This window comes from Mycolicibacterium canariasense (genome assembly GCF_002101555.1).
Lineage (GTDB): Bacteria > Actinomycetota > Actinomycetes > Mycobacteriales > Mycobacteriaceae > Mycobacterium > Mycobacterium canariasense.
On the sequence record NZ_LQOL01000060.1, the window covers coordinates 56,230 to 113,900 of the forward strand.

The window sequence follows — 57,671 nt, forward strand, 5'->3', positions numbered from 1 at the left end:
CGGCCCGCAACGGATCGGCCAGCATCCGCCCGGCCGCCACCGCGTCGGCCACCGCCAGGTTGATCCCGACGCCGCCGACCGGCGACATCGCATGCGCGGCATCGCCGATCAGCAGCAGGCCGTCGGCATACCACCGGTGCAACCGGTTGAGCTGGACGTCGAGCAGTTTCACGTCGGCGAAGTCGGTCAACGTGCCGATCCGGTCGGCGAGCCAGGGCACCAGTTCCACCACGCCGCGATGCAGCGCGTCGATACCTTCGGCACGCAGCCGGGCGTCGCTGCCCTTGGGGATGATGTAGGCGCACTGGTAGTAGTCGCCACGGTCGATGACGATCATCGCGTGGCCCGTCCCCAGCACGCCGGCCAGGCCGTGCGGGTCGCCCTCGGCCCGCGGCAGCCGAAACCACCAGACGTCCATCGGCGCCCCGAATGCCTTGGGCACCAATCCCATCCCATCCCGCAGTGTCGACCCGCGGCCGTCGCAGGCGACGGTGAGGTCGGCGCGCAGCTCGTGCTCACCCTGCGCGTCGCGGTAGCGCACCCCGGTCACCGTGCCCTCGGACCGCAGCGGCCCGAGCACCTCGGTGCTGCGCCGCAACGTGAACGAGGGTTCGGCCTCGGCCGCCGTCGCCAGCAGCTCCAGGAAGTCCCACTGCGGCACCAGGGCGATGTGCTGGTGCCGGCCCGGTAGATGCCGCAGGTCGATGTTCACCGGGCTGCCTTGCACCGACATGCTGATGGTGTCGATCAGTCGGTGCGGGACGGCCGCGAACGCCGGGCCCAGGCCCAGCTCGTCGAGGTTGCGCAGCGTGCTGGCGTGCACGGTGTCACCGCGAAAGTCGCGCAGGAAATCGGCGTGCTTCTCCATGACGGTGACATCCACCCCGGCACGGGCCAGCAGCAGGCCCAGCATCATGCCGGCGGGGCCGCCGCCGGCGATCAGGCATCCGGTGCGATCCGGTGATGTCGGCATGGACACATGGTGGCACTACTGTGGTCCGCATGGGCGGGATCCTGAGCTGGTGGGACGGTGTCGAGCTGTGGCTGTCGGGTCTGGGTTTCGTCGCCCAGACCGCCGTGGTGATGCCGGTCGTGCTGGCGTTGGCGTACGGCATGGCGGTCCTGCTCGACGGTGCCCTGGGTAACGGCATCAAGCTGCTGCGCCGGGCCCGCCATGACGACGGGGACCCGCGGTGAACCAGATGCCGCGCTCGCGGGTCACGCTGATCCTGCTCATCCTTGTCGTTCTGGTCATCGTGACCTGGTACTTCACCCGCTGACGCGCACAGCGAACCGCTCGATGAGCAGACCGAGTCGATTCTGTTAGGCTTCGCGCCATGCACGCAGCGCTCGGCAGCACGCAGAGCCATGTCCTGGCTCCTGCTGTCGTCGATCTTTGCGCTGTCGTCACTGTGCACTGTTGTCGCTGACCCCAACCCGTCCCGCGGTTCGGTGTCGGTGATGGCTGCATCCCAGCCATGAGTTCCCCGGCCAATTTCTCCGTCGTGACGGGCCAAGCTCCGCCCCTTCCCGTCACTGATGAAGAAAGGCCATAGATGTCCGAGACCATCAAGTCGCGCTGGACCGCGGCTGCAGCGCTGGCCCTGTCGGCGACCCTGCTCGCCGCGTGCGGTGGAGGCTCCAGCGACGTGGTCGGCGACACCGGTGACGCCAAGGCCGACACCACGCTGACGCTGGTGGCCTACGCGGTCCCGGAGCCGGGCTGGAGCAAGATCATCCCGGCGTTCGCTGCCACCCCCGAGGGCAAAGGCGTCGCGGTGACGACGTCCTATGGCGCCTCCGGTGACCAGTCCCGCGGTGTCGTCGACGGCAAGCCCGCCGATATCGTGAACTTCTCCGTCGAGCCCGACGTCGCCCGCCTGGTGAAGGCTGACAAGGTGGCCAAGGATTGGAACTCCGATGTCACCAAGGGCATCCCGTTCGGCTCGGTGGTCTCGTTGGTGGTGCGCAAGGGCAACCCCAAGGGCATCAAGGATTGGGACGACCTGCTCAAGCCCGGCATCGAGGTCGTCACGCCCAGCCCGCTGAGCTCGGGTTCGGCCAAGTGGAACCTGCTGGCCCCGTACGCCGCCAAGAGCAATGGCGGTAAGGATTCGGCGGCGGGCCTGGACTTCGTCGACAAGCTGGTCACCGAGCACATCAAGACCCGCCCCGGCTCCGGCCGTGAAGCCACCGACGTGTTCCTGCAGGGCACCGGCGACGTGCTGATCAGCTACGAGAACGAGGCGATCAACGTCGAGCGGCAGGGTAAGGACGTCGAGCACATCAACCCGCCGCAGACCTTCAAGATCGAGAATCCGGTAGCCGTCGTGAGCACCAGCGCTCACCTGCAGCAGGCCACTGCGCTGAAGAACTTCCTCTACACCGCCGAGGGCCAGAAGCTGTGGGCCGAGGCCGGCTTCCGCCCGGTCGACCCCGCCGTGGCCGCCGACTTCGCCAAGGACTTCCCGAGCCCGGAGAAGCTGTGGACCATCGCCGACCTGGGCGGCTGGAAGGACGTCGACCCGGCGCTGTTCGACAAGGACAGCGGCAGCATCACCAAGATCTACAAGCAGGCCACCGGATGACCTTCTCTCCGGAGACCGCGGTGAGCCCCGCCCCGGGAGCCTCGGCTCCCGGGGCGGAGCGTCGTCATCGTCTCGGCACCACGTCGCTGCGGGTGGGGGCCGCATCGATCTGGCTTTCGGTGATCGTGTTGCTGCCGCTCGCGGCGATCCTGTGGCAGTCCGCCGGGGGCGGCTGGTCCACCTTCTGGCAGGCCGTCAGCTCCAACGCGGCGCTGGAGTCGTTCAAGGTCACGGTCACCATCTCGATCGGCGTCACCGTGGTGAACCTGGTGTTCGGGCTATTGGTGGCCTGGACGTTGACCCGTGACGAGTTCCCCGGCAAACGGCTGGTGGACGCGGTGATCGACCTGCCGTTCGCATTGCCGACCATCGTCGCCAGCCTGGTGATGCTGGCTCTCTACGGCCCCAACAGTCCGGTGGACCTGCACCTGCAACACACCAAATGGGGTGTGGGTGTGGCGCTGCTGTTCGTCACGTTGCCGTTCGTCGTGCGCTCGGTGCAGCCCGTGTTGCTCGAACTCGACCGCGATGTCGAAGAGGCGGCGGCTTCCCTGGGCGCCAACAGCTTCACCATCCTGACCAAGATCATCCTGCCTGCGCTGCTGCCGTCCCTGCTGTCCGGAGCCGGCCTGGCGTTCTCCCGGGCGATCGGCGAGTTCGGCTCCGTCGTGCTGATCGGTGGCGCCGTTCCCGGCGAGACCGAAGTGTCCTCACAGTGGATCCGCACCCTGATCGAGAACGACGACCGGACCGGTGCGGCGGCCATCTCGATTGTGCTGCTGCTGGTTTCGTTCGTCGTGTTGTTCATCTTGCGTGCGGTCGGTTCCCGCGCGGCCAAGCGTGAGGAACTGTCGAGATGACCCTCTCACCCGCGGTGCGGTACCTGGTGCGGTTCCTCGCGCTGGCGTACGTCACCATCCTGGTCATCGTGCCGGTCGGCCTGATCCTGTGGCGCACCTTCGAACCGGGTATCGGCGCCTTCGTCGGCTCGATCACCACCCCGGCGGCCATCTCGGCGCTGCAATTGTCCCTGCTGGTGGTGGCCATCGTGGTGCCGCTCAACGTGCTGTTCGGGGTGCCCACCGCACTGGTGTTGGCGCGCAACCGGTTTCGGGGGAAGAGCGCGCTGCAGGCGGTCATCGACCTGCCGTTCGCCGTGTCGCCGGTGGTGGTCGGCGTGGCGCTGATCCTGCTCTGGGGCAGCGCCGGGCTGCTCGGGTTCGTGGAGAACAACCTCGGCTTCAAGATCATCTTCGGGCTGCCCGGCATCGTGCTGGCCAGCATCTTCGTCACCGTCCCGTTCGTCATCCGCGAGGTCGAACCCGTCCTGCACGAACTGGGCACCGACCAGGAGGAGGCCGCCTCCACCCTGGGCTCGCAGTGGTGGCAGACGTTCTGGCGGATCACGCTGCCCTCCATCCGGTGGGGGCTGACCTACGGCATCGTGTTGACCGTCGCGCGCACCCTCGGCGAGTTCGGTGCGGTGATCATGGTCTCGTCGAATCTGCCCGGCACGTCGCAGACGCTGACCCTGCTGGTGTCCGACCGCTACAGCCGGGGCCAGGAGTACGGCGCCTACGCGGTCTCGACGTTGTTGATGACGGTAGCGGTCATCGTGCTCGTCGTTCAGGTGATTCTCGACGCCCGGCGTATCCGGGCGGCAAAATAGGGCGCAAGGAGACCGTGCAATGACCAACGCCATCACCGTGAAGGGCGCCAACAAGCGCTACGGCGATTTCGTGGCCCTGGACAATATCGACTTCGTGGTCCCGGAAGGGTCGCTGACCGCACTGCTGGGGCCCAGCGGTTCGGGCAAGTCCACCTTGTTGCGGGCGATCGCCGGCCTCGATACCCCGGACACCGGCGAGATCACCATCAAGGGCAGGGACGTCACCGGGGTGCCGCCGCAGCGGCGCGGCATCGGCTTCGTGTTCCAGCACTACGCCGCGTTCAAGCACCTGACGGTGCGCGACAACGTGGCCTTCGGCCTGAAGATCCGTAAGCGGCCGAAGGCCGAGGTCAAGGAGAAGGTCGACAACCTGCTGGAGGTGGTGGGGCTGGCCGGTTTCCAGACCCGGTACCCCAACCAGCTCTCCGGCGGCCAGCGCCAGCGCATGGCGCTGGCCCGGGCGCTGGCGGTGGACCCGCAGGTACTGCTGCTCGACGAGCCGTTCGGCGCCCTGGACGCGAAGGTGCGCGAGGACCTGCGCGCGTGGCTGCGGCGGCTGCACGACGAGGTCCACGTCACCACCGTGCTGGTGACCCACGACCAGGCCGAGGCGCTCGATGTCGCCGACCGGATCGCGGTGCTGAACAAGGGTCGCATCGAGCAGGTCGGTTCGCCCACCGAGGTGTACGACGAACCCGCCAACCCGTTCGTGATGTCCTTCCTGGGCGCGGTGTCCTCGGTCAACGGCTCGCTGGTGCGCCCGCACGACATCCGGGTGGGCCGCAATCCGGAGATGGCCATCGCCAGTGCCGATCCGACGGTGGCGGCGACCGGGGTCATCCGGGCCGTCATCGACCGGATCGTCGTGCTGGGCTTCGAGGTGCGCGTCGAGCTGACCAGCGCCACCGACAACGTGCCGTTCACGGCCCAGATCACCCGTGGCGACGCCGAGGCGCTCGGTTTGAAGCACGGCGACACCGTCTACGTGCGGGCCACCCGGGTGCCCAACCTGGGCACGAGCGCGCCGGCGGAATCCGCGCTGACCGGCGTCTAGTCAGGCCACGACGGGCTGTGCGGACTGCTCGTCGTCGACCGGCCGTTTCTCGGTCCACCCCGGTGGGCCCACGAGATAGCCGATGCGGCCCCGCCACGTGCCGGCCCGCCAGATGTCGCGCACCATCGCGGCGAACTCGTGGAAGTTCACCTTGATGGGATTGTGGGTGTCGATGTTTTTGGTCAATCCGTAACGCACCGTTTCGGTTTCGTCGGCGTAGCTGTTGAACCACCGGTCCCAGACGATGAGGATGCCGCCGTAATTCTTGTCGAGGTACGGGTTGTTGGCGCCGTGGTGTACCCGGTGGTGCGACGGGGTGTTGAAGACGTATTCGACGGGGCGGGGGAGCTTTCCGATGAGCTCGGTGTGCAGCGGGTATTGATACAGCAGGACGATCGCCTGGCTGAGGAAGATCAGCCATACCGGCACACCCGTCAGTGCCAGCGGGATGTACACCACCGACGACAGGAACCGGCCCGGGATCAGCCACGGCAGCCGCACCGCGGTCGACATGTTGAAGTGCTGACTGGAGTGGTGCACGCTGTGTGCCGCCCAGAACAACCGAACCCGGTGGTTCATGCGGTGTTCGGCGTAGTAGGCCAGGTCGGCCCCTACGATCGCCAGCAGCCAGACCCACCATTCCGATGCCGACAGTGTGACCGGAGCCAGCGTCGCTGCCAGCAGCACGATGGGCACCGAGATGAAGTGCTCGCCCATCTTCGCGATCCGGCCCAGCCCGTACACCGACAGGCTGGCCAGGGTGTCGCGCAGTCCGAAGCCAACCCGTTGCCGCGCCGGCGTTTTCGCGTCGGCTCGCCTGCGCTCCAGACGGTCACCGACGACTTCGATGCCGAGCAGCAGCAGGAAGGCCGGGATCGCGTAGAGCCCGATGTTGCCGATCCATTCCACGGGTGGCTACTTTCGTCCGGAGTTCTTGGGCATGCCGGCGATCTGCCATCGCATCGCCTGGCCGAACATGTCATCGGAGACCCGCTTCGGGTCGATGCGGCGCTGCCGGATCAACCCGCTGAACAGTGCGAGGGTGATGGTGGCGAAATCGTCGACGGACACCACGGTCTGGTCGACATCGTTGCGGTCCAGCACGCCGGCCAGGATCTCGCGGACCGCGCCCAGGGTGCGCGCCGAAGCGTCGGCCTCGATGCGCATCAGTTCGGGATTGCGCACGGCGTGCAGCCAGAACTCGGTCTTCAGCACGGCGACGTGAAGGTCCTTGTCGGCGATGGCGATCAGCATCCGCCCCAGCGCCTGCAGCGGATCCTGCGACAGCGCTTCGGCGGAGTCGAAGATGTCGGCCACTTCGTCCATGTGGTTGACGGCCCGGTCGGTCATCAAGGCGGCGAACAACTCGTCCTTGTTGGCGAAGTTGGAGTACACCGCACCGACCGAGAAACCGGCCGATTCCGCGATCTCCTCGACCGACGCAGCGGCGTAGCCGCGCCGGGCGAAGACCTGCGCGGCGGCCTCGAGCAGCTGCCGGCGGGTGCGTTCTCTGCTTTCCGCGCGGGTCAACCGGCGCGGTTTTTCGGCGTCGTCCATACTTGGATAGTAACCATTATTTGAATAATGGCCACTATCCGAGTTTGGCGGCCTACGCGGCGGCCGCGACGCCGCACGCGGCGTCGAAGCGGTCCAGCACCGTCTCGGCGACCAGCCGGTGCGGCCCGAGCGGCTGGGCCATCGGGATGCCGTGCGTGGTGGCGAAACTTGCCACCCGGTCCGTGATGCGGCCGTGCGCCAGGAACCACGGCGCGATGACCAGCCGATCGGCGCCGCGGTCCCGGAGTTCACCGGCGATCCGTGCCAGGTTCGGGTGCGCGCCGGCGGCGAAGGCGGTCGCCGCCGTCCAATTGGTGTGCGCCACCAGCTGTTCGGCCACCATGGCGGTGCGCGAATTGGCTTCTGGGCGTGACGAACCCACCGCGGTCACCATGACACCGACGCCGTCGAGCCGGGACACCCCGGCCTCGGCGATGCGGCGGCGCAGCACGGCCACCAGTTGATCGTCCTCGCCGAGCACTTCGGTCTGGCGGGCCCTTGTCCCGGACTCGGCGATCATCGCCGGGATGTCGACGCGGGCGTGGTAGGCATCGGCGAGCAGCAGCGGTGTCACCACCGCGCGGTCACCCACCGAACACAGCACATCGACCAGATTCGGCGAATTCTGTTCGCAGAACGCCGGAATCACCTCGAGCCCGGGGCGCATCCGGCGGATGGTGGCCGCGACGGCATGCGTGTTGGCGGCGGCGCGCGGATCCGCGCTGCCGTGGGCGGTCAGGACGAGGGCGCTTGCGCTGCTCACGCCCGCGGCCCGTTCACGAGGCGTGCAGCCCGCATTCCGTCTTGGCCTGCCCGGCCCACCGTCCGCTGCGCGGATCCGCGCCGTCGATCGGCTTGCTGGTGCACGGTGCGCAGCCGATCGACGGATAGCCTTCGTAGACAAGGGGATTGACCAAGATGCCGTGCTCGTCGATGTAACTCTGCATCTCTTCGTCGGACCACGCCGCGAGCGGGTTGATCTTCACCAGACCGAAGGCTTCGTCAAAGCTGATCAGTGGAGCGTTGGCGCGCGTCGGCGCCTCCACCCGGCGGATCCCGGTGACCCACGCCGAATAGCCCTTGAGTGCCTTGCTCAGCGGCTCGACCTTGCGCATCCGGCAGCATGCCGCGGCGTCGCGGGCGAACAGGTCCTTACCGTGCAACGCGTCCTGTTCGGTCACGGTGCGTTCGGGGGTGACGTTGTGCACCTTGACGTCGTAGACCGCCTCCACGGCATCGCGGGTGCCGATCGTCTCCACGAAGTGGTACCCGGTGTCCAGGAACATCACGTCGACACCGGGGCGGACCTCGGCGGCCAGGGCGACGAGCACCGCGTCCTGCATGTTGGAGGCCACGATGTAGTTGCCGCCGAAGTTCCGATCGGTCCAGCGCAGCAGGTCCATCGCGTCGGCGCCGTCGAGCTCTCTGGCACCGCGCTCGGCGATGCCTCGCAGATTTTCCTCGGTCATCAGCGCTTGGTCGCTCATCATTACCTCAGCTCTCGCTCTTCGCGCGGGCGCTCATCGAAGATCAGCTTCGTCGGCTCGCAACGCCCATTGGGCGAAACGCTCGCCGGGCTCGCGTTGTTTCACGAAGTTGCGCGCGACACGCTCGATGTAGTCGCCGAGTTCGGTGGACAGCACCTTGTGCTGGCGCAGCTTGCGGCCGAACCCGCTGTCCAGGCCCAGGCTGCCGCCCAGGTGCACCTGGAAACCCTCTTCCGGGCCGTTGCCGTCGTCCACCATCTGACCCTTGAAGCCGATATCGGCGATCTGGATCCGGGCGCACGAGTTCGGGCACCCGTTGATGTTCACCGTGATGGGCACGTCGAGCTCGGCATTGATGTCCTCCAACCGCTGCTCCAGCTCGGGCACCAGGCTCTGGGCCCGGACCCGGGTCTCGGCGAAGCTCAGCTTGCAGAACTCGATGCCGGTGCAGGCCATCAGGTTGCGCCGCCAATGGGACGGGGTGGACGGCAGCCCGATGGCGTCCAATTCGGCGCGCAGCCCAGCCACCTTGTCGTCGGGAACGTCGAGGATGATCAGCTTCTGGTACGGGGTGAACCGGATGCGGTCCGAGCCGACCGATTCGGCCAGGTCGGCGACCTTCGTCAGGATGGTGCCCGACACCCGGCCCGCGATCGGGGCGACGCCGACGGCGTTCAGACCGTTCTTCAGCCGCTGCACGCCGACATGGTCGATGGGCCGGGAGACCGGATCCGGGGCGGGGCCGTCGATGAGGGCCCGCTTGAGGTATTCGGTCTCCAACACCTCGCGGAACTTCTGCACGCCCCAGTCCTTGATCAGGAACTTCAGCCGGGCCTTGGAACGCAGCCGGCGGTAGCCGTAATCGCGGAAGATGCTGACCACGCCCTCCCACACGTCGGGCACCTCGTCGAGCGGCACCCAGGCGCCGACCCGCTGGGCCAGCATCGGGTTGGTGGACAGGCCGCCGCCCACCCACAGGTCGAAGCCCGGGCCGTGCTCGGGGTGGTTGACGCCGATGAAGGCGACGTCGTTGACCTCGTGCACGACATCCTGCAGACCCGAGATCGCGGTCTTGAACTTGCGGGGCAGGTTGGAGTACTCGGGCTTGCCGATGTAGCGCTTGACGATCTCGTCGATGGCCGGGGTGCCGTCGATGACCTCGTCGAGCGACTCACCGGCCAGCGGCGAACCGAGCACCACGCGGGGGCAGTCGCCGCACGCCTCGGTGGTCTGCAGGCCCACCTCGTCGAGCCGGCGCCAGATCTCGGGCACGTTCTCGACCTGGATCCAGTGGTACTGGATGTTCTCCCGGTCGGAGATGTCGGCGGTGTCGCGGGCGAATTCGGTCGAGATCGTCCCCAGCGTCCGCAGTGAGGCGGCGGTCAGCGCCCCGCCGTCGCTGCGCACCCGCATCATGAAGTACTCGTCCTCGAGCATGTCGGTGTTCTCGTCACCGGTCCAGGTGCCGTCGTACCCGGGTTTGCGCTGGGTGTAGAGGCCCCACCAGCGGAACCGGCCACGCAGGTCACCCTTGTCGATACTGTCGAACCCGCCGGGGGCGTAGATGTTCTCGATCCGGGCCCGCACGTTGAGCGGATTGTCGTCCTTCTTGGACTGCTCGTTGGCGTTGAGCGGCTCGCGGTAGCCGAGGGCCCACTGGCCTTCGCCGCGTGGGCGCTTGGCTGGCTTAGCAGGATTCGCGGTCGTCATTGAACTGGCTCCTTAGTGGAGGAGCAGGCGGAGGGATCGCGCAGGCCACCGGTGGCTGTCCGGCGGCGCAGATCCGTCGGCCAGCTGAAATTTCAGGGTGGGCTGGGTCCTAGGTCAACGCAGTCGTCAAGGAAGACAGCAACAGCTACAGACGCGCTTGAAGTCGACATGCCGCCGTGCCACCAGTGCAATACCGGTGGTGCTGTTACGGGCGGAGGTCATGCCCGCCATTGTGCCACGACCGGCGCCATCAGCCCTAACCGGGCCAGATTTGCGATCGCGCTGAGCAAAATCGGTTCTGGGAGACTGGACCCATGAGCGTGCCGGCGGGACCATTCGGGATCTACATCCACGTGCCGTTCTGCGCGACCCGCTGCGGATACTGCGATTTCAACACCTATACGCCCGCCGAACTCGGGGGCGCCAACCCGGCGGGTTGGCTGGCGGCGGTGCGGCTGGAGCTGGCGCTGGCCGCGGCGCAGGTCGGCCCGCGGCCGGTCGACACCGTATTCGTGGGCGGCGGCACCCCTACCATGCTGGGCGGCGACGGGCTGGCCGCGGTGCTCGACGCGGTCCGCGCGCATTTCACCCTGGCGCCGGACGCGGAGGTGACCACCGAGGCCAACCCGGAATCCAGCTCGCCGGCCCTGTTCGCGCGACTGCGGGCCGCCGGCTACACCCGCATCTCCCTGGGCATGCAGTCCGCGGCGCCGCACGTGCTGGCGGTGCTCGACCGGGTGCACTCGGCCGGGCGGGCACCCGCGGCCGCGCTGGAGGCCCGAGCCGAGGGATTCGAGCACGTCAACCTGGACCTCATCTACGGCACTCCGGGCGAGACCGACGATGACCTGCGCCGTTCGGTGGAGGTCGCGGTGTCGGCCGGCGTCGACCACGTGTCGGCGTACGCGCTGGTGGTCGAGGACGGCACCGCCCTGGCCCGCCGGGTGCGCCGCGGCGAGGTGCCCGCCCCGGACAACGATGTGCTCGCCGAGCGCTACGAACTGCTCGACGCGCAGCTGTCGGCGGCGGGGTTGCAGTGGTACGAGGTGTCGAATTGGAGCCGCCCCGGCGGGGAGTGCAGGCATAACCTGGGTTACTGGGACGGGGGCCAGTGGTGGGGCGCCGGCCCGGGCGCGCACGGTTTCGTCGGTTCGACACGATGGTGGAATATCAAGCACCCCAACGCTTATGCGCAGGCGCTGGGCGAGGGCAGGTTGCCGATCGCCGATTCGGAGACGCTCGATGACACCGCGCGGCACACCGAGGACGTGATGTTGCGGTTGCGGTTGCGCAGCGGCCTGCCGGTGGCGGTGCTGTCCGCGGACGAACGCAGCCGGGCGGAGGTGGCCATCGGTGACGGGTTGGTGACCCGGGCCGCCGATCGGCTGGTGCTCACCGACCCGGGCCGGCTGTTGGCCGATGCCGTGGTGCGCACCCTGCTGGACTGAATCCGGCAGTGAGATGGCGTCCCTGGCGGGAAAGTGCGAGTGGGCGGCGCCGTGAGTTCCGAGTGAACGGGGATGCCACGCTAGGGTGTTAGGCAACCCTTACCTATGGAGCGTGGATGACCACAGTTCAGGCCGCGTCGACGCCACCCCGGACGACCGCGAGATACAACCAGCTGGCCGCGCGTCAGGCCGCCCGCGCCGACGCGTTGGCGCTGAAGGCGCTGCTCGCCCCGGTGGCCGGTCGGTCCCGGGTCGCGCAGCTGCTCACCCTGGTGGCCTCCGCCGCCACCATCGTGCCGTTCATCGGGATCGTCGAGATCGGGCGCCTGCTGTTGGCCGGCGGCGCGGTCGACCCGTCCCGGGTCTGGACCGTCGTCGCCGTCGTGATCGCCGCGCTGCTGGTTCGGACCTGGGCCAACGGCACCGCGCTGACCCTCACCCACCTCGCCGACGGTGACCTGCAGCGCTCGTTGCGCCGGCGCATCGTCGACACCCTGGGCCGGCTGCCGCTCGGCTGGTTCAACGGCACGTCCTCGGGCGAGGTGCGCAAGGCCGTGCAGCAGGACGTGGGCGAACTGCATTTCCTGGTCGCGCACTCCGCGGTGGAGAACACCGGCGCGCTGGCCACTCCCGCCTTCGGACTGGCCTACTGTTTCGCGCTGGACTGGCGGCTGGGCCTGCTGGCGATCGGGACCGCCCCGGTGTACCTCGGCGTGTACATGTGGCTGGGCCGCGACGTCCGGGTGCAGATGGAACGGATGAATGCCGGTATCGCGCGGATCAGTGCCACCATCGTCGAGTTCATCGCGGGGGTGGCGGTGGTCAAGACATTCGGCGAGACCGGCCGCGCGCACAAGCGTTTCGCCGAGGCCGCCGAGGAGTTCAACGACGGCTTCGCCGCCTGGATGGGCCCGATGGTGCGGGTCAAGGCGTCGTCGTCCATCTTCATCGAGGCGCCGACGGTGCTGTTGGTCAACCTGGCCGGCGGCTACTGGTTCGTGCGCAGCGGCTGGGTCGCACCGATCGACGTGCTGGGATCCACGCTGGTGGCCATGACCATTCCCGCCGCCGTGCTCGCCGTCGGCTACTCCGCGGGCATCCGCAAGCAGGCCCAGGCCGCCGCGGGTCGGCTGGTCCGGCTACTGGATCAGCCGAAGCTGAAAGTATCGGCCAAACCGCTTGTTCCGCAAGGTAACTCGGTCGACTTCGACGGAGTCGGCTTCAGCTACGACGGTGCCAACACCGTGCTGCACGAGGTCGACCTACACCTGGCCCCGGGGACCATCACCGCGCTGGTCGGACCGTCCGGCAGCGGCAAGTCCACCCTGGCCACCCTGGTTCCGCGGTTCCACGACGCGACGACGGGTGCGGTCCGCGTCGGCGGTATCGACGTGCGCGACATCGACCCTGCGGTGCTGTACCGGCATGTCGGCTTCGTGTTGCAGGACGTGCAACTGCTGGGCGTCAGCGTGGCCGACAACATCGCGCTGGGCCGCCCGGACGCCTCCGCCGAGGAGGTCTACCAGGCCGCCGAAGCGGCGCACATCCACGACCGGATCCTGGAATTGCCACGGGGATACGACTCCGTGGTGGGCGAAGACGCGCACTTCTCCGGCGGTGAGGCGCAGCGGGTCAGCATCGCCCGCGCCCTGCTGGCCGACACCCCGGTGCTGGTGTTGGACGAGGCCACCGCATCGGCGGACCCGGACTCCGAGGCGCAGATCCAGGCCGCGCTGTCGCGGCTGATCGCCGGCCGCACGGTGCTGGTGATCGCCCACCGGTTGGGGTCGATCGTCGGTGCGGACAACATCGTCGTGCTCGCCGAAGGCCGTGTCGTCGAACAGGGCCGCCACGACGAATTGCTGGCCCGCGACGGTAAGTATGCCGAGATGTGGCAGGTGTACAGCGCGGGCAGCGATCTGCGGGAGGCCGCACGATGATCCGGGGTTTTCTGCGCATCCTCGGCCCGCAGCGTGGGCTGATGTTCGGCTACCTGGCTTGGGTCAGCGCCTACGGCCTGCTGCACGGCATCGCGATGGTGCTGCTGGTGCCCATCTCGCAGGCCTTGTTCGACGGCCGGTACGGTGACGCGGCACGTTGGCTGGGGGTGCTCGCCGTGGTGGTGGTCGCCGCGGCGGTCGCCCAGTACGTCCAGTCCTCGCGGGCCATGCGGATGGCGCTGGCCACCATGCGGCTGCTGCACCACCGGCTCGGTGACCACATGGTCACCCTGCCGCTGGGCTGGTTCACCCGCGACACCGTCGGCTCGGTCTCCCAGATCGCGGTCAAGGGAACCACGTTCGTCGGCACCAGCGGGGCGCACCTGATCACCCCGATCGTGCTCAACATCGTCAGCGCCGCCACCGTGGTGGCCGGCCTGGCCCTGTTCGACTGGCGCATCGCCGTCGTCGCCCTCGTCGGTGGCCTGGTGCTGGTGGGGTGCGGCCGGCTGGCCTCCCGGCTGATCGCCGAGGCCGAGACACTCAATCACGCCGCCGAGGTCGAGGTGAACACCCGCGTCGTGGAGTTCGCCCGGTGCCAGCCGGTGCTGCGGGCGTTCGGGCGGACCGGGGCGGATTTCGCGCCGCTGGGCGCCGCGCTGGAGGCCCAGCACACGGTGGGCCGGCGGGCCCTGTGGCGTTCGGTGGCAGGCCTGATGGTCAACGGTGTTGCGGTACAGGCGGTCTTCTCGGTGCTCATCGCGGCAGCTGCCTGGCTGGCCGTCGACGGGGCGACGGGGAACGGCGGTGGCCAATTGAACCCGATCACGGCGGTGGCGATCCTGGGCCTGGCGGCCCGGTTCGCCTCGCCGCTGGCCGCACTGGCCGAATACGGTTCGGCCATGCGGATGGCCCGCACCGAACTGGATCGCATCACCGCAATCCTGGACACCCCAGCCCTTCCGGAACCCGATGTACCGCAGCAGGTTTCGACCCCAGGTCGGGTCGAGTTGGAGCACGTCGCATTCGGTTACCCGGGCCGGTCGGTGGCCACCGACATCAGCTTCGTGGCCGAACCGGGCACCATGACGGCTCTGGTCGGGCCGTCGGGGTCCGGCAAGACCACGCTGACCCGGCTGATCGCCCGCTTCTACGACACCGACGCCGGGGTGGTGCGCGTCGGCGGCGTCGACGTCCGCGATCAGCGCACCGCCGACCTCATGGCGCAGCTGTCGCTGGTGTTCCAGGACGTTTACCTGTTCGACGACACGCTCTGGGAGAACGTGCGGATCGGCCGGCCGGACGCGACGGAAGCCGAAATCGCCGCCGCGGCGCAGACTGCCGGGCTGACCGCGGTGCTGGACCGGCTGCCCGAGGGCTGGCAGACCAGGGTGGGGGAGGGTGGATCGGCGCTGTCCGGCGGTGAGCGGCAACGAGTTTCGATTGCCCGCGCGTTGCTCAAGGACGCCCCGATCGTGCTCTTCGACGAGGCCACCAGCGCGCTCGATCCGGAAAACGAGCGCCATGTCGCCGACGCCATCCGCACCTTGGCGCAGCGCAGCACCGTCGTGGTCATCGCGCACAAGCTGTCCACCGTCACCGCCGCGGACCAGATCGTGGTGCTCTCGGGTGCGGGGACCGTCGCCGATTGCGGCACGCACACCGATTTGATGGCCCGCGGCGGCCAGTACGCGGACTTCTGGTCGCAGCGGGTCTCGGCGTCCGGGTGGTCGATGGCCGACAAGGTCGGCTAACTCACATCGACGGAGGGCGCCAACAATAAGCTAGGTTAGGCTAAATTTACCTGGTGCTTACGTCGACTCTCAAGGTGAGGCAAAGGTGACCGTGGAGACCAGCGCGGAAAACGTTGTGGTACTTCCGCTGGCGCTGCCGCCCGGTATCACCCCCGCCGATGTGGTGGCCGAACTGGCCAGGATGGCCGAGGGTGACGGCCACGAGTACCTCGTCTACGAACACAACGGACAGTGGATCCTGGCAAGCGATGTCCGGGTGGCCATCGAACTGGACTCCGACGAACTGCGGCTCATCACCGACGGCGTGGTGACGCGACAGTCCTGGACCGGGCGTCCCGAGGTGGCCCTCGGTGCGGCGGTCGACCGGCTGCTGCTGGAGGGCCGGCGGGTGTTCGGTTGGGTGGCTTTCGAATTCGGCGCCTACCGATTCGGCCTGCAGGCGCAGCTGCCGCCGGGGACGCCGCTGGCCCGGCTGTTCCTGCCCGGCAGCCAGGTGATGGTCACCGAGACCCAGGCCACCGTCGTCGACGGCGACGCGACCTACCCGGCGGCCATCGACCGCTTGATCGCCAAGGGCCTGGCGCCGACACCGCCTCCGCGGCCGCTGGACGTCGGCTCCGACACCGCCGACTATCGCCGGCGGGTGGCCACCGCGATCGACGAGATCCGCTCCGGGCAGTACCAGAAGGTGATCTTGTCCCGGCGCTTCGACGTGCCGTTCGCCCTGGACTTCCCGGCGACCTACCGGGTGGGGCGGCGCAACAACACGCCGGTGCGCTCATTCCTGTTGCAATTCGGCGGAATTCGGGCACTGGGTTACAGCCCCGAACTGGTCGCCGCCGTGCACGAGGACGGCACCGTGCTGACCGAACCGCTGGCCGGCACCCGGGCGCTCGGGCGTGGCGCCGACGCCGACCGCGCCGCGCGTGACGAGTTGGAGTCCGACTCCAAGGAGATCGTCGAGCACGCCATCTCGGTGCGCACCTCCATGCAGGAGATCTCCGAGGTCGCCGAACCCGGCACGGCCATGGTCTACGACTTCATGACCATCCGCGAGCGCGGCAGCGTGCAGCACCTGGGGTCCACCGTCGGCGGCCGGCTGAGCTCGTCGCTCGACCGGATGGACGCCCTGGCGGCGTTGTTCCCGGCCGTCACGGCCTCGGGGATCCCCAAGGCCGAGAGCGTCGACGCCATCCTGCGGCTGGACCAGACCCCGCGCGGGCTGTACTCCGGCGCGGTGGTGATGTTCACCGCCGGTGGCGAGATGGACGCGGCGCTGACCCTGCGCGCGGTCTACGAGCAGGACGGCGCCACCTGGTTGCGGGCCGGTGCCGGCATCATCGCGGCGTCCAACCCGGACCGCGAATTCGAAGAGACCTGCGAGAAACTCACCACGCTGGCACCGCACCTGGTGCCGCGCAGCGGCTGAGCCGCCTCACCGGGTCAGCTGCGCTGCAATCGCCTTCTTGTCGGTCTTGCCGACCGCGGTGGTCGGCAGCGACGGCATCGCGACCAGGGTGTCGGGCCGCGAGTGTGCGGCCACGCCGCGGCCGTCCAGGTAGGCGTTCAGGTCGGCCAAGCTGACCGGTGCCCCACTGAAAACCACCACCGCGCAGATCTTCTCACCGAGGAATTCGTCGGGCAACGGTACGGCCGCGGCCGCCCAGATGCCCGGGTGCGTGATCAGGTGTTCCTCCAGGTCCAGCGCCGACACCGTCTCGCCGCCGCGGGTGATGACGTCTTTGACCCGGCCGGTCACCTCCAGATAGCCATCGGCCAACCGCCGGACCCGGTCCCCGCTGCGGTAGAAGCCGTCCGGGCTGAAGGAGCGGGCGTTGTCCTGCGGGGCGTTGAAGTAACCGTTGATGGTGTACGGCCCCCGCACCAGCAGCTCGCCCTCGACGCCCGGGGCCACCTCGTGGCCGGCCTCGTCGACCACGCGCAGCTCGTCGAGGTCGGACAGCGGGCGACCCTGGGTGTGGTCGAGCAGCTCGGGGGAGTCACCGAGCCGGGTGTAGTTCAGCAGGCCCTCGGCCATCCCGAACACCTGCTGCAAACCGGGCGTCAGCGCGGCGCGCAGGGCGGCCGCGTCGTCCGAACCCAGTTTTGCACCGCCGACCTGGAGCAGCCGTATACCCTTGGGGGCCAAGGATTCCCAATCGCAAGCCGCCGTCCACAGTTTGGCCAGCGCAGGCACCAGCGCGGTGACGGTCACCCCGTGCCGGTCGATCACGGCGAAGGCGGCCTCCGGTGACGGGTCGGTGGTGAACACCGTGGTGGCGCCGACGCTCAGGGCGCCGAGCAGGCCGGGGCAGGCCAGCGGGAAGTTGTGTGCGGCGGGCAGCGCCACCAGGTACACGTCGTCGGAGGTCAGCGCGCACAGTTGGGCACTGGCGGTGAAGTTGTAGACGTAGTCGTCGTGGGTGCGGGGGATGAGCTTCGGTGCGCCGGTGGTCCCGCCGGACACCAGCAACAGGGCCGGGGAGTCGGTGGCCGGCCTGACCACGGGTGGAGCGGCGGCGCTTTCCAGCGCGGACCACGGCAGGAACGGACCGGGGTCGCCGTCGACGATGACGTGGCGCACCGTCGGATGGGTCGCGACGAGTTCCTCGGCCATCACCCGGTAGTCGAATCCTGCTGCGCTGTCGGCGATGACCAAGGCCACCGCGTCGCTGACCGCCGCGAAATGGGTCAGTTCGGCCAACCGGTGCCCGGGCAGGCACATCACCGGAACCGCGCCGGCGCGCAGCATCCCGAACAGCGCGACGACAAACCGTGCCGAGTTCGGTAGCTGGAGCAGGACGCGGTCACCCGGGGCGATGCCCAGTGCCGCGAAGCCGGCCGCCGCGCGGTCGGCCAACTCGTCCAGCTCGGCGAAGGTATGCGCGGATGCGGCGTCGGCCACGGCGATATTGCCCGACCAGGTGGCCGCCGCCGTACGCAGGATCTCGTCGATAGTCTGCCCGGCCCAGTGGCCGGCGGCCCGGTAGTGCGCCGCGCGGTCGGCCGGGAACGGCCGGAACCCGGCCACCAGGGTGGTCTGTGCTGCGGATTCCGCCGGTTGCGGCGTGGTCAGGGTCACGAGTCTGCCCTTCGGGGTAGGCGTGTTCGGTAGTCCGAATATAGGGTAGCCTTCTCGAAATTAGGGCAGCCTTTGCTAAGCGATTGGACGGCGTTGGGAGGCGTGATGAGTGTTGCTGTGAATGCCTCGGAGATAACAGAGACCATCCGGCAAGAGATCGCCGATCTGCTCGGCATCGCCGCCGCCGACATCGATCCCGAGCTGGATCTGGTCAGCCAGGGGCTGGACTCCATCCGGATGATGTCGCTGGCCGGCAAATGGCGGAAAAAGGGCCTCGACATCGACTTCGCCTCGCTTGCGGCGCAACCGTCGGTGCGCGCGTGGTCGGAACTGATCGGCCGGGACGGCGTCGACACCGACGCCGAAACCGTTGATGTCGAAGAGGATTCGAATTCCGGGGACCCATTCCCGCTCGCTCCGATGCAGCACGCCATGTGGATCGGCCGGGAAGGCGATCAACAGCTCGGCGGGGTCGCGGGTCATCTGTACGTCGAATTCGACGGTGAAGCGGTCGATCACGACCGGCTGAGTCGGGCGGCGACAAAGCTCGCCGAACGGCATCCGATGCTGCGGGTCGAGTTTCTGGCCGACGGCACCCAGCGCATCGGCCCAGTGCCGCAACCGTTCCCGGTGCAACTGGTGGATCTGCGTGAATCCGTGGACGTGGAGGCACGACTGGCGCAGATCCGCCGCGCCAAGTCGCACCAGCAGCTCGAGCATGGGGTGTTCGAGCTGGCACTGACGCTGCTGCCCGACGGCCGCTCCCGGCTGCACGTCGACCTGGACATGCAGGCGGCCGACGCGATGAGCTACCGCACGCTGATGTCGGACCTGACCCGGCTGTACAACGGCGCGGACCTGACCCCGCTCGGCTACACCTACCGGCAGTACCGGCTCGCCGCGACACAGCAGCCCACGGCCGACGCGGATCGGCAGTGGTGGGCCGAGCGCATCCCCGAACTACCGGACCCGCCGCGGTTGCCGGTGGTGCCCCAGGCCGAGCAGGCCGACCCGCGGCACACCACCCGGCGTCACCACTGGTTGGACCCGCAGACCCGCGACGCTCTGTTCGGCGCCGCTCGCCGGCGCGGCATCACGCCGGCGATGGCCCTGGCCGCCTCGTTCTCCGACGCGCTCGCGGGTTGGTCGGCCGAACCGCGCTTCCTGCTCAACGTGCCGATGTTCGGCCGCGAGCAGCACCACCCCGACGTCGACGCGCTGGTCGGTGATTTCACCTCGTCGTTGCTGCTCGACATCGACCTGCGCACCGCCGACACCGCCGCCGCCCGGTCCCGCGCCGTGCAGGAGGTGTTCCGCAGCGCGGCCGCGCACGCCGCTTACCCGGGTCTGTCGGTGCTGCGCGACCTCAGCCGCCACCGCGGTACCCAGGTGCTGGCCCCGGTGGTCTACACCAGCGCGCTCGGCCTGGGCGAACTGTTCGCCGCGGAGGTCACCGACACCTTCGGCAAGCCGGTGTGGATCAATTCGCAAGGGCCGCAGGTGCTGCTGGACGCCCAGGTCACCGAGTTCGACGGCGGCATCCTGGTGAACTGGGATGTCCGCGAGGACGCATTCCCCGCCGGCCTCATCGACGCCATGTTCGACCGGCACATCGGCGAGCTGCTCCGGCTGGCCGCCGACGACACCGCCTGGGAGACCACCCGCGCCCCGCTGGTCAGCGCCGAACAGCGCGCGGTCCGGGAGCGGCTCAACGGCACCACCGCCGACACCGGCGGGCAACCGCTGCACGCCGGGTTCTTCACCTCGGCGGCCGCCACCCCGGAGGCCACCGCGGTCATCGGCTCCACCGGCACGCTGACCTACGCCGAACTGCGTGAGCAGGTGCTGGCCGTCGCCGCCGCCCTGCACACCGCCGGTATCAAACCCGGTGACACCGTGGCGGTGCTCGGCCCCAAAGGCGCCGACCAGATCACCGCGCTGCTCGGCATCCTGTCCGCCGGCGCGATCTACCTTCCGATCGGCGTCGACCAGCCGGCCGAACGGGCCGAGCGCATCCTGCACACCGGCGGCGTGCGGATGGCGCTGGTGTGCGGTGACCAGGAACCTAGTTGGCTGCCCGCCCTGACCATCCCGGAGGCGCTGCGGGTGGGGCGGCGCGCGGTGGCAAACGACCCGGGGTTCGCCCCCGTGCTCGCCGACCCGCAGGAACTGGCCTACGTGCTGTTCACCTCCGGGTCGACCGGCGAGCCCAAGGGCGTGGAGGTCACCCACGCCGCGGCGATGAACACCGCCGAATTCCTCTACGGACACTTCGAGATCGGGCCCGACGATCGGTGCCTGGCGCTGATGACCCTGGAATGCGACCTGTCGGTTCTCGACGTCTTCGCCACCCTGGCCACCGGCGGCGCGATCGTCGCCGTCGACGAGGCGGACCGCCGCAACCCGGACACCTGGGCCCGGCTGATCCACGAGCATCGGGTGACCGTGCTCAACTTCCTGCCCGGCAGCCTGGAGATGCTCGCCGAAACCGGAACGGCCGACCTGCTTTCTACACTGCGGGTGGTACTGACCGGTGGGGACTGGGTGCGTACCGCGATGGTGCGCCGGTTGCGCGCCCAGGCGCCCGGGGTCCGTGTCGCCGGCCTCGGCGGTGCCACCGAAACCGCGATCCACGCCACCATCCACGAAGCCGCAATCGACATGCCAGCGGCCTGGACTGCGGTGCCCTACGGCGTGCCGTTCCCGAACAACGCTGCACGCGTGGTCAATTCGTTCGGCGCCGACTGCCCGGACTGGGTGCCCGGCGAACTGTGGATCGGTGGGCGCGGTATCGCGTCGGGGTACCGCGGGAGACCGGACCTGACCGCCGAACGTTTCGTCGAGCACGACGGCCGTCGCTGGTACCGCACCGGCGACCTGGCCCGGTACTGGCCCGACGGCACCCTGGAGTTCGTCGGGCGCGCCGATCACCGGGTGAAGATCAGCGGGTATCGCATCGAACTGGGTGATGTCGAGGCGGCGCTGCAGCGCATCCCCGGCGTGCGCGCCGCGGTCGCCGGCATCGTGCCCGCGTCCGGAGCCCGGCGCAACGACGTACTGGCCGCGCTGGTCAGCCTCGACGATCCCGGGCTGGATGTCCCGCGGATCACCGATTCCGTTGCCGAACTCGTTCCGCCGCACATGATTCCGCGGCACATCGAGTTGGTCGAGCGTATCCCGTTCACCCTGGCCGGCAAGACCGACCGCCGTGCCGCGGCCCGGATCCTGGCCGAGGTGGTCGGCGACGGACCGGACGCCGACCGCAGGATGCCGGTCACCCCGGTACAGCGGGCGCTGGCGACCATCATCGGCGAACTGCTCGGCACGACGAGCATCGGTGTCGACGACGACTTCTTCGCGCTCGGCGGCGATTCCGTGCTGGCCACCACCGCGGTGGCCCGGATCCGGGAATGGCTGGACACCCCGACCGTGATGGTGCCCGACATCTTCGCCACCCGCACCGTCGAAGCCCTCGCCGCGCGGTTGACGGCCAGGGAGCCCGGCAGCGACCGGCTCGACCAGGTCGCCGAACTGTATCTGGAGGTCGCCCAGATGGACGACGCGGACGTGGTGCACGCCCTCGACGCCGCCGCGGCCTCGTGACCGCCGCGGATCTCGCGTTCGCACCGTGGATCAAGCGGTACGCCGCACCCGGCGCGCCGACCCTGGTGTTCCCGCACGCCGGTGGTGCCGCACTGGCCTACCGGACACTGGGCACCGCGCTGGCCGTCGCCGGTGCCGACACCTACGTCATGCAATACCCGCAGCGCGGTGACCGGCTGACCCACCCGGCGCCGGCCACCGTCACCGAACTGGCCGCCGACCTGTTCGACGCCGGCCGCTGGGATCGGCTCGGACCGCTGCGGCTGTTCGGGCATTGCATGGGCGCGGTGGTGGCCTTCGAGTTCGCCAGGGTGGCCCAGCAACGTGGCGTCGAGGTGGCGGCCCTGTGGGTGTCGGCCAGCGAAGCGCCCGCCGCGGTGGCCGCGTCGCCCGCGCTTCCGATGGCGCAGAACGAGATCATCGCCGAGATGGTCGATCTTGGCGGCACCGACCCGCAGCTGCTCGAGGACGAGGATTTCGTGGAGCTGCTGCTCATGGCGGTCCGCGCCGATTACGCCGCGTTCAACCGGTACAGCTGCGCCGACGACGTGCGCATCGACGCCGACATCCACGCCCTCGGCGGGGACCGTGACCACCGGATCAGCGAAACCATGCTGCGCCGCTGGGAATCCCACACCACCGGCGCCTTCACCTGTTCCATCTTCGACGGCGGGCACTTCTACATCAACGACCACACCGCAGACGTCGCGGAGTTGATCAATGAGCTCTGACTCGCCACGACACGACGACGATCCGGTGGTGATCGTCGGGATGGCGGTCGAGGCGCCCGGCGGTGTGGACACCGCCGACGCTTTCTGGGATCTCCTCGCCGAGCAGCGCGAAGCACTGAGCCACTTTCCCACCGACCGGGGCTGGGCGATCGCCGAACTGCTGGACGGCTCCCTGCGCGACGGCTTCAAACAGATCCACGATCTCGGCGGATTCTTGGACAGCGCAGGCATTTTCGATCCGACCTTCTTCGGCGTCTCACCCCGCGAGGCCGTGGCCATGGACCCGCAGCAGCGCGTCGCCCTGCGGCTGGCCTGGCGCGCCATCGAGAACTCCGGCATCAATCCCGACGACCTCGCCGGCCACGACGTGGGCTGCTATGTCGGCGCCTCGGCGCTCGAATACGGGCCACCGCTGTCCGAATTCTCCTCGCACAGCGGCCATCTCATCACCGGAACCTCGCTCGGGGTGATCTCCGGGCGGATCGCCTACACCCTGGACCTGGCCGGCCCGGCACTGACCGTCGACACGTCCTGCTCCTCGGCACTGTCCGCCTTGCACACCGCCGTCGCGGCCCTGCGCGCCGGCGACTGCGATATGGCCCTGGCCGGCGGCGTCTGCGTGATGGGCACCCCTGGTTATTTCGTCGAGTTCTCCAAGCAGCACGCCCTCTCCGACGACGGGCACTGCCGGCCCTACAGCGCCCACGCCAGTGGCACAGTATGGGCCGAAGGAGCGGGAATGTTCCTGCTGCAGAAGAAATCCGCCGCGGTTCGCGACGGTAGGCCGGTGCTGGCCGAAGTGCGCGCCACCGCCGTCAATTCCGACGGCCGCACCGTCGGTCTCACCGCGCCCAACGGCACCGCGCAGGAGCGGCTGTTCGCTCGCGCCATCGCCGCGGCCGGCCTGGCCCCCGAAGACGTCGGCATGATCGAAGGCCACGGCACCGCCACCCGGCTCGGTGACCGCACCGAACTGCGGGCGTTGGCCCGGACCTACGGCGCCGCCGCGCCGGGGGCCGGTGCCCTGCTGGGATCGGTCAAATCCAACATCGGGCACACCCAGGCCGCGGCCGGGGCCCTCGGGCTGGCCAAGGTGATCGTCTCGGCACAGCACGGCTCGGTGCCCGCCAGCCTGCACACCGACGAAGCCAGCCGCGAAATCGACTGGGACAACCAAGGGTTGCGCCTGGCCACCAAGCTGACACCGTGGCCGGCCGCCGGCGGCGTGCGGATCGGGGCGGTCTCCGCCTTCGGGATGAGCGGCACCAACACCCATGTCGTGGTGGCGATACCGGACGCGGGGGAGGGCCGGTGACCACACTGCCCGACGGACGCCTGCCGGTACTGCTGAGCGCCCACACCGAGGACCTCATCGCCCAGGACGCCGCCGCCATCGTGCGGTACCTGGATCGGCGGCCTGCCGACGTCGCCGCCGTGGCGGCAACCCTGCTCCGCACTCGCCGGATTCGTCGGCACCGCACGGTGATCCGTGCCGCGGACATCGGCGAGCTGACCGACGCCCTGCGCGCCGTGGCGGCGGGCGTAGACCACCCGCTGGTCGCGTGCTCCGCGCAGCCCGCGCACAACCTCGCCTTCGTGTTCCCCGGTCAGGGCAGCCAATGGCCCTCGATGGGCGTCGACGCCTACGACCGGCTGCCCGAATACCGGGCCGAAGCCGACCGCTGCGCCGCCGCGTTCGTCGCCGCCGGGCACGCGTCGCCACTGGACTACCTGATGGCCGAGCCCTCGGCGGTGACCAACGATTTCACCCAGGTGCAGATCCAAGGTGCCCAATTCGTGCACGGGGTGGCCCTGGCCCGGGTGTGGCGGTCCTGCGGTGTGCTGCCCGATTTGACCGTGGGACACAGTCTCGGCGAGATCGGCGCCGCCTATGTCGCGTGCACCATCACCCTGCCGCAGGCGGTCGGCGTCGTCGCCGCACGCGCCACCCTGCTCGACGGACTGACCGGGCCGTACCGCGTCGCGGTCCTCGGACTGTCCCCGGACGCGGCCGAGCAGGCCGTCGCCGGTGTCGACGGCTGGGCCGAAGTCTCGGTGGTCAACTCGAAATCCTCGGTCGCGGTATCCGGTGACACCGCGGCCATCGCGTCGCTGGTGCACGATGTCACCGACCGCGGGGCCTTCGCCCGCGAGATCGAGATGTGGTTCCCCGCCCACACCAGCAAGTTGGACCCGCTGCGGTCGGAGTTGGACGCGCTGCTGCCCGCCGGCGAATTCGCCGAGGCCCCGGTCCGGTTCATCGGTTCGGCCACCGGTGCCGTCGTGGCGGCGGGCACCGATTTCGCCGACTACTGGTACACCAACCTGCGCAGCACCGTGCGGTTCGACCGTGCCATCGCCGCGGCCGTGACCGGCGGTGCGCGGACCTTCGTCGAGCTGTCCGCGCACCCGGCCCTGCTGTACGCGCTCGGCGACGTGTTCGACGATCTGGAGGTCGCCGACGCGCTCACGGTCGGCTCCGGCCGGCGCGACGAGCCGATCACCGACCGGCTGGCGGCCAACATCGCCGCGGTCGCCGTCAGCGATCCGGGCCACCGCTGGGCCGACCACGTCACCGGGGCCGTCGGGCCGCTGCCGAACTTCCCCTTCGCCCCGATGCGGTCCGAACACCTCTGGGCGGCACCACTTCCGCTGCCGCGCGTCGCGGGCGTCAGCGTGGCCGTCGAACAGTGGCAACCGTATGCCCCGGCCAGGGCCGACGCCCGGCGGGCCGCGGTGATCGGCGCCGACAGCGACCTGGGCGCCGTGCTGGCCCGCCGCCTGGCGACCGCTGAGCCCGCCGACACCGACCTGCTCATCGTGGTGGCGCCCGCACTCGACGGTACCGACACCGCCACGGCCGCTACGGAACTCGCCGGCCGGATCGAATCCGGGCTGCTCGACTACGCGGACACACTGAGCGGCACCGACCGGGACGTGTGGCTGGTCACGGTCAACGGGGAACAGGTCCGCCCCGGCGACCCGGCGCCGCTGCCCGCACAGGCCGCATTGGGGGCCATGCACCGCAGCCTGGGGTTGGAATTCCCCGACCACCGCTTCGGCCACCTCGACCTGCCGGACGCCACGCTGGACGAGGCCGCCGTGGACATCTTGCTGGGCCCGGCCGGTGAGTTCGCCATCCGGGACGGCGTCGGCTACCGGCGATCCACCCGAGACGAACAGATCACCACCCCCGCGTGGACCCCGGACTCGGGCGTGCTGGACGAGGTGGTGATCACCGGTGGTAACGGTGTGGTCGGCCTGCACCTGGCCCGTTACCTCGCCGACCACGGCGCGCGCCGGATCGTGTTGCTCAGCCGCGGCGGTGTCGATGCCGCCGAACTCGCCGAGCTGAGCGCCGATATCGTCTCGGCGCGCTGTGATATCACCGATCCTGTCGCGCTGGCCGCGGCGGTCGTCGAAACAGGCGCCACGGCAGCATCATTGGTCATCCACGCCGCGGGCGCGGCCAGCATCACCGAGTACCGGCAGCTCACCGCGGCGGCGTTCGAGCAGACCGTGGCGGCCAAGGTCGCCGGATTCGACCGGTTCGCCGCCGCCTGGCCGCTGCGCGCCGACGCCCGAATCCTGTTGTGCTCGTCGGTATCCGGACTGTGGGGTGGTCGAGGCCATATCGCCTACGCCGCCGCCAATCGGCTACTCGACGTCCAGGCCGCCCAGCACCGGGCCGCCGGCCGCCGCTGCACGGCGGTGCGCTGGGGCCTGTGGCCGGGCACCGGCATCATCGACGAGGACGAGATCACCAAAGTGCAGCGCTCGGGTCTGGTGGCCATGGTCCCGGACCGGGCCGCGCATGTCTGCCTCCGGGACTGGACGGCCGACCCGCTGGTGTTCTCCGCCGACCCGGGCCGGTTGCACACCTTCCTCGGTGGCGCGCACGACGGTGCTGCCGTCCCCGACGTGGTCCCCGCAGCCACCGGGCGGGTCGATCCCGCCGGCGCCGTGCGGACCGCGCTCGGGGCGGTGCTGAAGGTGGCCGACACCGCCGTGCTGGACCTGGCGCAGTCGTTACTCGACCTGGGCGTCGACTCGTTGTTGGCCCTCGATCTCCGCAAGAAACTCATGCAGGCCACCGGGCACAAGGTTCCGCTGGCCACGATCCTCGGCGGCGTCACCGGTACCGAGCTGATCGAGCAGCTGACAAAGACTGATCTCCACAAGACCGATAAGGAAAGCACTGTCGCGTGACTGATATCGCAGATGCCACCACCACTACCGGGCGGGACGCCCGGCTCGAGCTGATGCGGCGCAAACTCGCCGAGCGCGGGTTGTCCGCCGCGCAGGCCACCGAACCGGATCCCGCGGCACTGTCCGACGGCCAGCGCCGGATGTGGTTCGTGCAGAGCGCCGATCCCACCGGGGTGCTGCTCAACGTCTGCGTCTCCTACCGGCTCACCGGACCGGTGGACCCCGCCGCATTGCGCGCCGCGGTCGACGCCGTCGGTCGCAGGCATCCCATCTTGCGCACCACCTACGCCACCGACGAGAACGGCGAGCCGACGCCCACCGTGCACGACGATCTGCGTCCGGGCTGGGCTTACCACGACGTGTCGGACAAGTCCGAGCGGGCGCGCGCGCTGCGGCTGGAGGTACTGGCGCAGCGGGAATTCGGAACGCCGTTCGATCTGAGCATCGACGCACCCTTGCGGATCACGCTGGTGCGCACCGGCGCCGACGAACACGTGATGCTGCTGGTGGCGCACCACATCGCCTGGGACGACGGGTCCTGGCGGGTGTTCTTCACCGACCTCACCCGGGCCTACGAAGGTGCAGACCTCGGACCTACCCCACGCCCGCCCGCACCGGCCGCCGACACCACGGACGAGGACCTGGCGCACTGGCGTACCGTGCTGGCCGACCCGCCCGAGCCGCTGGAACTGCCCGGGCCGTCCGGTTCGGCCGTGCCGACCGGATTCCGTTCGCAACTGAGCACGCTGGCGCTCCCGGCGGGCACCGTGGACAAGGTTGCCGCGCTGGCCCGCGACACCGGCGCCACGCCGTACATGGTGCTGCTGGCCGCGTTCGGGGTTCTGCTGCATCGTTACACCCATGCCGACGACTTCCTGGTCGCCAGTCCCGTGGTCAACCGCGGTACCGACGAGGCGATCGGCTACTACGGCAATACCGTGGCGATGCGGTTGCGGCCCAAGGGCACCCAGGGCTTCCGCGACCTGGTGATCGCGGCGCGCGACACCGCCGTCGCGGCGTTCGCGCACCAGCGCGTCAACCTGGACCGGGTGGTGGCCGAATTGAACCCGGACCGGCGGCACGGCGCCGAGCGGATGACCCGCGTCAGCTTCGGGTTCCGGGAACCCGACGGCGGCGGATTCCGGCCCGCGGGCATCGCGTGCACCCGTGCCGAGCTGCGCAGCCACGTCACCCAGCTGCCGCTGGGCTTCATGGTGGAATGGCACGCCGACGGCGCCACCGTCGAGGCCGAACACCTCACCGAGATCATCGACACCGATCTGGCTTCGAACATGTTGGCGCACTTCGCCGTACTGCTGGACAACGCCCTGGCCCAGCCCGACCTGCCGGTGCAGCGCCTCGAGCTGTTCACCGCGGAGGACCAGGCCTGGCTGCACGCCGTGTCCCACGGCGAACGCTTCGACACACCCCCGACCACGTTGACCGCACTGGTGCAGGAACAGGCGGCCCGCACCCCGGATGCCGTCGCCGTCACATACGAGGGCAGGCACTACAGCTACCGCGAGCTGAACGAGGAAGCCAACCGGGTGGCGCACTGGTTGATCGCCCAGGGCGTCGGCACCGAGGACCGGGTCGCCGTGCTGCTGGAGAAGTCGCCGGAACTGGTCATCACCGCGCTCGGCATCGTCAAGGCGGGCGCGGTGTACCTGCCCGTCGACCCGGGCTACCCCGAGGACCGGCTGAACTACATCCTGTCCGACTCGGATCCGAAAGTCGTGATCCGGCAACCCGTCCCGGATCTGGAGAGCTTCGGCACGGTCGACCCCACCGATGCCGACCGGGTCCGGCCGTTGCTGCCCGAGAACACCGCCTACCTGATCTACACCTCCGGCTCCACCGGTCTGCCCAAGGGTGTTCCGGTGCCACACCGGCCGATCGCCGAATACTTCGTGTGGTTCGGCGACGAGTACCAGGTTTCCCAGGACGACCGGCTGCTGCAGGTGGCATCCCAGGGCTTCGACGTGTCGATCGGTGAGCTGTTCGGCATGCTGGCCGCCGGTGCGCGGCTGGTCATCCCCAAGCCCGGCGGTCTCGGTGATATCGGTTACCTGACCGCGCTGTTGCGTGACGAGGGCATCACCTCCATGCACTTCGTGCCCTCGCTGCTCGGGCTGTTCCTGTCGCTGCCCGGCGTCAGCGAATGGCGCAGCCTGCAACGCGTCCCGATCGGCGGCGAAGCGCTGCCCGGTGAGGTCGCTGACAAGTTCCACGCCACCTTCGACGCCCTCCTACACAACTTCTACGGCCCCACCGAGACGGTGCTCAACTGCACCCGGTTCAAGGTCGAGGGCAAGCAAGGCTCCCGGATCGTGCCGATCGGCACGCCCAAGATCAACACCACCATCCACCTGCTCGACGACGCGCTGCAGCCGGTACCGGTCGGCGTGATCGGCGAGATCTACATCGGCGGAACCCATGTCGCGCACGGCTATCACCGCAGGCACGGTCTGACCGCCGAACGCTTCGTCGCCGACCCCTTCAATCCCGGCGGGCGGATGTACCGCTCCGGCGATCTGGCCCGCCGCAACGCCGACGGCGACATCGAATTCGTCGGCCGCGCCGACGAACAGGTCAAGATCCGCGGCTTCCGTATCGAACTCGGCGAGGTCGCCGCCGCGATCTCGGTGGATCCGTCGGTCGGGCAGGCCGTCGTCGTGGTGAGCGACCTGCCGACCCTGGGTCGCAGCCTGGTCGCCTACGTGACCCCGGCCGCCGACGGCGACGCCGTGCAGGTCGACCGGATCCGGGCCCGGGTGGCCGCGGCGCTGCCGGAGTACATGATCCCGGCCGCCTACGTGGAGATCGACGAGATCCCGATCACCGCGCACGGCAAGATCGACCGGTCGGCATTGCCCGAACCGGAGATCTCCGCCGGCACCGAATACCGCGAACCCGGCACCGACACCGAACGGGCCATCGCCGGGCTGTTCGCCGAACTGCTGGGCCGCGACGAGGTGGGCGCCGACGACTCGTTCTTCGACCTCGGCGGGCATTCGCTGCTGGCCACCAAACTGGTGGCCGCGGTGCGGGCGCGGTGCCGCGTCGACATCGGTGTGCAGCAGGTCTTCGAACTGGCCACCGTGGCGGCGCTGGCCGCACATATCGATACCGTGCGGGCCACCGGCAGTGGCAGCGACCGGCCCGCCATGACTCGCGTAGACCGCACGGGGCCGCTGCAGATGTCCGCGGCGCAGCTGCGCCAGTGGTTCCAGTTCCGCATCGACGGACCCAACCCGGTCAACAACATCCCGTTCGCGGCGCGGCTCACCGGGCCCAGCGACGTCGAGGCGTTCATCGCCGCGATCACCGACGTCGTGGACCGGCACGAGATCCTGCGCACCACCTACCGCGAAATCGACGGCGCGCCTTACCAGATCGTCAATCCGAGTGAACCCGTGCCGGTACGCCGCGCCCGCGGTGACAACGACGAGTGGCTGCAGCGTGAGCTCGACGCCGAACGTCGCTACTGTTTCGACCTGGAACACGACCGGCCCATCCGCGCGGCCGTGCTGTCCACCCCCGAATGCCACGTGCTGTCCCTGGTGGTGCACCACATTGCCGCCGACCACTGGTCGGCGGGCGTGCTGTTCACCGACGTGCTCACCGCCTACCGCGCCCGCCGGGCCGGCGCGGCGCCGGACTTCGAGCCGCTGCCGGTGCAGTACGCCGATTACGCGGCGTGGCAGGCCGAGCTGCTGGCCGGTGACGAGCTTGCCGCGCAACGCGATTACTGGACCGACCAGCTGTCCGGGCTGCCCGAGGAGAACGGGCTGCGGCCGGACTTCCCGCGCCCGCCGGTCCCGACCGGTGACGGCGAGGCGCTGGGCTTCACCATCGACGCCGACACCCGGGCCCGGTTGGCCGAGTTGACCCGCGAACTCGGTATCACCGAATTCATGCTGCTGCAGGCCGCCGTCGCCGTCGCGCTGCACAAGGCCGGGGAGGGCACCGACATCCCGCTGGGCACGCCGGTGGCGGGCCGGACCGAACCCGAGCTGGATCAGCTCATCGGGTTCTTCATCAACATCGTCGTGCTGCGCAACGATCTGTCCGGCAACCCGACGGTGCGTGAGGTGCTCCGGCGTGCCCGTGAGATGGCGCTGGCGGCGTATGCGCACCAGGACCTGCCGTTCGACCGGGTGGTGGACGCGGTCAGCCCGGTGCGGTCGTTGTCGCGCAACCCGCTGTTCGGCGTCGTCGTGCACGTGCGCGAGGAGTTGCCCGCCGACCGGGTCATCGACTCCTCCGTTGCCGACGGGCAGGAGCGAAGCGACTCGGGGGATCAGTACTGGGAAACGCGTTTCACCGCATTGGAACCCACCTTCGACGTGGCGCACGCCGACCTGTCGCTCAACTTCTTCGCCACGGCGGCGGACGGCTATCAGGGCACCGTCATCTTCCGCACCGAGCTGTACCAGCGGGCCACCGCGCAACGCCTGGTGGACTGGCTGCTGCGCGTCATCGACGCCTTCGCCCACCATCCCGACGGCACCCTGCGCGATATCGCGATCGGCGGCGCCGAGCAGGTGGCCCAGTGGAGCGCCGTCGCGGCACCCGAGCCGGGATTGCCGCAGACCGCAGGGGCGGACCGGGTATACGTGCTCGACGAGTGGCTGTCCCCGGTCGGAGCGGGAGTGATCGGCGACGTGTACTACGCCGGCGGCGCCATCGACGAGGCGTACCAGAACGCTTCGGCCATGGCGCAATTCCGGTACCCGGCCAACCCGTTCGCGGCGGGCACGCGGCTGTACCGCACCGGTGACCGCGCCCGCTGGAGCGACGCCGGGGCGCTGGATTACGTGGAGCGCGGTGACCACCGGGCGCAGGCCGCCCTGGAAGCGGTCGACGGGGTGGCCGCCGCGCTGACCCGGTACTGGGAAACCCGCACCGGCGCGGTGCTCGCCGGCTATGTGGTACCGGCAGATCCGCAGGCCGATGTCGCCGCGTTCGCCGACACCGTGCGGGCCGCGCTGCCCGAAGAGTTCGCGGCGCTGCGCATCACGGTGCTCGACGGCCTCGACGGGGTGGCAGTGCCGCGTCCGGTGCTGGCCTCGTCGGGCCCGTTCGAACCGGCGGCGACCGACACCGAGCGCACGCTGGCCGCGATGCTCAGCACCTTGCTCGGGGTCGAGGAGTTCGGCAGGCACGACGACTTCTTCACCCTGGGCGGGGACAGCATCCTGGCCGTGCAGCTGGCCGCCCGCGCCCGTGACGCCGGGGTGGCCCTGACGGCGCGGATGGTGTTCGAACACCCGGTGTTGGCCGAACTGGCGGCCGCGCTGGACGCCAAGGCCGGGCAGGCGCAGGTCGCCGACACCCGGCACGCCCCGATGGCCGCCTCCGGGCTGTCCGCCGATGAGCTGGCCGAGCTGACGGCGGGGTGGCAAACACAGTGACCGACGCACCGGCCATCCTCGACGTGATGGCCCTCAGCCCGCTGCAGCAGGGGCTGTACTCGCTGGCCGGCCTCACCGACGGCGGCGCCGATCCGTACTTCATCGCGATGGCCGCCGACGTCGAGGGCGGCCTGGACGCCGCGCTGCTGCGGTCCTGCGCCGAGGCGATGCTGGAACGCCATCCCAATGTGCGGGTCAGCTTCTTCCAGGGCAAGCTCAGCCGTCCGGTCGCGGTGGTGCCCGCGACCTTCGAGCTGCCGTGGGAGCATGTCGTCGTCGACACCGAGGCGGACGCGGCGGCATTGGAGGACGAGGCTCGCCGCCGCCCGTTCGATCTGACCCGCGGCCCGGCGATCCGGTTCCTGCTGGCCGAGATGCCGCATTCCCGGTGGCGCCTGGTGGTCGTCGCGCATCACATCGTCATCGACGGATGGTCGCTGCCGGTGTTCGTCGGCGAACTGCTCGGGCTGTACCGGGCGGGGGGCGACCTGACGGCGCTGCCGCCGCAACCCCGGCCGTATCGCGATTACATCGGGTGGCTGGCCGCCCGGGACCCGGAGGTCAGCCTGCAGCGCTGGCGCACCCACCTGGCCGGTCTGGACGGCCCGACCATGCTGGCACCCGCGCTCTCGGGCGGGGAGGCCGCGCCCGGACTGCCGCGACGCACCGAGGTGACCCTCGACGAGGCGGGCACCACCGAACTGCTCGACGCCGCCCGCGCCCGCGGTGTCACCGTCAGCACGCTGTTCCAGATGGCTTGGGCGGCAATCCTGTCCGCATGCACCGACCGCACCGACGTGGTGTTCGGGGTGACGGTGTCGGGCCGGCCCGACGACCTGGCCGGGGTCGAATCCATGGTCGGTCTGTTCATCAACACCGTGCCGCTGCGCGTGCTCCTGGATCCGGCGGGCCGCGTCGGCGCGCAATGCCTTGCCCTGCAACGCGAAGCCGCCGAACTACGCGACCACGGCTACCTGAGTCACACCGAGCTGCGGTCGGCCGGCGGGATCGGCGAGTTGTACGACACCCTGTTGGTGTACGAGAACTTCCCGCCGGGGGGTCTCGTCGGCAGCGGCGACTTCGACCTCGGCGGTGCGGTGATCCGCCCGTCCGCGCTGGAAAGCCTGTCGCATTTCCCGATCACCATCGCCGCCCACCCCACGCGCGGCCGGCTCACGGTGCTGGTCGAAACCCTGGACGGCGCAATGGGGCTGGTGGATCCGCAGACGCTCGGGGAACGGGTGCTGGTGGTGGTGCGCGGTCTGCTGGCGCATTGGGACCGTCCGCTGCGCGAGGTCACCGTCACCGTAGGCGACGAGGCCGCGGTGCTGCCCGCCAAAGACACCCACACCTATGCGGGCGGATTCCACACCGCCTTCACCGAGGCCGCCGCCGACCGGTTGGGCGCGGTCGCGCTGAGCTGGGAGGGTGGGGAGCTCACCTATCGCCAACTCGACGAAGCCGCCGACCGGCTGGCCGCCGAACTGGTCCGCCGTGGGGTGTCCACCGAAACCCCGGTGCCGATCCTGCTGCGCCGCGGACCCGATTACGTCGTCGCCATGCTGGCCGTGCTCAAGGCCGGCGGCATGATCGTGCCGCTGGATCCCGGCATGCCGGACAGCCGCATCGACGACATCATCGGGCAGACCGGTGCCACGGTCATCGTCGACGACAGCGTCCTCGCCGCGGTCGCCGATGCGCCGATACCCGAATTCGTCCCCGCGCCGGTACGGCCCGGTCAGGGTGCCTACATCGTGTTCACGTCGGGCACCACCGGAAAACCCAAGGGCGTCATCGGAACTCATCAGGCCCTGCTGGCCTACGCGGCCGACCATGCGCGCAATGTGCTGCGGCCGGCCAGACGGCGGCTACGCATCGCGCACGCCTGGTCGTTCACCTTCGACGCCGCCTGGCAACCGCTGGTGGCCCTGCTGGACGGGCACTGCGTCCACATCGTCGGCGACGCCGTGCAACGCGACGCCGAGGCGCTGGTCGCCGAGATCGCCCGCTTCGGCCTCGACATGATCGACACCACCCCGTCGATGTTCGGGCAGCTGCGGGCCGCAGGGTTGCTGACCACCGTCCCGCTGGCGGTGCTGGCCCTGGGCGGTGAGGCCGTCGACACCGCCGCCTGGCAAGCCATCCAGGCCGAATGCGCCCGCACCGGGGTGCGCGCACACAACTGCTACGGCCCCACCGAAACCACCGTGGAGGCCGTCGTCGCCAGGATCGCCGACCACGAGCAGCCGTGCATCGGCCATCCCACCGACCCCACCACCGCACGGGTGCTGGACGGCTGGCTGCGGCCGGTGCCCGACGGCGTGGCCGGCGAGCTGTACCTGACCGGTGGTCAGCTGACCCGGGGATACGTGGGCCGGATGGGGGAGACCGCAGGCCGATTCGTCGCAGACCCGTTCATCCCCGGTGCCCGGATGTACCGCACCGGTGATGTGGTGCGCCGCGGGCCGGGCGGCGCCCTACAGTTCATCGGCCGCCGCGACGATCAGGTGAAGATCCGCGGTTTCCGGGTAGAACCCGGTGAGGTGGCCGCGGCCCTGCACCGCCACCCCGACGTGTCCCACGCGCATGTGGCGGTGCGCCGGCACCGCAACGGTCCACGGCTGACCGCTTACGTTGTCATCGGGGCGAGCGGAGCGACGGGGAAAGATATCGGGGCGAGCGGAGCGACGGGGAAAGATACCGGTGCGAGCGCAGCGACCGGGAAAAATCCCGGGGCGAGCGGAGCGACGCCGGCGAGCAGAACCGCGGCGCTGCGTGGGCATCTGGCGACCATCTTGCCCAGATATCTTGTCCCACACCACATCATCGAGGTGGACCAGATCCCGTTGACGCCGCACGGCAAGGTCGATGACGCGGCATTGGCCGCGCTGGACGCCAGGCACGACGGCGACGAGGTGACCGGCCCGGCCACCGCCACCGAGACGGTGCTGGCCGAGGTGCTCGGCGATCTGCTGGATGTGCAACGGGTGGACGTCACCGCGGATTTCCTCGACCTCGGGCTGGACAGCATCGTGGCGCTGTCGGTGGTACAGGCGGTGCGCCGCCGCGGTATCCCGGTGCGGGCACGGCTGATGCTGGAATGCGCCAGCATCCGTGAACTCGCGCAGGCCCTGGACGCCGATGCGGCAGAGGCGGCCGAGGCGCACGCCGACCCGGAGGACACCGGACCCATCCCGCTGCTCCCCGCCGGCTATTGGCTGCTGGCGCACGGCGACTCACGCCGACTGGCCCAGACCGAGGCGATCCGGCTGCCCCCCGGGGCAACGCGGCATCGGCTGGAAACGGTGTTGCGCTCCGTGATCGACGGTCACGGAGCGCTGCGCAGCAGACTCGATCCCGCCAGCATGACCCTCGTCGCGCATCCGGTCGGGGAGGTGCTCACCGAGGCATCCGCCTCCGGTGACCTGGCCACCGCCGTCGCCCAGCACACCGAGCGCTCGTTGGCACACCTGGACCCGGCGGCGGGGGAGATGGTGCGCGCGGTGTTGCTGCACCACGACAGTGGGGCCGACGTGCTGCTGCTGACCGCGCACGTCCTGGCGATGGACCCCGCATCGTGGCGGATCGTCCTGGGTGAGCTGGAAACCGCCTGGCATGCAGTGGCTTCCGGTCACCCACCGCACCCGGTGCGTGAGCACACGTCGTTGCGGCGGTGGTCCAACATCCTGGCCGAGCGCGCTCTGAAGCTGGACACCTGTGACTTCTGGGAGGCCCAACTCATCGGTGACGATCCGGAACTGGGCAACCGTCGGGTCTGCCCGGCCACCGACCGCGTGGGCGACGTGGTGGTCAGCATGTCGTTCACCGATCCGGAGGTGACGGCCCGGGCGACGGCCGGTGTGCTGCCCGACCTGCTGACGGCGGCGACCGCCCGCATGATCACCGCCTGGCGGCGGGCCCGCGGGCAGGCGACGCCGGCGCCGCTGCTGGCATTGGAAACCCACGGCCGCGCCGACGCCGTCGTGTCGGCCGGGCTGACCGACGACTCCCGCCGGATCGACACCGGTGACACCGTCGGCCTGCTGAGCGCGATCTACCCGCTGCGGGTCGTCGACGACACCGTGGCGCCGATTCCCGGCGACGGTATCGACTATCCGCTGCTGCGGTACCTGCGCACCGACACCGCCGAACGGCTTGGTGCGTACCGTGATCCGCAGGTCCTGCTGAACTATCTGGGCCGGATCCACCACGCGGGTGGATCGGAGGCCCTGCTGCCAGACCGCGAACTGCTGGCCAAGCTGTCCCCGACCCCGGAGCCCGGCTTGGCCGTCCGCCACGAGCTCACGCTCAACGTGGCACTGATCGAACGCAACGGGGTGCCGGTACTGGGCAGCCAGTGGCGCACCCTGCCCGACATCCTGTCCGCCGCCGACGTCGCCACCCTGCAGGCGATGTGGCAGGACGCCTTACGAGAGGTGACCGCAACATGACACAGAAACTGGCCATCATCGGCGCCGGCGCCAAAGCCGTCGCCGTCGCGGCCAAGGCAGCCGAACTGCGCGCCATGGGTGTGCAGGCCCCCGAAGTGATCGCGGTGGAACGCACCGCGATCGCCGCCAACTGGCAGGCCGCCGGCGGTTGGACCGACGGCCAGCACCGGCTGGGCACCGGGCCGGAGAAGGACGTCGGTTTCCCGTACCAGTCCGCCCTGGTGCCGCGGCGCAACGCCGAACTGGATGAACGGATGACCCGGCACAGCTGGCAGTCCTATCTGGTGGGCACCGGGCAGTTCGCCGAATGGGTGGACCGGGGTCGACCCGCGCCCACCCACCGGCGGTGGAGCCAGTACCTGCAGTGGGTGGCCGACCGGGTGGGCATGTCGGTGACGCTGGGGGAGGTCACCGAGATCGGTCTGGACGGGTCGGGCTGGGAGCTGACGACGCGGGAGCAGACCGTGCGGGCCGATGCGCTGATGATCACCGGACCCGGCCAGGCGGAGCGTTCACTGCTGCCCGGTAATCCGCGGGTGCTGTCCATCGCGCAGTTCTGGCATCGGGCCGCCGCGCAGGAATTGATCGCCGCCGACCGGGTGGCCGTCATCGGCGGCGGTGAGACCGCGGGCACCATGCTCGACGAGCTGTTCCGGCACCGGGTTTCGACCATCACCGTGATCTCACCGCAGGTGACGTTGTTCACCCGCGGTGAGGGTTTTTTCGAGAACACCCTGTATTCGGACCCCACCCACTGGGATGGTTTGACCCTGGCCGAGAAGCGGGATGCGATGAACCGCACCGACCGCGGGGTGTTCTCGGTGCGCGTGCAGGAGGCGTTGCTCGCCGACGATCGGATCCGGCACCTGCGCGGCCGGGTGGCCCACGCGGTGGCCCGCGATGAGCGCATCCGGCTCACCCTGGAGACCGAGCGGGGCAGTGAGCGCTTGGAAACGGTGCACGGTTTCGATCTGGTGATCGACGGTTCGGGCGCCAACGCGATGTGGTTCCAGCCGCTGTTGCGCCAGGAAGCCCTCGACGTGCTCGAGCTCGGGCTGGGCGGCCCATTGACCAGTGACCGTCTCCAGGAGGCGATCGGCCACGACCTGTCCGTCGAGGATGTCGAGCCCAAGCTGTTCCTACCCGGGCTCGCCGGCCTGACCCAGGGACCGGGCTTCCCGAATCTCAGTTGCCTGGGTCGCTTGTCCGACCGCGTCCTCGGGTCGCCCGCATTCACCACCGCCGCCCAGAGGAGCGGCCACGAGCGAAGCTCGCGAGCGAATCAGCAATCCGAAACTGCGGGCTCCGAGCTCGCGAGGAGGGCGCAGTGAGCACGAATCCGTTCGACGACGAGAACGGCGCCTTCTACGTTCTGCTCAACGACGAGGAGCAGTACAGCCTGTGGCCGGCGTTCGTCGACGTACCCGCCGGCTGGCGGGTGGTGTTCGGTGCGAGCACCCGGGCCGACTGTGTGGCCTACGTCGAGGAGAGCTGGACCGATCTGAGGCCAAAGAGCTTGCGCGACGCCATGTCCTGAACGTCAGCCGGGGGCCTCGGCGTGCTGCCAGGCCCGGGCGGCGACGAGTTCGGGGATGAGCGTCTCGGTCAGCAGCCGGACATCGTCGTCCTCGTCGCCGGGGTAACGCAACGTCGTGGCGGCACACGGCACCGCCCCGCCCACTCCGACGATCTTGGTGTTGCGCGGGCCGGCCCATTCCGCCATCTGGTCCTCCCACGGCGACCCCGCGAAGACCAACAACCTCAGGTCGGTGTTCTTGGTGCGGTACACGTCGACATGGCTCCACTCGCCGGTCTCGCTGCCGGTGGCGGCGCGCCGCGGTCCCTCCCGGAACATCAGTGCACCCTGCTGAGCGGACGAAAGTCGGTGTGCCGGCGCGCAGAGGTGGGTCTCGTCGGGCCCGAGCAACAGGCTCGAGACCTCGGGACGCCAGTCCTGCTCGGTCGACAACAGCCAATCGCTCGCGGCGGCCGCCGCCCGGACGGTGTCCACCACGGCCGCCGTCGACGTCCCCGTGAGGTGACACTCCAAGGCCAGGAACAGGGCCAGCGTGTGTTGGAAACTGCGGCACGCCACCCCGCCGGCCTCGGGTTCGGCCAGCAGGTCGACGGTGCGGCCGCAGATGTCGGTGATCGGCGAACCGGGCGTATTGGTCACCGCCACCAGCGTCGCGCCGGGGTCGATGCGGCGCAGCGCGTCAAGGGTTTCCACCGACCCGCCGGAGGCGGACGTCGCCACCACGACGGTCCCCGGACCCCACGCCGGCAACAGTCGGGTCGAGGCGAGATCGGAGACCGCGCACACCCCGCGGGCACGCAGGCGGGCGGCGGCGACGCCGGCGGCATAGGCCGACGAGCCCATCCCGAGGAACACCACGCGGTCGACGGACCCCGGCAGTGCCTCGGCCCACGGATCGGCGGCGGCCAGCGCGTCCGCCAGCCCGGCGAGGATGTCCGGCTTGCGGGCCAGATCGCGGGCGAACTCCAGGGGTTTCACGGTTGCACACCTTCCAGCAGGGCGGGCAGCGCGGCGTCGGGGACGTACATCCACCGCGGCAGATGCCGCCCGGCGTAGACGATTTCGCGCAGTATCTGTTGCAGACGGAAAGCGGGCACCGCCTCGGCCGAGAACAGCTGCCGCTGACCGGATGCGGCGAGTGCGGTGGTGTACGCATCGAGGAACGCCGCTTGCGCCGCCGCGTCGACCCGGCGTAGGCCGTCCGGGTCGACATCGTGGTGCCGGGCCACCACGATCGCCACGTGGGACAGGGATTGCAGCATGCCCGCCACGTCCAGGGCCGCCGGCACCGGCAGCACCCGCTGCCACGGCGGCAGCACCGGGTTGCCGTCGAAATCGGTGATCACGAACCGGTCTTCGCTGCGCAGCACCTGCCCGACATGCAGATCACCGTGCGCGTCGAGGATGGGTAGCCCGACCAGCCCGCCGAGGCTCTCCAGCAGCCTGACCACCTCGGTGTCGTGGTCGGCCAGCAGCTGCCCGGTGCTGTTGGCGGCCAAGGCTTTTGCCGTCTTCAGTGTGTCCATAGCGCCGTCGCGCCAACGTCGGGCGTCCTGCGCGGTGGCGGTGGCCGCGGTGGCGGCCTGCGCGGCATGCAGGTCGGCCACGGCCGTGCCCACGGTGGCGAACGAGGCGCCGACGGCCGACGGGTCGCCGGCACGTGTTGCGGCGGCGAACAAGTCGACCGCCCACGTCCAGCCGTCGACCGCGCCCGGCAGGAATCCGGTGACGGTGGCCACCAAGGTCTCTGCGCCGGTCTCTGCGCCGTCATCCGGTTGCCAGGTCACCAGGCCCCACGGTGTCGGCATCGCGGTGAAGCCGGCCGCGGTCAGGCTGGACAGCCGTTGCGGGGCAGGATGGGGGCCCGGCTCCAGATGGGTGGCCCATTTGACGACGGCCACCTCACCCACGATGACCGATTCGTTGGTCTGGTCGACGGTGATCGCGCGTTCGCCGGACGCCGCGCGCCGGCCGGCCCAGGAGGTCACGCTGAAGCGACCGTGCACGGACCGTCCCGGGCCGGCGGTGAGCAGGCGGATGAGGGCCTCGGCCACCCCGTCACCGGCGGTCGCACGTCGCCATCGACCGTCCTCGGCCAGTACGGGTACCGCCGAAGCGCCGCCGTCGTGGGTGACCACGGCCAGCGCGCGCCCGTCGCCCAGGTCGAGCAGATCGGTGGGGGTGAGGTCGGCGCTCACGGCGTGGACGGCGTCGCGCTCGGCGGTGCGGTGCTGCCACCCGTGGTGTTCGATGACGGCGGCCGCAGGCCCGGTGATGAGTTCGGCGTCACCGAAATGGTGACAGTCAACGGGGCCACTCTGTCGGTCCTTTCGCCGAACGCGATGCGGCAACCGCGCGGGCCGCCTCCCGGGTGTTGAGCCCCACTCTGGCACAGATCACGAGACCTCGCTGAGTTTTCCTGAACTTTACGTCAGTTTAGGTGGCGCCAATGCTATTGAAGTGCAACTATCAGTCATTGCCAAACCTGAATATGGATGTAACTATCTCGTTCTGTCGCCGTGCGTCCCGCACGAAGATCGATCTGCCCGATTCGGAAGTCCACGATGAAAACCCCGACGATGACCCGACCCGCCTGCCTGCCGGACCCGGCCGACGCCGCGAGCGGGCCGCTCGCATGAGGCCGGAATTGGCCGATGCCGAGCCGCGGCCGGTGTGGTGGGACAACATGCCGACCGGTCCCCGGTCGGACCGGCTGATCGGTGCCGTCGGCGCCGATCTGGTGATCATCGGGGCCGGCTACACCGGTCTGTGGGCGGCCATCGAGGCGCTCACCGAGGATCCGTCGCGGGATGTCGTGGTGCTCGAACAGCAGTGGGTCGGATCCGGTGCATCGGGGCGCAACGGCGGCTTCGTCTCGGAATCACTCACCCATGGCATCGCCCACGGCGCAGCCCTGTGGCCGGACGAACTGGACGAGCTGCAACGGCTGGGACGCCAGAACGTCGCGCAGATCGCCGATTTCGTCGCTGCGCATGAGATCGACGCCGACCTGCGCATGGTGGGCAAGACCACGCTGGCGCGCACCGAACACGAAGTGGCCGCGCTGCGGAAGGCGGCCGACACGCACGCGCACCATGGTGAGAAGGTCGAATTCCTGGACCGTGACGAGGTGTGCGCCGATATCGCGTCACCGGCCTTCCTGGCTGGGATGCGTTCCCACGCGGGCGGTCTCATCGACCCGATGGCACTGGTGCAGGGACTGCGCCGGGCGGCCGAGACGCTCGGCGCCCGGATTTTCGAGCAGACGGCGGCCACCGGGATCGGCCGCCGTGGCGGCATGCTGACCGTTCGGACCGATCGCGGCGGAGTCCGCACCGGCCACGTCCTGCTCGCCTCGAACGCCTACCCGCCCTTGCTGCGCCGGTTGAAGGCCTGGATGCTCCCGGTCTACGACTACGTGCTGGCAACGGCGCCGCTGACCGCCGAGCAACTCGCGTCGGTCGGATGGCAGCAGAACCAGGGACTGACCGACGCCGGGAACCAGTTCCACTACTTCCGGCGCACCCGCGACGACCGGATCCTCTGGGGCGGATACGACGCCATCTACCACTTCGGTAACCGGGTGGCGCCGGAGCTGGAACAGCGCGATGCGTCACATCGGTTGCTGGCGCGGCATTTTCGCGAGACATTCCCGCAGTTGGCCGACGTGCCGTTCACGCATCGCTGGGGTGGCGTGATCGACACCACCACGCGCTTCACGCCGATCTTCGGGACCGGGTATGACGGCCGGGTCGCGTACGCGGTCGGGTTCACCGGCCTCGGTGTGGCCTCGACCCGGTTCGGCGCGCAGGTGGCGCTGGATCTGCTCGCCAAGCGGGACACCGAACGAACCCGGCTCAAGGCGGTCACCGGGATGGCCGTCCCGTTCCCGCCCGAGCCGTTGCGCTGGCCCGCCGTCGAGCTCACCCGCGCGGCCCTGGCCCGCGAGGACGAAACAGGGCGCAGGGGAACGCTGCTGCGTGTGCTCGATCATCTCGGCGTCGGCTTCAACAGTTAGAGGAGTGTGCATGAGCGCAGGGCGATTCCACCGCGGCCGGCGAATCGAGGGACGCGGGGCTGAGCGGACACTGGTCGACCCGGCCACCGGCCGGCCGACCGGAACCATCGCGGAGGCATCCGTCGACGACGCGGCCGACGCCGTCACGGCGGCGGCCGAGGCGTTCGGCGAATGGTCGCGGCGCACGGCGGGGGAGCGGGCCCGACAGATCCTGCGCTGGGCGGATCTGATCGACACGCACGCCGATCAGCTGACCGCCCTGGAGGTGGCCGAATCGGGCAAGCCCGCCACGGTGTTCCGCGACGGCGAACTGCCCTTCGGCACCGACAATCTGCGTTTCTTCGCCGGAGCGGCACGGTCTTTGGAGGGCAGCGGTGCCGGGGTGTTGAGCGAGGGTTACACCTCGATGATCGTGCGCCGACCCGTCGGGCCGGTGCTGGGCATAGCGCCGTGGAACTTCCCGATGATCATGGCGCTGTGGAAGATCGGCCCGGCCATCGCCGCCGGCAACACCATCGTCGTCAAGCCGGCACCGACCACCCCCAGCAGCACCTTGCTCATCGCCGAGCTCGCGGTGCAGGCCGGCATCCCGGCCGGTGTGCTGGAGGTGGTCACCGGCGATCGGGAGGTGGGTGAGGCGCTGGTCGCCGACGAACGGATACAACTGGTCTCGATCACCGGGTCGACCCGCGCGGGCCGGCACGTCATGGCGACGGCTGCCGCGCGCGGCGCCCGGGTGCATCTGGAACTCGGCGGCAAGGCGCCGTGCCTGGTTTTCGACGACGCCGACCTGGACGCCGCCGCCGGCGGTATCGCCATGGGCGCGACCTACAACTCCGGACAGGACTGCACGGCGGCCACCCGCGTCTACGCCCACGAAGCCGTCTTCGATGCACTGGTGGATCGAATAGCTCGACAGTTCAACGCCATTCGGGTGGGTGACCCGCACGACCCGGAAACGGATATCGGCCCGCTGATCAGCGTCGAGCACCGTGCACGCGTGCACGGATTCGTCGAGCGGGCGGTGGCCGGGGGTGCGACGGTGCGTGCCGGTGGCACGCTGCCCGACGGGCCGGGAGCCTACTATCCGCCGACGTTGATCACCGGTGCCCAGCAGGCCGCCGAGATCGTCCAGGAAGAGGTGTTCGGGCCCGTGCTGGTGGCACTGCCGTTCACGGACGAGAACGAGGCGATCGTGCTGGCCAACGATTCTCGCTACGGATTGGCGTCATCGGTGTGGACCACCGACGGTGCGCGCGGGCTGCGCGTCGCGCATGCGATGGACGCCGGCGTCACCTGGATCAACGATCATCTGCCGATCGCCTCCGAGGCTCCGCATGGTGGAGTCAAGGCAAGTGGTTTCGGGAAGGACATGAGCCAGGCGGCGGTAGCGGAGTACACCGTGGCCCGGCACGTCATGGTCAAGCATGCACCGCGTTCGCCAAACGAATCATTCAGGCCGGCATGATCCGATCCCGCTGACACCCAACCCATCTGGCGCGCCGCCACTTCGGACCGGCGTGCCGTTGGCATGCCCGGGCCGCGCGCACACAACCATAAGATCTGCGAAACCTGATGAAACGCTGGATAATTCGTCATGACAACGGTACCGTCCGTAGTCTGCGTCACTACCGCGGCCAATAGCGATCCATGCCATGGTTCTGCTCGCAACCCGTCGGTCTCGCCGTTGCGCCGTCGGGGTCCCGCCACCCGCCTTTCGCCGCCCGTCAAGCATCGGAGGTCTGAGTTCCATGACCACAAAAGATAATTCGCTCGTCGAACCCGCCGAACCGTTGGCCGGGGAGGCGAAGTTACCGCGCAAGATGCGCTGGTTCGACGGGTTCGCCATGGCCATGACGATGCCGGCCGCGCTGGTGGCCACCCTCGGCGCATCGATCGCCGGCCTCGGCGGTTGGGGTGCGGCCGTACTGTGGGCCATTTCGATGATCATCTCGCTCGGGGTCAACTGGATCTACATCGAGTTGGCGGCCATGTTCCCCGAGGCGTCCGGCGGGATCGCGGGTTACGCCGCCGAAGCGTGGAAGAACCGGGTGCCCTGGCTGGCGCCGCTGGCCGGCGTCGGCTACTGGCTGCCCTGGGGATCCAACCTGGCCACCTACGGCGCGTTCACCGGTCTGTTGGTGCAGTCCCAATGGTTCCCCGACCAACAATGGTCCTTCGACGCCGGGCCACTGCACCTGAACTTCCCGATCCTGGTGGGTCTGGCGGTGATCTTCATCCTGTACGGCATCAACATCATCGGGGTCCGCGTCACCATGGCGTTCGTCTACGTGACGGCAGCCATCCTGATGATCCCCCTCGCCGTCTTCATCATCTTCCCGCTGTTCAACGCCGGCTGGGCGCCCATGGACCTGACCTGGAAGCTGCACGGACTGGAAGGTCTGCACACCGCCATCGTCTGGCTGTACGTGATGGCGTGGACCACGTTGGGCGTCGAGGTGTGCGCCACCTTCGCCTCCGAGTACCGGGACCCGGTCAAGGACACCTCGCGAGCGATCCGTGCTTCCGCACTGTTCTGCCTGGGGGTGTTCTTCCTCGTCCCGCTCACCCTCGGCGGGTTCGCCGGCGAATCGGCGATCGAAGCCGACCCGGCCACCTTCTTCGTCTCCAGCTTCTCCGAGCTGACCGGGGCCGGTGCCGGGGTGATGGTGCTGTGCCTGATCGCCTCTCTGGTGCTGGTCATGCTGACCTCGGTCGCCGACGCATCACGAGTGTTGTTCAACATGGGCAAGGAAGGTGTCACCGTCCGGGCGGTGGGCACGCTGAACCGCCGCGGTGTCCCGGTGCGCGCCCTGAACGTGATGCTGGTGCTCAACGTCGTCCTGCTCGTGGTGCTGCAGCAGCCGCTGGCCATCATCGTCACCGGGAATCTGGGTTACATCCTGGCTCATGTGCTGGCGGTCGCCGGGTTCGCGGTGTTGCGCAAGGACCGCCCGGACGCGGTCCGGCCCATCCGGTTGCCGCGGCTTTTCGTGCCGCTGTCGATCGGGCTGGCGGTGCTGCTCGCCGTGATGCTGGTGGTCGGCGCGACCGGATTCTCGATCACCGGCTACGGCGGCGTGCTCGAACTGGGCATCGCCGTCACGATCCTGGCCGGCGGGGTGCTGCTGTGGTGGTTCGTCCAGCGCCGGAATCGGGCCGCCGGCCTGACGGCCGGGGCGGGCGACGCGCCGTGACGCCGACTACTCGGCGCCGGCGTCCATGTCGTAGACCCTGGCGTGCAGCACCGTGCGGTTACGCAGCGCCGCGCGCACCGCACGGTGCAGCCCGTCCTCCAGATAGATCACGCCCTGCCAGCGCACCGCATGCGGGAACAGGTCGCCGTAGAAGGTCGAGTCCTCGGACAGCAGCCGGTCCAGCGCCAGCACCGTGGTGGTGGTCACCAGTTCGTCCAACCGGATTTGGCGGGGCGGGATCTGCGACCATTGCCGGTAGGACAGGCCGTGCTCGGGATAGGGTTTGCCGTCGCGGACACCTTTGAAGATCACCGGCGGGCTCCCATGCGACGAGGTTAATCCCACGAGGCGCGCGGTGTCCTTGCCAACGTGAATACCTGCTGTTGGTCCCCGTAAAATGGTCAACAGACCGCGAGCCAAAGGCAGGTGAACAAGTGGGTAGTGCCGACGACCGTCGCTTCGAGGTGCTGCGCGCCATCGTCGCCGATTTCGTGACCACCAAGGAACCCATCGGGTCCAAGTCGCTCGTCGAACGTCACAACCTCGGGGTGTCCAGCGCCACCGTCCGCAACGACATGGCGGTGCTGGAGGCCGAGGGGTACATCGCGCAGCCGCACACCAGTTCCGGCCGCGTGCCCACCGAGAAGGGCTACCGCGAATTCGTCGACCGGCTCGACGAGGTCAAACCGCTGTCGGGCAGTGAGCGGCGCGCCATCCTGCAATTCCTGGAGTCCGGTGTGGACCTCGACGACGTGTTGCGCCGCGCCGTCAAACTGCTCGCGCAACTGACCCGCCAGGTCGCCATCGTGCAGTACCCGATGTTGTCCACCTCGACGGTGCGCCACCTGGAGGTGGTGGCCCTCACCCCGGCCAAGCTCCTGCTGGTGGTCATCACCGACACCGGGCGGGTGGACCAGCGGGTGGTCGAACTCGGCGACGCGATCTCCGACCACGAGCTGTCCCAGCTGCGCGAGCGGCTCGGTGCCGCGCTGGACGGCAAGCCGCTGGCCACCGCCTCGGTGGCGGTGGCGGACCTGGCCGGCGCCTTCGACGGGCATGGCGGGCTGGGCGACGCCATCGGCCGGGCGGCCACGGTGCTGGTCGAGACCCTGGTGGAGCACACCGAGGAACGTCTGCTGCTCGGCGGCACGGCCAACCTGACGCGCAACACCGCCGACTTCGGTGGGTCGCTGCGGTCGGTGCTGGAGGCGCTGGAGGAGCAGGTGGTGGTGCTGCGGTTGCTGGCTGCCCAGCAGGAGGCCGGTAAGGTCACCGTGCGTATCGGGCACGAGACCGAGGCCGAGCAGATGGTGGGGACGTCGGTGGTGAGCACCGCGTACGGCAGCTCGGGCAAGGTGTACGGCGGCATGGGTGTGGTCGGTCCCACTCGGATGGACTATCCGGGAACGATCGCCAATGTCGCCGCAGTTGCTCTCTACATTGGCGAGGTTTTGGGCACCCGGTAGGGGACGGCCGCTACTGGCGGCATGAAAGAGGTTGTACGTGGCACGCGATTATTACGGTCTGCTCGGCGTGAGCAAGGGCGCCAGCGATTCGGAGCTGAAGCGCGCGTACCGCAGGCTTGCGCGCGAACTGCATCCCGACGTCAATCCCGACGAGGAGGCGCAGGCCCGGTTCAAGGAGATCAGTCTCGCCTACGAGGTGCTCTCCGACCCGGAGAAGCGCCGCATCGTCGACCTCGGCGGCGACCCGATGGAAAACGGTGCCGCCGGTGCGGGCGCCGGCGGGTTCGGTGGTTTCGGTGGCCTCGGTGACGTCTTCGAGGCCTTCTTCGGCGGGGGCGGCGGTTCGCGTGGCCCGATCGGCCGGGTACGGCCGGGGTCGGATTCGCTGCTGCGGATGCGGCTGGATCTGTCCGAATGCGCGACCGGCGTCACCAAGCAGGTCACCGTCGACACCGCCGTACTGTGCGACCTGTGCCATGGCAAGGGCACCAACGGCACGTCCAGCCCCGTCACCTGCGACACCTGCCACGGCCAGGGCGAGGTGCAGACCGTGCAGCGGTCGCTGCTCGGCCAGGTGATGACATCGCGGCCGTGCCCGGTGTGCGGCGGCGTCGGTGAGGTCATCCCCGATCCGTGCCACCGCTGCGGTGGCGACGGCCGGGTCCAGGCCCGGCGTGAGGTCAGCGTGAAGATCCCGGCCGGCGTCGGCGACGGGATGCGGGTGCGGCTGGCGGCCCAGGGCGAGGTCGGCCCCGGCGGCGGGCCGGCCGGCGACCTCTACGTCGAGGTGCACGAGCAACCGCACGACATCTTCGTGCGCGACGGCGACGATCTGCATTGCACGGTGTCGGTGCCGATGTTCGACGCGGCGCTGGGCACCACCGTCACCGTCGAGGACATCTTGGACGGCAGCACCGAGATCAGCATCCCGGCCGGGACGCAGCCCGGTTCGGTGACGACGCTGCGCGGTCACGGCATGCCGCACCTGCGATCCGGTGTGCGCGGCAACCTGCACGCCCATATCGAGGTGCTCGTCCCGACCCGGCTGGACGCCACCGACACCGATCTGCTGCGCAAACTCAAGGCGCACCGCTCCCGCGACGTGGCCGAGGTCCGGTCCGCGCACGGTGCGTCCTCGACGAACGGCGGGCTGTTCAGTCGGCTGCGGGAAACGTTCTCCGGGCGTTAAAGCGAGAAGCGGAGCGGGATCGCGCGTGGGGCTAGCGAGAAGCGGAGCGGATGAGTAGGGCGCTGTTCTACGTCGACGCCCTGCCCGGGCCCGGCGCGGTCGCCGTCGTCGACGGTGAGGAGGGCCACCACGCGGCCACGGTGCGTCGCTTCCGGCCGGGTGAGGAACTCGACCTCGGCGACGGCGCCGGCACGGTCGCGCACTGCGTCGTCGAGGAAGCCACCAAGGGCCGGCTGACGGCCCGGGTGCTGTCCAGCACGCGGGTACCTGCACCGGTCCCACCGGTCACCGTCGTGCAGGCGCTTCCGAAATCCGAGCGCTCGGAGCTGGCGGTCGAACTGGCCACCGAGGCGGGCGCGGATGCGTTCGTGGCCTGGCAGGCCCACCGGTGCGTGGCGCGCTGGGAATCGGCGGCCAAAGTGGACAAGGGGTTGCGCCGGTGGGGCGCGGTGGCCCGCTCGGCGGCCCGGCAGTCGCGGCGCGCGTACATCCCGACCGTCGACGGGGTGCGCAGCACCGCCGAGCTGGCCGGCCGGATCGCCGGCCTGACCGTGGTGTTGCACGAGTCGGCCACCGTTGCGCTCGCCGATCTCGATGTGGGCCAAGCGGATTCGGTGACGCTGATCGTCGGTCCGGAGGGTGGGATCACCGACGAGGAGATCGCCACCCTGACCGGCGCCGGCGCGGTGGCGGTCCGGCTCGGGCCGACGGTGCTGCGCACCTCCACCGCAGCGGCGGTGGCGCTCGGCGCGCTCGGCGTGCTGACCGGCCGCTGGGATCTGTAGAAGATATATTTCAGCCGTTTCCTGTGGGAAACATTCGGCACACAGCGCGGTGACGGGGACTTCATAGCGTCACGGTATGAGTACCGTTCTCGAGCCGCCGCACAGCGAGATGGTCCGGCTGGCCAACAAGCCGCCCTGGTACACGTCGCTGTTCGTGCAGTTGTTGGTGGCGATCGTCGCGGGCATCCTCGTCGGCTGGCTGTGGCCCGATGTGGGTGGCGCCCTCAAACCGCTGGCGGACGGCTTCATCAAGCTCATCAAGATGCTCATCGCGCCGATCATCTTCTGCACGGTGGTGCTCGGCATCGCGCATGTGGGCGACCTGAAATCGGTGGGCCGGATCGGGGTGAAGGCGCTCATCTACTTCGAGGCGGTGACCACCTTCGCGCTGATCTTCGGGCTGGTGGTGGGCAATCTGGTGAAGCCGGGTGCGGGGTTCTCCATCGACGCCCAGACGTTGGCCACGGGGGCCGAGGCGGTGGCCAAGAAGACCAGTAACGGCGAGCTGCCGCACACCGTCGAGTTCCTGCTCAACATCATCCCGACCTCGGTGGTGTCGGCGTTCGCGGAGAACGCCCTGTTGCAGGTGCTGTTCTTCGCGGTGCTGTTCGGGCTGGCGCTGGCCAAGTTCGGTGAATCCGGGCCGCCGGTGATCCTGGAGTTCGTCGACCACCTCAGCCACATCTTCTTCACCGTCATCGGCTGGGTGATGCGCCTGGCACCGGTGGGGGCGTTCGGCGCGATGGCCTACATCATCGGGCAGTACGGCATTGGGTCACTGGCCAGTTACGGCAAGCTCATCGCCGCCTGCTACCTGGCGGCGGTGCTGTTCATCCTCATCCTCGCGCTGATCGTGAAGGTGTTCGCCGGGGTGAACCTGTGGAAGTTCGTGGTGTACATCAAGGACGAGCTGTTCCTGGCGCTCGGTACGGCGTCCACCGAGGTGGTGTTGCCGCGCATCATGGCCAAGCTCGCCAACGCTGGATGCTCCCGCACCACCACGGGTCTGGTTGTGCCGACCGGGTATTCGTTCAACCTGGACGGCGCCACCCTGTACCTGTCGATCTGCGTCCTGTTCCTGGCCCAGGCGCTCGGGGTGGACCTCAGCCTGGGCGAGCAGATCACCGCGGTGCTGGTCCTGATGCTCACCTCGAAGGGGATGGCCGGTGTGCCCGGCTCGTCGTTCCTGGCGCTGTCGGCGACGGTGGCGGCCATCGGGCACGGGGCGATCCCGGTGGCCGCGGTGGCGCTGCTGCTGGGTGCCGACCGGATCATGGACTCGATGCGGGTGTCGGTCAACCTGCTCGGCAATTGCGTGGCCACCTTCGTCGTCGCCAACTGGGAGGGCCAGCTGGACAAGGACCGGATGCGCAAGGTGCTCGCCGGCGAGGACGTCGAGCCGCTGGCCGACGCGCCCGAGCAGGATGCGGTGACCGTCGGGCCGCGCGACTGAGTGATTCGGGTTCCTCCAGCGCCTCGGCTTGTGTGAAGCGGAGCTCAACGTCCGGCGGCCGTGAATCACGTCACTCCTGGTCAAATGGGGCGTTTAACCGGAATGAAACATCCCATCTTTCCCGTTCTTCATGTCAGACCGGCGCGGTAAACGCCGGTACACGAAGAGGAAAGAAGCGGGAAGCAAGATGAAGAAGTTCGGATTCGTCAGCGTCATCGCGGCCGGCATGGCCGCCGCCGTCCTGGGTCTGGCCGGCCCGGCGCAGGCCGATGTTGCACACAACCAGTGGGTGCATGACAACGGCCAGAGCGTCAACGTGCCGCAGGTCGACACCTCGGTGCACCAGAGCCACTGACAAGCCAGACAGCTGTCGTTGAGGGCCACCCCGTAATCGGGGTGGCCCTTAACCGTTGGGTCAGGTCGGTGACCAGCGCTAAACTGACACCACCTACTCCAGAGCACAGAAAGCAGGCACGAAACACCACGTGACGCCCCGCGAGACGACCGCTGATTCGCCCTCCCGCCAGGTGCGCAGCAGCATCACAGTTCCGCCCGACGCTGTCGTGGGCCTGCTCGGTTCGGCCGACGAGAACCTGCGCACCCTCGAAACCTTGCTCGCCGCCGACATCCACGTCCGCGGCAATGCCGTCACGCTGTCCGGTGATCCGGCCGAGGTGGCGCTCGCCGAACGTGTCATCGGTGAGCTGGTGGCCGTGCTGGCGGCCGGGCAGCCGTTGAATCCCGACGCGATCCGGCGCAGTGTGTCCATGATGACCGGGGAAGCCGACGCCTCCCCGGCCGAGGTGCTGACCCTGGACATCCTGACGCGGCGCGGGAAGACCATCCGGCCCAAGACGGTGAACCAGAAGCGCTACGTCGACGCGATCGACGATCACACCGTCGTGTTCGGGATCGGCCCGGCCGGCACCGGCAAGACCTATCTGGCGATGGCCAAGGCGGTCGCCGCGCTGCTGTCCAAGCAGGTCAACCGGATCATCCTGACCCGGCCCGCGGTGGAAGCCGGTGAGCGCCTTGGCTTCCTGCCCGGCACCCTGACCGAGAAGATCGACCCCTACCTACGGCCGCTGTACGACGCGCTGCACGACATGATGGACCCGGAGGTCATCACCAACTTCCTGGCGTCCGGCGTGATCGAGGTGGCGCCGTTGGCCTTCATGCGCGGCCGGACCCTCAACGACGCGTTCATCATCCTCGACGAGGCGCAGAACACCACCGCCGAGCAGATGAAGATGTTCCTGACCCGGCTCGGTTTCAACTCGAAAATCGTTGTCACGGGCGATATCACGCAGGTCGACCTGCCGGGCGGCCAGGCCTCGGGCCTGCGCGCCGCGATGAACGTCCTCGACGGCATCGACGATATCCACTTCGCCGAGCTCACCAGCGCCGACGTGGTGCGGCACCGGCTGGTCTCGGAGATCGTCGACGCCTATGCCCGCCATGAGGATTCGGCCCTGGTGAATCGCGCCCAGCGCCGCTCGTCGAATGGGCGGCCGCGTCGATGAGCGAAGCTTGCGGAGCGAACCAACAGGTGGCATGCGGGACCCGAGCCTGCGAGGGAACCGCATGAGCATTGAGGTCTCCAACGAATCGGGATACGACGTATCCGAGGAAGAGCTCATCAGCGTCGCCAAGTTCGTCATCGCCCAGATGGACGTCAACCCGGCCGCTGAGCTGTCCATGGTGCTGCTGGACACGGCGGCGATGGCCGATCTGCACATGCGTTGGATGGACCTGCCCGGGCCCACCGACGTGATGAGCTTCCCGATGGACGAATTGGAGCCGGGCGGGCGGCCCGATGCCGCCGAACCCGGTCCGTCCATGTTGGGCGATATCGTGCTGTGCCCGGAGTTCGCCGCCAAACAGGCCGAACAAGCCGGGCATTCGCTCGGTCAGGAGCTGGCGTTGTTGACGGTGCACGGTGTGCTGCACCTGCTCGGCTACGACCACGCCGAACCTGACGAGGAAAAAGAGATGTTCGCCCTGCAGCGGCGCCTGCTCGAGGAGTGGGTGGCCGATCAGGTGCAGACCTATCGCCAGGATCGGCAGACCGAGAAGGATCGACGGCTGCTCGACAAGTCGCGATACTTCGACGCACCGTGACGGGGTTGGCCGCGCTGCTGGGCGCGATCTTCCTGGTCGGGCTGGGCGGGTTGTTCGCCGCCGTGGATGCCGCCATCGGCACGGCGTCCATCGCCAGGGTCGACGAGATGGTGCGCGAGGAGCGGCCGGGCGCGACGCGGCTGGCCCAGGTCATGGCCGACCGGCCCCGCTATATCAACCTGGTGGTGCTGTTGCGCATCGCCTGCGAGGTGAGCGCGACGGTCCTGCTGGTCTCCTATCTGGATGGCTATCTCGGAGTCGGGTGGGGGCTGGTGGCCGCCGCCGCGATCATGGTGGTGGTCAGCTTCGTGGCCATCGGAGTCGGACCGCGCACCGTCGGGCGGCAGAACGCCTACAGCATCGCGTTGGCCGCTGCGCTTCCGCTGCAGGCGATTTCGGTGCTGCTCACGCCGATCAGCCGGCTTCTGGTGCTGATCGGTAACGCGCTCACGCCGGGCCGCGGCTTCCGCAACGGCCCGTTCGCCTCCGAGATCGAGCTGCGTGAGGTCGTCGACCTGGCGCAGCAGCGCGGCGTGGTGGCCGACGACGAGCGCAAGATGATCCAGTCCGTGTTCGAACTCGGCGACACCCCGGCCCGTGAGGTGATGGTGCCCCGCACCGAGATGGTGTGGATCGAAGGCGACAAGACCGCCACCCAGGCCACCTCGCTCGCGGTGCGCAGCGGGCACTCCCGGCTGCCGGTGATCGGTGAGAACGTCGACGACGTGGTGGGCGTGGTCTATCTGAAAGATCTGGTGCAGCACTCGTATTCGGCGGGTGGGCGGTTCGACTCCCGGGTGGGTGAACTGATGCGGCCCGCGGTGTTCGTGCCCGATTCCAAACCGTTGGACGCCCTGCTGCGCGAGATGCAGCGCGACCGTAACCACATGGCGCTGTTGGTCGACGAGTACGGCGCCATCGCCGGACTGGTCACCATCGAGGACGTCCTGGAAGAGATCGTCGGCGAGATCAACGACGAATACGATGCCGGCGAGGTGGCGCCCTGGGAAGAATTGGGCGACGGGCAGTTCCGGGTGTCGGCGCGGTTGCCGATCGAAGATCTCGGTGAGCTGTACGAGGATCTGGAGATCGGCGAGGACCTGGAGGTCGACACCGTCGGCGGCCTGCTCGCCCACGAACTGGGGCGGGTGCCGCTGCCCGGCGCCGAGGTCACGTGGGACGGCTTGCGGTTGCGTGCCGAGGGCGGACCGGATCACCGCGGTCGGGTGCGGATCGGCACGGTGCTGATCAGCCCGGCCAAGACGGAAGAAGGGGAAGCCGAATGAGTCTGTCCGAGGAGGACACCAAGCTGGTGGTGCTGGCCCGCGGTGCGATGGGCCGGGCCGAGGCCGGTCAAGGGGCCGCGGTGCGCGATCAGGACGGCCGCACCTACGCCGGAGCCCCGGTCACCCTGGCGGCCCTGACGCTGACCGCGCTGCAGGCCGCGGTGGCCGCGGCGGTGTCCAGCGGAGCCGCCGGGCTGGAAGCCGCCGTGCTGCTGGGTGGTTCGGCCGAGGACGCCGGCATCGCCGCGGTCCGTGAGTTGTCGCCGGAGGCGACCGTCATCGTCACCGACCGCGCGGGTAACCCCGCATGACGGCCGAATTCCGGTCCGGTTTCGTCTGTTTCGTGGGCCGGCCCAACACCGGCAAGTCGACACTGACCAACGCGCTGGTGGGCCAGAAGGTGGCCATCACCTCCAATCGGCCGCAGACCACTCGGCACACCATCCGCGGCATCGTGCACCGGGAGAACTTCCAGATCATCCTGGTCGACACACCCGGGTTGCACCGCCCGCGCACGCTGCTCGGGCAGCGGCTCAACGACCTGGTCAAGGACACCTACTCCGAGGTCGACGTGATCGGCCTGTGCATACCGGCCGACGAGAGGATCGGCCCCGGTGACCGCTGGATCTACCAGCAGATCCGCGCCGTCGCCCCCAAGACCACGCTGATCGTCATCGTCACCAAGATCGACAAGGTACCCAAGGACCGGGTGGCCGAGCAGTTGCTGGCGGTCAGCGAACTGGTCGGTGGACGCGACGAGCAATCGGGCCACGGTCCGGACGTCGAGATCGTGCCGGTGTCGGCCACCGCGGGTGAGCAACTCGATGTGCTCACCGACGTGCTCGTGTCGAAGCTGCCACCCGGCCCGGCGTACTACCCCGACGGTGAACTCACCGACGAGCCCGAAGAAGTCCTGATGGCCGAGCTGATCCGTGAGGCCGCGCTGGAGGGTGTGCGCGACGAACTTCCGCACTCGCTGGCCGTGGTGATCGAGGAAGTGAACCAGCGCGAGGACCGCGACGACCTGATCGACGTGCACGCCGTGCTCTATGTCGAACGCGACAGCCAGAAGGGCATCGTGATCGGCAAGGGCGGCGCCCGGCTGCGTGAGGTCGGGACCGCGGCGCGCACCCAGATCGAGAAGCTGCTGGGCACCAAGGTGTATCTGGACCTGCGGGTCAAGATCGCCAAGAACTGGCAGCGGGACCCGAAACAGCTTGGGCGGCTGGGCTTCTAGCGGTTGTGGGCGCTTCCGTCAGCCCGGTATGCCGTAGACCGCGACGACGACGCTGCGATCCAGGCTGTTCAGTGACCACACGCCCATCTGGGTGTTGGCGCAGTTGCTCATGATCGCCATGTAATCCGGGCGGTAGTACCACTGGTTCATGATCTCGACGCCGTTGATGGCCAGCGCCGGGTTGATCGCGACGGTCTGCGACACCGTGCCCTTGTAGCCGGCCGCGTTGGCCCGCGATTGCGGGGTGGAGCCGTCCGATCCCAGGTCCCCGTCCAGCGCGCGGTTGTTCAGTACGTCATTGGCATGCCATTCGGCGGCCAGTTGCAGTTGCAGGTTCTTGGTCACGTCGTTGGTGCAGCCGGCCTGATGCTGGATGGTGTAGACGTTGGCGATCACGCTGTTGTTCAGTCGGATGTTGTCCGCATGGGCGGCCGGCGCCGCGACGACCGCGCCGGCGGCGACGGCGAGGACGGGGACGGCACGGCGGATCGCGAACATGGTCTGAAGAGATTACTGCAGCGCGGCGGGCAGCCACCACGGTTCGGGTTGCTTGGTCATCCAGCCGCTGATGGCTTCCAGCTCGGCCGCCAGTGAGATCAGCATCGGTTCACTGCCCTCCGGACCCATCAGCTGCACCCCGATCGGCAGGCCGTCGGAGGTGAATCCGGCGGGCACGTTGATCGACGGCCAGCCCAGCAGATTCCACGGCCAGGTCACCGGGCAGGCACGGATCATGGCCCGGTCGGTGGCCAGGCTGCCGCGGTTGTCGTAGTCGTGGAGGCGTGGCGGCGGCAGTGCGGTGGTGGGGGCCAGCACCACGTCGGCGATGTTGAAGATCCAGCCCACTCGTCGTTGGGCCTCGGCCTCGGCGGCCCTGGCTTTGCGCAGCACGTGTTCGGACAGCAACCGGCCGGTGCGCATATTGCTCACGGTGCGCTTATCCCACTGGATGCCGTAGCCCAGCCGGTCGGCCCACCCCAGCAGCCCGGACGTGGACCGGGACAGGAAATTCCACGACATCTTCAGCCCGTAGTCCGGGTCGGCCTCGGCGATGGTGTGCCCGAGCTGTTCCAGGTGGGCGGCCGTGTCGCGCAGTGCGGCCTCGATCTCCGGGTGCAGTTGGGCCCGGAACACGGTGAACGGGAACTTCGTCGAGACCGCGATGCGCAGTGCCCCCGGGGCCCGGCCGACCCAGTCCGACGCCCGGATCGGGTCGGGTTTGTGCAGGTCGCCGTCGACGTTGCCGGAGGCGGCGTCGAGCACGAGCGCGGCGTCGGTGACGGTGCGCGCCAGCACCCCGTTGACGGTGATGCCGTTGAACGCCTCGGGTAGCGGCCAGGTGGAGATGCGGCCGCGTTGCGGTTTGATGCCGACCAGGTGGGTCCACGCGGCCGGGATGCGCACGCTGCCCGCGCCGTCGGAGCCGATGGCGGCCGGCACCAGGCCGGCCGCGACCGCGGCGGCACTGCCTCCGGAGGAACCGCCCGGACTGTGCTCGCGTGACCAGGGATTGCGGGTGTGCCCGAATCCGGGGCCGCTGGTGAACGGCCACTGGCCGAGCTCGCAGGTGTTGGTCTTGCCGACGATCACCGCGCCGGCCGCGCGCAGCCGCCGCACCACCTCCGAGTCGGCGCTGGCCGCCGGAATCTCACCGCGGGTGCCGAAGCGGGTGGGGACACCGGCGACGTCGACGTCGTCCTTGACGGCAATGGGTATGCCCAGAAGCGGAAGTTGTTGGCCCGCAGCGCGTTTGCGGTCGGCTTCGGCGGCGTCGGCGATCGCACTGTCGGTCAGCACCACCCGGAACGCGTTGAGCGTGGGCTGGCTGTCCGCGATCGCGTCGAGGGACTGGCGGACCAGCTCTTGTGATGTGGTGGCGCCGCTGGCGAGGCGGTAGAGCTGCTGGGTGAGGGTGGGAAGGGAACCGGGCAGCTTGGGAGCGGGTGCCGTGCGGGTGGGCGTTTCTGCGTTGGGAACCATGCTGAATTTGAGGATATCCGGCGTTGCGGGGCGGCCGGTGTCGGCATGCGATGCGAGACTGGCCCGATGCGGTTGTACCGGGATCGAGCGGTGGTGCTGCGCCAGCACAAGCTCGGCGAGGCCGACCGGATCGTGACGCTGCTCACCCGCGAGCACGGCGTGGTCCGTGCCGTCGCCAAGGGGGTGCGGCGCACCCGCAGCAAGTTCGGGGCCCGGCTGGAACCGTTCGCGCACATCGACGTTCAACTGCATCCCGGCCGCAACCTGGACATCGTCACCCAGGTGCAGTCCATCGACGCGTTCGCCGCCGACATCGTCAACGACTACGGCCGCTACACGTGCGCGTGCGCCATGCTGGAGACCGCCGAACGGCTGGCCGGCGAGGAACACGCCCCGGTGCCGGAGCTGCACAGCCTGACGGTGGCGGCGCTGCGGGCGGTCGCGGCCGGCCGGCGGCCGCGGGAGCTGGTGCTGGACTCCTACCTGCTGCGGGCCATGGGGATCGCGGGCTGGGCCCCGGCGCTGTCCGAATGCGCCCGGTGTGCCGCGCCGGGACCGCACCGGGCCTTCCACATCGCCGCGGGCGGCAGCGTCTGCGTGCACTGCCGGCCGTCGGGTTCGGCGACACCGGCGCAGGCCGTGCTGGATCTGATGGTCGCCCTGCACGACGGGGACTGGGAGTTCGCCGAGACATCCACCTCG

The 57,671-nt window shown here is 69.3% G+C and carries 44 protein-coding genes (2 of these 44 only partly in view); 31 read left to right on the forward strand and 13 right to left on the reverse strand.

Annotation, left to right across the window (positions count from 1 at the left end):
• Window positions 1–979, reverse strand: the 5' portion of a protein-coding gene (locus AWB94_RS21725; protein WP_409365959.1) for an FAD-dependent oxidoreductase. It extends 278 nt beyond the left edge of the window; the window shows 979 of its 1,257 coding nt (coding positions 1–979); the start codon lies at window positions 977–979; its stop codon lies beyond the left edge, outside the window.
• A gap of 23 nt (window positions 980–1,002) precedes the next feature.
• On the opposite strand from AWB94_RS21725, the gene AWB94_RS21730 reads away from it, so the two are divergent.
• The 5 genes from AWB94_RS21730 (at window position 1,003) to AWB94_RS21750 (ending at window position 5,311) form a co-directional block, all read left to right on the forward strand.
• Window positions 1,003–1,197 carry a hypothetical protein gene (locus AWB94_RS21730; RefSeq protein WP_062655391.1) on the forward strand — a complete coding sequence of 65 codons (195 nt, stop codon included), beginning with the start codon at window positions 1,003–1,005 and terminating at the stop codon, window positions 1,195–1,197.
• Between the two features lie 359 nt (window positions 1,198–1,556).
• Window positions 1,557–2,588 (forward strand): sulfate ABC transporter substrate-binding protein, encoded by a 1,032-nt coding sequence (locus AWB94_RS21735; RefSeq protein ID WP_062655390.1) that lies wholly within the window; start codon window positions 1,557–1,559, stop codon window positions 2,586–2,588.
• Complete coding sequence (cysT, locus tag AWB94_RS21740) at window positions 2,585–3,448, forward strand: sulfate ABC transporter permease subunit CysT (RefSeq protein ID WP_062655389.1); 864 nt, start codon at window positions 2,585–2,587, stop codon at window positions 3,446–3,448. Before AWB94_RS21735 ends, cysT begins: the two co-directional genes overlap by 4 nt.
• Window positions 3,445–4,257, forward strand: a complete 813-nt coding sequence (cysW, locus tag AWB94_RS21745) for a sulfate ABC transporter permease subunit CysW (RefSeq protein ID WP_062655388.1) — start codon at window positions 3,445–3,447, stop codon at window positions 4,255–4,257. The genes cysT and cysW overlap by 4 nt, the downstream gene beginning before the upstream one ends.
• 19 nt (window positions 4,258–4,276) lie before the next feature.
• Entirely contained in the window at window positions 4,277–5,311 is a 1,035-nt protein-coding gene (locus AWB94_RS21750; RefSeq protein WP_062655387.1) for a sulfate/molybdate ABC transporter ATP-binding protein, read from the forward strand.
• Here the strand turns inward: AWB94_RS21750 and AWB94_RS21755 are convergent, their stop codons facing one another.
• The 6 genes from AWB94_RS21755 to AWB94_RS36320 all read right to left on the reverse strand — a co-directional run bounded on the left by AWB94_RS21755 (window position 5,312) and on the right by AWB94_RS36320 (window position 10,401).
• A complete protein-coding gene (locus tag AWB94_RS21755) occupies window positions 5,312–6,220 on the reverse strand; it encodes a sterol desaturase family protein (RefSeq protein WP_062655386.1) in 909 nt (302 codons plus the stop codon).
• A gap of 6 nt (window positions 6,221–6,226) precedes the next feature.
• Window positions 6,227–6,868: a TetR/AcrR family transcriptional regulator gene (locus AWB94_RS21760; RefSeq protein WP_062655385.1), complete on the reverse strand. Its 642-nt coding sequence runs from the start codon at window positions 6,866–6,868 to the stop codon at window positions 6,227–6,229.
• A 52-nt stretch (window positions 6,869–6,920) separates the two neighbouring features.
• The gene (locus AWB94_RS21765) at window positions 6,921–7,631 is read right to left on the reverse strand and encodes a sirohydrochlorin chelatase (protein ID WP_062655384.1); all 711 of its coding nucleotides are present in this window, start codon (window positions 7,629–7,631) and stop codon (window positions 6,921–6,923) included.
• Between the two features lie 13 nt (window positions 7,632–7,644).
• Window positions 7,645–8,355, reverse strand: coding sequence for a phosphoadenylyl-sulfate reductase (locus tag AWB94_RS21770; RefSeq protein WP_062655451.1), 711 nt, complete (start codon window positions 8,353–8,355; stop codon window positions 7,645–7,647).
• A 33-nt stretch (window positions 8,356–8,388) separates the two neighbouring features.
• A complete protein-coding gene (locus AWB94_RS21775; RefSeq protein WP_062655383.1) occupies window positions 8,389–10,065 on the reverse strand; it encodes a nitrite/sulfite reductase in 1,677 nt (558 codons plus the stop codon).
• Window positions 10,066–10,191: 126 nt separating this feature from the next.
• Window positions 10,192–10,401, reverse strand: a complete 210-nt coding sequence (locus AWB94_RS36320; RefSeq protein WP_420092929.1) for an Ms4527A family Cys-rich leader peptide — start codon at window positions 10,399–10,401, stop codon at window positions 10,192–10,194.
• On the opposite strand from AWB94_RS36320, the gene hemW reads away from it, so the two are divergent.
• From hemW to AWB94_RS21795, 4 genes are all read left to right on the forward strand, one after another.
• Entirely contained in the window at window positions 10,380–11,513 is a 1,134-nt protein-coding gene (gene hemW / locus AWB94_RS21780; RefSeq protein ID WP_062655382.1) for a radical SAM family heme chaperone HemW, read from the forward strand. The genes AWB94_RS36320 and hemW overlap by 22 nt on opposite strands.
• A gap of 116 nt (window positions 11,514–11,629) precedes the next feature.
• Window positions 11,630–13,453, forward strand: a complete 1,824-nt coding sequence (locus AWB94_RS21785; RefSeq protein ID WP_062655381.1) for an ABC transporter ATP-binding protein — start codon at window positions 11,630–11,632, stop codon at window positions 13,451–13,453.
• On the forward strand, window positions 13,450–15,207 hold the full coding sequence (locus AWB94_RS21790; protein WP_062655380.1) for an ABC transporter ATP-binding protein: 1,758 nt from the start codon (window positions 13,450–13,452) through the stop codon (window positions 15,205–15,207). The genes AWB94_RS21785 and AWB94_RS21790 overlap by 4 nt, the downstream gene beginning before the upstream one ends.
• Window positions 15,208–15,298: 91 nt before the next feature.
• Complete coding sequence (locus AWB94_RS21795; protein ID WP_409365961.1) at window positions 15,299–16,636, forward strand: salicylate synthase; 1,338 nt, start codon at window positions 15,299–15,301, stop codon at window positions 16,634–16,636.
• A 6-nt stretch (window positions 16,637–16,642) separates the two neighbouring features.
• Here AWB94_RS21795 and AWB94_RS21800 read toward each other — a convergent pair whose 3' ends face one another.
• The gene (locus AWB94_RS21800; protein WP_062655378.1) at window positions 16,643–18,289 is read right to left on the reverse strand and encodes a (2,3-dihydroxybenzoyl)adenylate synthase; all 1,647 of its coding nucleotides are present in this window, start codon (window positions 18,287–18,289) and stop codon (window positions 16,643–16,645) included.
• 105 nt (window positions 18,290–18,394) lie between these two features.
• Between AWB94_RS21800 and AWB94_RS21805 the strand changes: the two genes are divergently transcribed.
• From AWB94_RS21805 to AWB94_RS21840, 8 genes are read left to right on the forward strand one after another with little or no spacing between them, the layout of a single operon-like run.
• Window positions 18,395–21,892 (forward strand): non-ribosomal peptide synthetase, encoded by a 3,498-nt coding sequence (locus AWB94_RS21805; RefSeq protein WP_062655377.1) that lies wholly within the window; start codon window positions 18,395–18,397, stop codon window positions 21,890–21,892.
• Window positions 21,889–22,623, forward strand: coding sequence for a thioesterase II family protein (locus AWB94_RS21810; protein ID WP_062655376.1), 735 nt, complete (start codon window positions 21,889–21,891; stop codon window positions 22,621–22,623). Before AWB94_RS21805 ends, AWB94_RS21810 begins: the two co-directional genes overlap by 4 nt.
• Entirely contained in the window at window positions 22,613–23,938 is a 1,326-nt protein-coding gene (locus tag AWB94_RS21815; RefSeq protein ID WP_062655375.1) for a beta-ketoacyl [acyl carrier protein] synthase domain-containing protein, read from the forward strand. Before AWB94_RS21810 ends, AWB94_RS21815 begins: the two co-directional genes overlap by 11 nt.
• Complete coding sequence (mbtD, locus tag AWB94_RS21820) at window positions 23,935–26,832, forward strand: mycobactin polyketide synthase MbtD (protein WP_062655374.1); 2,898 nt, start codon at window positions 23,935–23,937, stop codon at window positions 26,830–26,832. The genes AWB94_RS21815 and mbtD overlap by 4 nt, the downstream gene beginning before the upstream one ends.
• The gene (locus AWB94_RS21825) at window positions 26,829–32,249 is read left to right on the forward strand and encodes a non-ribosomal peptide synthetase (RefSeq protein WP_064961246.1); all 5,421 of its coding nucleotides are present in this window, start codon (window positions 26,829–26,831) and stop codon (window positions 32,247–32,249) included. The genes mbtD and AWB94_RS21825 overlap by 4 nt, the downstream gene beginning before the upstream one ends.
• 26 nt (window positions 32,250–32,275) lie before the next feature.
• A complete protein-coding gene (locus AWB94_RS21830) occupies window positions 32,276–36,700 on the forward strand; it encodes a non-ribosomal peptide synthetase (protein WP_062655449.1) in 4,425 nt (1,474 codons plus the stop codon).
• Window positions 36,697–38,031 (forward strand): NADPH-dependent L-lysine N(6)-monooxygenase MbtG, encoded by a 1,335-nt coding sequence (gene mbtG / locus AWB94_RS21835; protein ID WP_062655373.1) that lies wholly within the window; start codon window positions 36,697–36,699, stop codon window positions 38,029–38,031. Before AWB94_RS21830 ends, mbtG begins: the two co-directional genes overlap by 4 nt.
• Entirely contained in the window at window positions 38,028–38,237 is a 210-nt protein-coding gene (locus AWB94_RS21840; RefSeq protein WP_062655372.1) for an MbtH family protein, read from the forward strand. The genes mbtG and AWB94_RS21840 overlap by 4 nt, the downstream gene beginning before the upstream one ends.
• A gap of 3 nt (window positions 38,238–38,240) precedes the next feature.
• Here AWB94_RS21840 and AWB94_RS21845 read toward each other — a convergent pair whose 3' ends face one another.
• Together AWB94_RS21845 and AWB94_RS21850 are read right to left on the reverse strand one after the other, a co-directional pair.
• The gene (locus AWB94_RS21845; protein WP_062655371.1) at window positions 38,241–39,215 is read right to left on the reverse strand and encodes an SIS domain-containing protein; all 975 of its coding nucleotides are present in this window, start codon (window positions 39,213–39,215) and stop codon (window positions 38,241–38,243) included.
• A complete protein-coding gene (locus tag AWB94_RS21850; protein WP_234811833.1) occupies window positions 39,212–40,588 on the reverse strand; it encodes a glucosamine kinase in 1,377 nt (458 codons plus the stop codon). The genes AWB94_RS21845 and AWB94_RS21850 overlap by 4 nt, the downstream gene beginning before the upstream one ends.
• Window positions 40,589–40,872: 284 nt before the next feature.
• Between AWB94_RS21850 and AWB94_RS21855 the strand changes: the two genes are divergently transcribed.
• The 3 genes from AWB94_RS21855 to AWB94_RS21865 all read left to right on the forward strand — a co-directional run bounded on the left by AWB94_RS21855 (window position 40,873) and on the right by AWB94_RS21865 (window position 45,452).
• A complete protein-coding gene (locus AWB94_RS21855) occupies window positions 40,873–42,255 on the forward strand; it encodes an NAD(P)/FAD-dependent oxidoreductase (protein WP_062655448.1) in 1,383 nt (460 codons plus the stop codon).
• A gap of 10 nt (window positions 42,256–42,265) precedes the next feature.
• Window positions 42,266–43,723: an aminobutyraldehyde dehydrogenase gene (locus tag AWB94_RS21860; RefSeq protein WP_062655369.1), complete on the forward strand. Its 1,458-nt coding sequence runs from the start codon at window positions 42,266–42,268 to the stop codon at window positions 43,721–43,723.
• A 283-nt stretch (window positions 43,724–44,006) separates the two neighbouring features.
• The gene (locus AWB94_RS21865) at window positions 44,007–45,452 is read left to right on the forward strand and encodes an APC family permease (protein ID WP_062655368.1); all 1,446 of its coding nucleotides are present in this window, start codon (window positions 44,007–44,009) and stop codon (window positions 45,450–45,452) included.
• A 6-nt stretch (window positions 45,453–45,458) separates the two neighbouring features.
• Here AWB94_RS21865 and AWB94_RS21870 read toward each other — a convergent pair whose 3' ends face one another.
• Window positions 45,459–45,764, reverse strand: a complete 306-nt coding sequence (locus AWB94_RS21870; protein ID WP_036396172.1) for a type II toxin-antitoxin system VapB family antitoxin — start codon at window positions 45,762–45,764, stop codon at window positions 45,459–45,461.
• Window positions 45,765–45,886: 122 nt separating this feature from the next.
• Between AWB94_RS21870 and hrcA the strand changes: the two genes are divergently transcribed.
• The 10 genes from hrcA (at window position 45,887) to era (ending at window position 54,989) form a co-directional block, all read left to right on the forward strand.
• Complete coding sequence (hrcA, locus tag AWB94_RS21875; RefSeq protein WP_062655367.1) at window positions 45,887–46,918, forward strand: heat-inducible transcriptional repressor HrcA; 1,032 nt, start codon at window positions 45,887–45,889, stop codon at window positions 46,916–46,918.
• 37 nt (window positions 46,919–46,955) lie between these two features.
• Window positions 46,956–48,107 carry a molecular chaperone DnaJ gene (gene dnaJ, locus AWB94_RS21880; protein ID WP_062655366.1) on the forward strand — a complete coding sequence of 384 codons (1,152 nt, stop codon included), beginning with the start codon at window positions 46,956–46,958 and terminating at the stop codon, window positions 48,105–48,107.
• A gap of 50 nt (window positions 48,108–48,157) precedes the next feature.
• Window positions 48,158–48,892, forward strand: a complete 735-nt coding sequence (locus tag AWB94_RS21885; protein ID WP_062655365.1) for a 16S rRNA (uracil(1498)-N(3))-methyltransferase — start codon at window positions 48,158–48,160, stop codon at window positions 48,890–48,892.
• 76 nt (window positions 48,893–48,968) lie between these two features.
• Window positions 48,969–50,345 (forward strand): C4-dicarboxylate transporter DctA, encoded by a 1,377-nt coding sequence (dctA, locus tag AWB94_RS21890; RefSeq protein WP_062655364.1) that lies wholly within the window; start codon window positions 48,969–48,971, stop codon window positions 50,343–50,345.
• A 187-nt stretch (window positions 50,346–50,532) separates the two neighbouring features.
• Window positions 50,533–50,700 carry a hypothetical protein gene (locus AWB94_RS35220; RefSeq protein WP_165605280.1) on the forward strand — a complete coding sequence of 56 codons (168 nt, stop codon included), beginning with the start codon at window positions 50,533–50,535 and terminating at the stop codon, window positions 50,698–50,700.
• Window positions 50,701–50,830: 130 nt separating this feature from the next.
• A complete protein-coding gene (locus AWB94_RS21895) occupies window positions 50,831–51,868 on the forward strand; it encodes a PhoH family protein (protein ID WP_062655363.1) in 1,038 nt (345 codons plus the stop codon).
• A 61-nt stretch (window positions 51,869–51,929) separates the two neighbouring features.
• Window positions 51,930–52,466 (forward strand): rRNA maturation RNase YbeY, encoded by a 537-nt coding sequence (gene ybeY / locus AWB94_RS21900; RefSeq protein ID WP_062655447.1) that lies wholly within the window; start codon window positions 51,930–51,932, stop codon window positions 52,464–52,466.
• Window positions 52,463–53,752, forward strand: a complete 1,290-nt coding sequence (locus AWB94_RS21905; protein ID WP_062655362.1) for a hemolysin family protein — start codon at window positions 52,463–52,465, stop codon at window positions 53,750–53,752. The genes ybeY and AWB94_RS21905 overlap by 4 nt, the downstream gene beginning before the upstream one ends.
• Window positions 53,749–54,063, forward strand: a complete 315-nt coding sequence (locus AWB94_RS21910) for a cytidine deaminase-like protein (protein ID WP_062655361.1) — start codon at window positions 53,749–53,751, stop codon at window positions 54,061–54,063. Before AWB94_RS21905 ends, AWB94_RS21910 begins: the two co-directional genes overlap by 4 nt.
• Window positions 54,060–54,989, forward strand: a complete 930-nt coding sequence (era, locus tag AWB94_RS21915) for a GTPase Era (protein ID WP_062655360.1) — start codon at window positions 54,060–54,062, stop codon at window positions 54,987–54,989. The genes AWB94_RS21910 and era overlap by 4 nt, the downstream gene beginning before the upstream one ends.
• Window positions 54,990–55,007: 18 nt before the next feature.
• Here era and AWB94_RS21920 read toward each other — a convergent pair whose 3' ends face one another.
• Both AWB94_RS21920 and AWB94_RS21925 read right to left on the reverse strand, forming a co-directional pair.
• On the reverse strand, window positions 55,008–55,487 hold the full coding sequence (locus AWB94_RS21920) for a CAP domain-containing protein (RefSeq protein WP_062655359.1): 480 nt from the start codon (window positions 55,485–55,487) through the stop codon (window positions 55,008–55,010).
• A gap of 12 nt (window positions 55,488–55,499) precedes the next feature.
• On the reverse strand, window positions 55,500–56,969 hold the full coding sequence (locus tag AWB94_RS21925; RefSeq protein WP_062655446.1) for an amidase: 1,470 nt from the start codon (window positions 56,967–56,969) through the stop codon (window positions 55,500–55,502).
• A 66-nt stretch (window positions 56,970–57,035) separates the two neighbouring features.
• On the opposite strand from AWB94_RS21925, the gene recO reads away from it, so the two are divergent.
• Window positions 57,036–57,671: the 5' portion of a DNA repair protein RecO gene (recO, locus tag AWB94_RS21930; RefSeq protein WP_062655358.1), read on the forward strand. 240 nt of this gene lie beyond the right edge of the window; only the first 636 of its 876 coding nucleotides appear in the window; its start codon is at window positions 57,036–57,038; the stop codon falls past the right edge of the window.

Coding starts and splice junctions, on each gene's coding strand:
- AWB94_RS21730 (WP_062655391.1), top strand. CDS start 1,003: ATGGGCGGGATCCTGAGCTGGTGGGACGGTGTCGAGCTGTGGCTGTCG.
- AWB94_RS21735 (WP_062655390.1), top strand. CDS start 1,557: ATGTCCGAGACCATCAAGTCGCGCTGGACCGCGGCTGCAGCGCTGGCC.
- cysT (WP_062655389.1), top strand. CDS start 2,585: ATGACCTTCTCTCCGGAGACCGCGGTGAGCCCCGCCCCGGGAGCCTCG.
- cysW (WP_062655388.1), top strand. CDS start 3,445: ATGACCCTCTCACCCGCGGTGCGGTACCTGGTGCGGTTCCTCGCGCTG.
- AWB94_RS21750 (WP_062655387.1), top strand. CDS start 4,277: ATGACCAACGCCATCACCGTGAAGGGCGCCAACAAGCGCTACGGCGAT.
- AWB94_RS21760 (WP_062655385.1), bottom strand. CDS start 6,868: ATGGACGACGCCGAAAAACCGCGCCGGTTGACCCGCGCGGAAAGCAGA.
- AWB94_RS21770 (WP_062655451.1), bottom strand. CDS start 8,355: ATGAGCGACCAAGCGCTGATGACCGAGGAAAATCTGCGAGGCATCGCC.
- AWB94_RS21775 (WP_062655383.1), bottom strand. CDS start 10,065: ATGACGACCGCGAATCCTGCTAAGCCAGCCAAGCGCCCACGCGGCGAA.
- hemW (WP_062655382.1), top strand. CDS start 10,380: ATGAGCGTGCCGGCGGGACCATTCGGGATCTACATCCACGTGCCGTTC.
- AWB94_RS36320 (WP_420092929.1), bottom strand. CDS start 10,401: ATGGTCCCGCCGGCACGCTCATGGGTCCAGTCTCCCAGAACCGATTTT.
- AWB94_RS21785 (WP_062655381.1), top strand. CDS start 11,630: ATGACCACAGTTCAGGCCGCGTCGACGCCACCCCGGACGACCGCGAGA.
- AWB94_RS21790 (WP_062655380.1), top strand. CDS start 13,450: ATGATCCGGGGTTTTCTGCGCATCCTCGGCCCGCAGCGTGGGCTGATG.
- AWB94_RS21805 (WP_062655377.1), top strand. CDS start 18,395: ATGAGTGTTGCTGTGAATGCCTCGGAGATAACAGAGACCATCCGGCAA.
- AWB94_RS21815 (WP_062655375.1), top strand. CDS start 22,613: ATGAGCTCTGACTCGCCACGACACGACGACGATCCGGTGGTGATCGTC.
- AWB94_RS21830 (WP_062655449.1), top strand. CDS start 32,276: ATGGCCCTCAGCCCGCTGCAGCAGGGGCTGTACTCGCTGGCCGGCCTC.
- mbtG (WP_062655373.1), top strand. CDS start 36,697: ATGACACAGAAACTGGCCATCATCGGCGCCGGCGCCAAAGCCGTCGCC.
- AWB94_RS21855 (WP_062655448.1), top strand. CDS start 40,873: ATGAGGCCGGAATTGGCCGATGCCGAGCCGCGGCCGGTGTGGTGGGAC.
- AWB94_RS21860 (WP_062655369.1), top strand. CDS start 42,266: ATGAGCGCAGGGCGATTCCACCGCGGCCGGCGAATCGAGGGACGCGGG.
- AWB94_RS21865 (WP_062655368.1), top strand. CDS start 44,007: ATGACCACAAAAGATAATTCGCTCGTCGAACCCGCCGAACCGTTGGCC.
- AWB94_RS21885 (WP_062655365.1), top strand. CDS start 48,158: ATGAGTAGGGCGCTGTTCTACGTCGACGCCCTGCCCGGGCCCGGCGCG.
- dctA (WP_062655364.1), top strand. CDS start 48,969: ATGAGTACCGTTCTCGAGCCGCCGCACAGCGAGATGGTCCGGCTGGCC.
- AWB94_RS35220 (WP_165605280.1), top strand. CDS start 50,533: ATGAAGAAGTTCGGATTCGTCAGCGTCATCGCGGCCGGCATGGCCGCC.
- ybeY (WP_062655447.1), top strand. CDS start 51,930: ATGAGCATTGAGGTCTCCAACGAATCGGGATACGACGTATCCGAGGAA.
- AWB94_RS21910 (WP_062655361.1), top strand. CDS start 53,749: ATGAGTCTGTCCGAGGAGGACACCAAGCTGGTGGTGCTGGCCCGCGGT.
- era (WP_062655360.1), top strand. CDS start 54,060: ATGACGGCCGAATTCCGGTCCGGTTTCGTCTGTTTCGTGGGCCGGCCC.
- AWB94_RS21920 (WP_062655359.1), bottom strand. CDS start 55,487: ATGTTCGCGATCCGCCGTGCCGTCCCCGTCCTCGCCGTCGCCGCCGGC.
- AWB94_RS21925 (WP_062655446.1), bottom strand. CDS start 56,969: ATGGTTCCCAACGCAGAAACGCCCACCCGCACGGCACCCGCTCCCAAG.